Raw genomic sequence first — 54,564 nt, forward strand, 5'->3', positions numbered from 1 at the left:
CGGACCAATACCCGAAGTAACCGAATGGACATTGGCACAATTAAAAAAACACAACGCCAAAGCGACTTTCTTTTGTATCGGCGATAACATTCAAAAACATCCTGAGATTTTCCAAAAAGTAATAGAAAATGGTCACGCAATCGGAAACCATACTTTCAATCATTTAAAAGGCTGGGAAACTTCCTTGGAAGATTATATTGAAAACACCAAAAAGTGCTCAGAAACCATTACCAACTGCCAACTCAATACTGAACACTGCCAACTATTCCGTCCGCCTTACGGCAAAATCAAACCTTCGCAAGCCAAAGCGCTCCGAAAATTAGGCTACAAAATAATCATGTGGGATATCATCAGCATGGATTTTGACCAAACCATTTCTCCCGAAGAATGTTTAAACAATGTTTTGAAAAATATAGAAAGCGGTAGTATTATCGTTTTTCACGATAGTGTAAAAGCTTGGAAAAACTTGGAATATGTTTTACCAAAAACTTTAGTATTCTTAAACGAAAATGGATTTGTTTGTGAAAAAATAAATTAGGCGAAATTCCTAATCGTCATCCTGTCACGAAACTTCAGGATGTCGAAGGATTATAGTTGATCCTGAACCAAAGCGATGATACTATTCGCATCCAATTCACCTGATTGTCTCCAAACCATTTGACCATCTTTGTAAATCATCAAGGTCGGCAAACCTTTGATACGCAAAGCCTCGGCTAACTCCTGATTTTTATCGACATCAATTTTGATCACTTTTGCCTTATCACCAAGCGCAGCTGCTACATCTCTGATAACAGGATGCATGGACACTGAAGATTCATTCCATTCTGTGTAAAAGTCAATTAACACAGGCACTTGAGCGTTGATTAATTCTCCAAATTTTGACATAAAACCAAAATAATTTTACCTTCAATTACCGAAGTAAAAGAAACATTAAACCACAAATGTAGCATTTTTAACTAATTATGCTACTTTTTCCCCTTTTTTTAGTTCAAAAACAGTTATTTCTGGCCAAATTCCAACTCTGCCGGGATAAGCATGAAAGCCTAAACCACGGTTTACATAAATATAACGACCAACATTTTCATACAATCCAGCCCATTGTTTGTAAACATATTGCACCGGACTCCATTGAATAATCCCAGGAATTTCTATTCCAAATTGCAATCCATGAGTATGACCGGAAAGTGTTAATTGAAAATGTTTTTCATGGTGTTTTACTTCATATTCCCAATGGCTTGGATCATGACTCATTAATATCTTGAAATCTTCAGCTGTCAATCCTTCCGAAGCCTTATGCAAATCGCCGGCTTGCTTAAAATTTTTACCCCAATTTTCAACACCGACAATAGCAATTTCGCTCTCTCCTTTTTTAATTTTGGTGTGTTGGTTCAACAACAAATCAAAACCAATATCGCCATACAATTTTTTAATCGCTTCAAAATTTTCATCTTTAGCAGCTTTCGATGGCCAATCAATGTATTCGCCATAATCATGATTCCCTAAAACCGCGTATTTTCCGTATTTATGATTGTCAATTTTATTAAAAGTATCAATCCATGGATGCATTTCGGTCGCATGAGTATTTACGATATCTCCTGTAAACAACATCATATCGGTCTTGTGTTCATTAATTAAATCAACCGCATATTGTATTTTTTCCGCATCATCAAAACTACCGCTATGTACATCGGAAATTTGCGTAATGGTGAAGCCGTCAAAATCTTCAGGCAAATCAGGAAAAAACAAAGTCTGTTTGATAACCCTAAAGTTGTATTTCCCCTTGGTCATTCCATACAAAAGCGAACTAAACGGAATTGCTGCAATAACTAAAGCCACTTGACTAACAAATCGTCTTCTGTTAGGTAAAAAAGTACCGTTGTCATTATCACCCATAAAGTGTGTAATTACGCCTGAGAAAACCCTATAAACATCTTCTAATAACATGAAGAAAGTTAGAATCATTTTCGGTATAAACAACAATAACAACAACCCAAAAGTGATTAACGTTTTACTGTTTTGCCCAACCCTGCGGTCAAACTGTGAAAATTGGTAAACTATATATATGATGGCTGTCAATGAAATTACTTGATAAGCAACTAAAATCCATCTTGACTTCGTGATGGTTCTAAAGGCTTGAAAAGCATAAACTTCAATAATAGCAACAAATAGGAAAAAGAAAATCCAACGAAGCATGAGTCCTAAATTTTCAGCAAAATAACGAAGAATCAGAGCATTATTATCTTTCATTTAGCTAAATTTAACTAAAATATTTCTCTTCTTCAACATTCAAAGTTTCGCTACATTTACACTTTATAATTTATTTCAAAAAATGTCACAACAAAAACGCCTTTTCTTGCTCGATGCTTACGCCCTAATTTTCCGCGGCTATTACGCTTTTATCAAAAATCCTCGTATCAATTCAAAAGGAATGGATACTTCGGCCATTATGGGTTTTATGAACTCTTTGATGGATGTGATTAAACGCGAAAAACCTGATCATTTAGCAGTTGCATTCGACAAAGGCGGAAGCGATTATCGATACGAAATGTATAAAGAATACAAAGCCCATCGTGACGAAACACCGGAAGCCATTAAAATTGCTGTTCCGTATATCCAAGAATTATTAAAAGCGATGCATATTCCGATTATGGAAAAAGCCGGTTTTGAAGCCGATGACTTAATTGGAACTTTGGCCAAACAAGCCGAAAAAGAAGGTTTTCAAGTCTTTATGGTGACGCCCGATAAAGATTTTGCTCAATTGGTTTCCGAAAATATTTTCATGTACAAACCAGCCCGAATGGGTAACGATATTGAAATTTGGGGTATTCCTGAAGTGTTAGCCAAATTTGAAATTGAAGATCCTTTACAAGTCATTGATTTCCTCGGAATGATGGGCGATTCAGCCGATAATATTCCCGGGTTTCCCGGCGTTGGTGAAGTCACCGCTAAGAAATTATTGAAGGAATTCGGCACCATGGAAAACCTTTTGGAAAACACCGACAAACTAAAAGGCGCGCTAAAAGACAAAATTGAAAACAATAAAGAACTCGGAATTCTGTCTAAAAAACTGGCCCGAATTCTACTCGATTGTCCGGTGACTTTTAATGCCGATGATTTCGAATTGTCTAAACCCGATGTAGAAAAAACTGATGCGTTGTTCATGGAACTAGAATTCCGTCAAATGAAAGCACAATTCGACAAACTTTTCGGCACCGGAAAAGAATACGACGAAATTGACACCAATGGCAATGGCAGCGATAACGGCCAAACGCCAGAAGCTGCCAAAAAAGCACCCGCAAAAAAATCAAACGAAGATCAATTCGATTTATTCGGTTTTTCAGACGAAAATAGTGATGAGCCTAAACACAATTCCTATTACGCCACTATAGAAACTACCGACCATAACTACACCATTATCCAAGGCGATTTGGGAACCAAATTGTTTTTGCAAAACCTGATGAACCAAACTTCGGTTTGCTTCGACACAGAAACTACTGGTATTGACACACTTCATGCTGAATTAGTGGGAATGTCATTTTCGTTTGAAAAAGGCAAAGCTTTTTACGTTCCATTCCCGGAAAATCGTGAAGAAGCACAAACCTTAGCCGATAAATTCAAACCGTTTTTTGAAAGCGAAACCATTGAAAAAATTGGGCAAAACATCAAATATGATTTGAAAATTTTATCCAATTACGGCATTCAAGTCAAAGGAAAATTATTCGACACCATGATTGCGCATTATTTAATCAATCCGGATATGCGTCACAACATGGATGTCTTGAGTGAAACGTATTTGAAATATTCGCCAAAATCCATCGAAACGCTAATCGGCAAAAAAGGCAAAGGACAATTATCCATGCGCGATGTTCCTTTGGAAAACATCAAAGAATATGCTGCCGAAGATGCTGATATCACGTTACAATTAAAAGAAGTTTTCAGCCCGATTTTAGACAAAGCAGAAACCAAAAAACTATTTGACGAAATCGAAATTCCATTGATTCCGGTTCTCGCCGCGATGGAAACTGAAGGTATTCGCTTGGATGTTGATTTCTTAAAATCGATGTCGGTTGATATGCAAAAAGAAATCAATTTATTCGAACAAAAAATTTACGAAACAGCCGGAGAAAAATTCAATTTGGCTTCCCCAAAACAACTCGGAGAAGTTCTGTTTGACAAAATGAAAATCGGTGGCGCCAAACAAAAGAAAACCAAAACCGGACAATACGCTACCGGCGAAGAAGTCTTGAGTTATTTGGCCAACGAACACCAAATCGTAAAAGACATTCTAGATTGGCGTCAAATGGTGAAATTGCAAAGCACTTACATTGATGCGTTACCCAATCAAGTTGATGCCAAAACCCAACGTGTTCACACCGATTATATGCAAACCGTTGCCGCAACCGGTCGTTTAAGTTCCAACAATCCGAATTTACAAAACATTCCGATCCGCACAGAACGAGGACGTTTAATTAGAAAAGCCTTTGTCGCTCGTGATGAAAATTACACCTTACTTTCTGCCGATTACTCGCAGATTGAATTGAGAATCATTGCCGCTTTATCAGGTGAAGAAAATATGATCAAAGCGTTTCAAAACAACGAAGACATTCACCGAAGCACCGCCGCAAAAGTTTTCAACGTGGCTTTAGAAGAAGTCACTAAAGAACAACGAAGCAATGCCAAAACGGTAAACTTCGGGATTATTTATGGTGTTTCCGCTTTTGGCTTGAGCAACCAAACTTCTTTGTCCCGAAGCGAAAGTGCAGCCTTAATTGACGCCTATTACAAAACCTATCCGAAACTAAAATCGTACATGTCAGAACAAGTTGATTTTGCAAGACAAAATGGTTATGTGCAAACGGTTTTGGGTAGACGACGTTATTTGAAAGACATCAATTCAGCGAATGCAGTAGTTAGAAGCGGTGCTGAACGAAATGCCGTAAACGCACCAATACAAGGAAGCGCTGCCGATATCATCAAAATCGCGATGATTAACATTCACCAAAAGCTAACTTCGGAAAATTGGCAGTCAAAAATGTTGTTACAAGTGCATGACGAATTGGTTTTCGACGTGCACAACTCCGAATTAGAGAAAATTAAACCGTTAATCAAACACGAAATGGAAAATGCGTTCAAGCTAGACGTGCCTTTAGAAGTTGAGTTAGGAACCGGTAAAAATTGGCTGGAAGCGCATTAATTTTCAGGTTGACAATAAGTAAACATCGCCAAAATTCAGGAATCAGGTCAAAAAAAAATATTACTTTTAGATAACCAAAAAATGCTATGAATTTTGGAAACACTAAAAACAATTCTCTATTTTTCTATCTTCAGATATCCGTTGCGAATTGAAGAAATCCATAGTTATACCAACTATGAATCCATTTCGGACACTGAAAAAGAACTGCAACACCTGATTGCCGAAAAAATCCTCATTAAAGTGGACGATTTCTATGTCTATGGAAGCGATTTGGATTCGGTTATCAAAAGACTTCGCGGCAATATGTATGCTGACAGAGCGCTCAAAATTGCCCAAAAGAAAGCCAAATTCATTGCCAAATTCCCTTTTGTAAAAGGCGTTGGCGTTTCTGGTTCGTTGTCAAAAGGCTATTATGACAACGGAAGTGATATCGATTTCTTTGTCATTACCGAACCCAATAAACTTTGGCTTTGCCGAACCTTTTTGATGCTTTACAAAAAAATATTCCTGCTCAATTCACGTAAGTTTTTTTGTGTCAATTACTTTGTTTCAACAAGCCAAATGGAAATCGAAGAAAAAAACCGATTTACAGCGACGGAATTGAAAACATTAATTCCAATGCAAGGCAAAACCGTTTTTGAAGATTTCTTTCAAAAAAACCAATGGGTTACTAACTATTTTAATAAATTCAGTCCTGAATTGACTTTGGTTCCTGATTTCAAAAAACCAATCGGAACAAAATCCGTAGAGTTTATGTTTGGAAACCATATCGGAAATTTTATTGATGATAGTTTCAAAAAAATTACCCTGAAAAAATGGAGAGCCAAATTCCGTATGATGAGCGAAGAAGATTTTAAAATTGCCTTGAAATCAACGAAAAATATCTCAAAACACCATCCATCGCACTTTCAAAAGAAAGTTATTTTGGATTTGAATAACCGAATTGAAGAAGTGGGTCATAACTTCAACATCAATTTAGCCAAAGAAAATGTCTAACATACTGTTTTCGCATTCGTATTATTACAAACTCGACTCAAAGCAATGGAAAAACAAAACGCCTTTTCCGCCTTTGGGAACGCTTTATGCAGCTTCATTATTGCGGAAAAATGGTTTTGAAGTTTCTCTTTTTGACACCAATTTATTAGACAGTCCGAATACTATCGAACCTATTCTAAAAAATCAAAAGCCGAATTATTTGGTGATTTATGATGATGGTTTCAATTACTTAACCAAAATGTGTCTGACCAACATGCGCGAAGCTTGTTTTGAGATGATTCGATTAGGCAAAATGTATGATTGCAAAATTATCGTTTGCAGTTCTGATTCGACAGATCATTATTCGGATTACCTAAAAATGGGCGCCGATTTTATTTTACAAGGCGAAGGTGAAATGTCGCTTTTAGAGCTGATTAAAGCTTTGGGAAACGAAACTTCCATCGATGACATTAAAGGAATTATTTTCAGAAAAGACAATAAAAATCAAGTCAATCCTAAACGCGATGTCCTTCAAAATTTAGACGAATTGCCTTTACCGGCTTGGGATTTAGTCGATATCGAAAGTTATAAAACCATTTGGAAACAAAGCGGTCAACCATTTACTTTAAATATTGCCACGACTCGCGGTTGTCCGTACAAATGCAACTGGTGTGCGAAACCGATTTACGGCAATCGTTACAATGCCCATTCTCCGGACTATATTGTCAAGGAAATTCAGTTTTTAAAGGCAAATTTTGGCGTCACTCGTTTTTGGATGTGTGATGATATTTTTGGGTTGAAGCCGAATTGGGTTCAGGAATTCAACACCAAATTAAAAGAACAAAGCTTAAAAATCAGCTATTATATCCAAAGTCGCGTTGATTTATTACTCAAAGAAGATACGATTGATTGCTTGGCTGAATCCGGTTTGGAAGAAGTTTGGGTTGGTGCCGAAAGTGCTTCGCAAAAAATTCTCGATGCGATGGATAAAGGCACGACGGTAGAACAAATTTACGAAGCAACAAAACTATTAAAAGACAAAAAAATACGTGTAGCTTTTTTTCTGCAGTTTGGTTATCTAACCGAAAATCAGGAAGACATTCAAAAAACCATCGCAATGGTCAAAGAACTGATGCCGGATAACATTGGGATTTCCGTTTCTTATCCTTTGCCCGGAACGAAGTTTTATGACAAAGTCAAGGACGATTTAAAACTCAAATCCAATTGGACCGATTCGGACGATTTTGAGATGCTATTTCACGGCACTTATAAATCCAATTACTATAGAAAACTGCAACGATTTGTTCATAAAGAATTCAGAAAACAACAAGGTTTTCATAATTTGAAACAAGCGTTTACTAAACCTTCATCACTTACAGTTGCAAATGTAAAATCGATTGCTAAATTGGGTTATTACATTCCGAGCGCTTTCCTTGATACACTTTCGCTAAAAAAACTACAACAAAATGGAAGCTAGTTTTGACAAAGCCGCGATAAATTATGACAGCACTTTTACCAATACAGAAATTGGGAAAATGCAACGCGATTTAGTTTATGCCGAACTTTCCAAACACTTAACTTCCGTTAAAAACATACTCGAAATCAATTGCGGTACGGGCGAAGACGCGATTTGGTTCGCCAAACAAAATTTCAATATAACTGCGACTGATATTTCCCCGAAAATGATTGAAGTGGCGAAAGGAAAAGCAAACCTCAACTTTAAAACTGCTGATATCAATTCTATTGCTTCCACATTTGAAAACGAAAAATTTGATTTGCTCTTTTCCAATTTTGGCGGTTTGAATTGTTTATCGAAATCGGAACTAACACATTTCTTTGCTAATATCAATTTAATACTTTCGGAAAAAGGCCAATTAGCCTTGGTGATTATGCCGAAGAATACGCTTTGGGAACGCTTTTATTTTTTGGCTAAAGCCCAATTCAAAAACATTTTCCGACGAAAAAGAGAAGGCGTGATTGCTCAGGTTGATGGAGAAAATGTAACGACTTATTACTACAACCCAAAAGATATTGTAAATTTAGCCAACGCTAATTTTGAAACTGTTACAGTAAAGCCGATAGGTTTTTTTGTTCCGCCGTCATATTTGGATGGATTTTTTAAAAACAAAAAAGGAGTATTACGTTTTTTAAACCGATTGGAACAAGGCATTAAAAACATGACATCACTTTCAAAATACGCCGATCATTACCTTATAATTTTGCAAAAACGATGAGTATTTTATTCACCCATGCGTATTATTTATCGGATGATCCTAAGGAACAAAAGATCATGAAGCCCTATCCGCCATTAGGGTTACTTTATGTTTCTGCTTATTTGAAAAGCAAAAATATTGACAATGATGTTTTCGACACAACCTTTGCTTCGCAATCAACACAACTCGATTTTATTTTAGAAAAACAACCCAAAATCATTTGCATTTACACCAATTTGATGACCAAAATTGAAGTCATTAAATTGATTAAAATCCTTAAAACTGTAGTGTTTAATTTTCCGAAAATTGCCCTAGGCGGTCCGGATGTGACTTATAATGTCGAAAATTATCTCAAAGCCGGAGCCGATTTTTTAATCATTGGCGAAGGCGAAGAAACGACTTTTGAATTGTATAATGCAATCATCAAAAATGGCGATTTTCACCAAGTAAATGGCATCGCTTTTTTAGAAAACAATCAAATTATTCAAACTACAGCACGAACCAAATTCAAAGAACTCGACGAATTGCCACTACCGAATAGAGATGCCATCAACATGCAAAACTATTTGGACACTTGGAAAACCAATCACGGTCAAAGTTCGATGACGATTTCTACGCAACGCGGTTGTCCTTATACCTGCAAATGGTGCAGTACGGCGGTTTATGGGCAAAGTTATCGTCGCAGACCGGCGAATCAAGTGGCGGAAGAAATGAAAATGCTGAAAGAAAAATACAATCCGGATGCGCTTTGGTTTGTGGATGATGTGTTTACCGTAAGTCACAAATGGCTGGTAGCTTTCAAAGAAGAAGTGTTGCAACAAGACGCTGTGATTCCGTTTGAGTGCATTACTCGTGCAGAACGATTGAATGCTGAAATTTTGCAATTATTGAAAGACGTTGGTTGTTTCCGAATCTGGATTGGTGCCGAAAGCGGTTCGCAAACGATTATTGATGCAATGGACCGACGTGTGGATGTCAACCAAGTGAAAAAAGTAATTCAAGACACCAATGCGATGGGTATAGAAACCGGAACCTTTATCATGCTAGGTTATCCCGGAGAAACCGAAAAAGACATTACGGAAACCATTCAGTATTTGAAAGATGCAAATCCGACTTTGTATACGATAACTGTTGCTTATCCTATCAAAGGAACGAGTTTGTACAACGAAATCGAACACAAAATCACGCAACAACCCGATTGGGAAACTTCTACCGACAGAGACATCGATTTTGAACGAACCTATTCGAGAAAATATTACCAATATGCTGTGAGCAAAGTGGTTAATGAAGTTGAATTTCACAAAGCGACTTCGAAAACGAGTTGGAAAGCTTTGAAATTGAAGACTAAATCGATTTTGGCTAGCGGATTGATGAAAATTAGCAAATAATCCTTTGAAAAAAGAAACCACATACTTGCTTTTACTGACTGCCATTTATTTTGTGGTGAGTTTGATTGGGATTTTACACCATGAATTGTGGTTAGACGAAGCGCATCATTATCTTTTGGCGCGCGACAGCAATTCTTTTTTGGAATTAATTCAAAACACGAGATATGAAGGTCATCCTATTCTTTGGAATTCATTGCTTTATGGTTTAACCAGATTTACCCTGAATCCGTTTTGGATGCAGTATTTACACATTTTAATTTCGACTTCGGTAGTTTTTCTATTCCTTCGAAAAGCACCATTATCATTAGTATTTAAGACACTTTTTATCTTTGGTTACTTTATGCTTTTCGAATACAATTTAATCAGCCGAAATTATATTTTAGGCGTTTTATTTTTGTTTTTAGCTGCGTCTGTTTTTGAGAAGCGAAAAGAAAAGTTTGTGTTGTTGTGTGTTTATTTAGCTTTGGCAGCCAATATTCATTTGATGTTTAGCGTGATTGCTTTTGCTCTGTTTTTGACACTTTTGTCTGAAAATTATCTAAACAAAGAATTGTTTAAAAGAGTCTACACCATTGGTTATTTAGTTTTTGGTATTGGATTATTATTGACCATTATCCAAATTATTCCACCGGATGATACTCGTTTTTTTGACCGAATAGAAGGCATGCAGTTGGGTGAGAAATTCATTAAGGGATTTATTTCACTTTTTAAAGCCATCGTTACAATTCCCGATTTTACTACAATACACTTTTGGAATTCCAATCTTTTAGTAAATCTCAGCAAACCCATTACGGCAGTTTTGGGATTGTTGACCTATTGCATTCCGTTGCTTTTATTTTATAAAAACCGCAAAGTGCTTTTCTTTGTTTATATCGGATTAATTGGTGTACAGATTTTCTTTTTTGTAACCCAAATGAGTGCCACACGTTACGACGGAATGAACTATTTTATCATCATCATCGGATTGTGGATAGAAAGGTATTATCCTTCTGAAGATTATAAAATAAGGGATTATTTGAGTTCATGGAAGCTAACTTTACTAAAAAAACCAATAATCTATAGTATTTTAATCATTCATCTATTTAGTGGTTTTTATGCTTATGCGATGGATTATAACTATCCATTCACGTCATCTAAAAAAGCCATTGATTATTTAAAAGAAAAAAAGTTAAATTTGAATGAAATCATAACCATTACCTGCGATGGAACGGCTATTAGTCCTTATTTAGAAAAGAAAGTTTACTTCTTGTGTGACGGAAGTTATCAGAGTTATTGTCATTGGAATTTTGACTGTGCAATCAACATTTCGGATAAAAACATCACGGAAATGCTTGCCAATTATATTGTTTCAAACGATTACGGAATTTATGTTTCTAATTATACTATTACCAAAAATTTAAAAGAAAACACTTGGGAAACAATCAACGAAAAAGTCAAAATCCGATTTATCAAAAAGTATGACCAAAACATCGTCCGCAATTCGTATTACTATATTTATGAAGTAGCCAAAATAACATCCTCAGAATGATTAATAACAAAAAAATAATCGTTGTTCTGCCGGCTTATAATGCGGCCAAAACACTTCAAAAAACCTTTGAAGAGATTCCTTTTGACATCGTTGACGATATCATTATCACTGACGATTTCAGTGAGGACAATACTATTGAAATAGCTCAAAAAATTGGCATCCAAAACATTATTATACACGATAAAAACAAAGGATACGGCGCCAATCAAAAGTCCTGTTATAAAAAAGCCTTGGAACTGAATGCGGATATCATTGTGATGTTACATCCTGATTATCAATATACGCCCAAATTAATTCCGGCCATGTGTACTTTAGTCGCCAATGATTTGTACGATGTGGTTTTGGGTTCACGCATCTTGAGTAAAGGCGCTTTAAAAGGCGGCATGCCTATTTATAAATACATTTCAAACCGAATTTTGACTTTCATCCAAAATGTTTTAATGAACCAAAAACTCTCGGAATACCATACCGGCTATCGCTGTTTTGACACAAAACTGTTGGAAAAAATTGACTTCGAAAACAATTCAGACGATTTTGTTTTTGACAATGAAATTTTGGCTCAATGTTGCTTCTTGAAAGCTCGGATTGGCGAAATATCTTGTCCGGCTAAGTATTTCGAAGAGGCAAGTTCGATTAACTTTCAAAGAAGTCTCACTTATGGGTTAGGGGTTTTAAGGGTTGCTGTTTCTTACTTTTTTCAGAAAACCAAACTCGCCTCGTTTTCACTTTTTAAAAATTTATGAAAAGTGCCTTATTAAAATATTATCCCTTGTTGGCTTTGCTTTTGCTTTGTGGTTTTTATTTGTTTAAAGCGATTGATTTTCCGGCTAATGATTTTGCCAATTATTATTTTGGCGGAAAGTTTTTGGCAAAAGGAAATTTCAGTTCTAATATTTATTTCCCCTACGAATTCAATAAAGCGATTTTCGATTCCGGTTACCCAAATATATTTGTCAGTTATGCCCCGAATACGCCGTTTTTAGCATTTTCCTTCTTACTCTTTGCCGGTTTTTCTCTGGCTGTAGCCAAAATAATCTTCAACAGTCTTTCAGTTGTTTTATTCTTTTTCAGCATTTACAGATTATTCAACCATTATAAAATCGATTGGCGTTACGCTTTGCTGATTCCGGTTTTGTTTTTGGTGCCGATAAAAAACAATTTACTCTTTGGACAAGTTTACTTTTTATTGTTTTTCTTGCTAAGCGAAGGTTGGCTAGCCTATGAAAAAAAACAATGGAAATCGATGTCCTTGTTTTGGAGTTTGGCTATTTTATTAAAAGTATTTCCGGTTTTATTGGTCGCCCTTTTTATCTTTAGAAAGCAATGGAAACCATTGTCCTTTTGGGTTGCGTTTTGTCTTTTACTTTTGGGGATTTCTATTTTATTTACCGGAGTTGACATCTGGATTTTCTACTTGCAAGAAGTTTTGCCAAAAGCTTCTAACGGCGAAATCGCAACTGGTTTTGTCGATAATTATCAATCGGTTTTTATGTTTTTGAAGCGTTGTTTTGTATTTGAAACGATTGAAAATCCGAATGCCTTTTACAATTATCCGAATTTATTTTCCGCCTTGATGGTTGCTTTTAAAATTGGTGTTTTGGTCATTGGTTATTTCATTTCCAAAAGAAATTCCAATACACTTTTTGTTTTCTCTTATTGGATTTTGGCAATGATACTACTTTCGCCTTATGGAAGCACTTATACTTTTATTTTACTATTATTCCCGTTTTTGGCTTTGCTGAAAAGCGAGATATCTAATACCAAAAAAGTTGCTTTCTGTCTGATAATTTTTCTAATCAACAATTTTTCTTTGTCGATTTTTATTGGGCAAGAATTCCCTTTTTCTTATTTAAGAATGTTGCTATTGTTTTTGTTTTTTGTTTTGTTTTTACTTCAGTTTCGGCAAAAAGTCAATTGGAAAGCGGTTGCAATGTTGTCATTGTTTCCACTGTTTTTAATATTGTTTTTTAAAACCACAAAACCTGAAAAATCAACGATTTTACTTGAAAACGGACCAACATTGGTATATGATTACGAAATCAACAATAATTCCTTGATAGGTCATTTTTGGGATGGAAGAGAGAAAGTAATATTATGGAATACTAAAATTCAAACTTTTCATCCTCTGAAATTGAAAAACAATCAGGTTTTTTATAACAACCAACAACTTACGTTTGACAAAAGCCATAAGCGGAAACCAATACTGATTGATAACAAAACTGTGCTGTATCTTTCGGATTATGATAGAGGCATTGGGTTTTATACGCTAAGAAAAATAACTTTAAATTGAAAAACAAATCACTCAAAAGATTAGGTTTAATTACCAATAACACACTACGACAAATTTTGATTTCAGTATTTAGCATGGTGATTCCGTTTTTGGTGATTCATTTTTCCTCTAAAGAAATTTGGGGTTCTTTTGTTGGATTCTTTCTATATTGTTTATTCGCCATTCAAGTCATTAATTGGGGAAATAAGGAATACTTGCTGAGAAAATTTAGTGAAAACCCAAGAGAAATCGCCTTTCGCTTTTCTGAAAACATGGCTACTCGTTTTCCTTTAGTTATCCTTTTTTCTCTCATTGGATTGGTTTTGTTCCCTATTTCTTTTGGGTTTTGGATTTTGATTTGGCTTTTAGGCCGCTATTTTATGCATAGTACAGAAGTGCTTTTGTTTTATGAAAAAAAATTCAATGCCTCTATTCTAATTGAATTGATCAGTTTTGGCTTTTTTGCAGTTTTTTTTGGCCTATTAAAAAATAGCATCACTGTTTATTGGATTTTGGTGATTTTTAGTTTGTACCAATTCCTTAAAGGCATTTTGTATTTAGTTTTGTTCAAAAATTGGGTCTTAATTAAAAACCTTTCCTTTGAAATTAATTTTTTTAAAACGGCTTTGCCTTTTTTCATCTTGTCTATTCTCGGCTTTTTGGGTTCCAAAATTGATTTGTATATAGTGGAAAGTTTGGAGAGCAAAACCATTACAGCCGAATACCAAATCATCAATAGTCTGCTGGTCTTTTGCATGTCGATTACGGCTTTGCTTTATGCTCCTTTTACCAAATTACTCTATCGCAACACTGACCAAATAGTCGATAAAACAAAAAATATTTTGGCCTATATAGGTTTAATCATTGTTCCGGTTTCGTTATTGATTATTTATTTTATCCTTGAATTGTACCTAAAAGTAAATTTGGAATTTTACTTCTATCTCATTGCTTTCGCCTATGTATATCCGTGTTACGTTTACGGATTGGATATTATCAATCTGTTCAAACGACACAAGGAGACGTCGGTAGTTTTCATACTCACAACCGGAGTAGTTTTGAATAGTCTTTTAAGCGCTTGTTTTTTGTATTTGGACTATGGAATAGTTGGCGCACTATCAGGAAGCGCAATAGCGCAATTAGTTATTTTGGGACTAATCAAGCTAAAAAACGATAAAATAAATTAAAGGATTACAATTTCTTCGTAGAATCCCTTTGTCTTAATTCGGTTTTGATGGTTGTCGTCGTAAACGTGAAAGTTTCCTCTTCGCTTTCCAATTTGTCAATTAACAATTGGGCAGCGACTTCTCCAATTTCCGGGCCGTGTTGGCTCACCGTTGACAAACTTGGTGTCATTCTTCGTGACCATACACCATCTGCAAAACCTATTATCGATAAATCTTTCGGGATTTTATAACCATTTTGAATTCCGAGTTTCATTGCTGTAACCGAAGCGTGTTCATCTAGAGCAAAAACCCCATCGGGTTTGTTTTTGATAAAAAAGCCTCCAATTTTTGAATTGAATTCTTCGTTATTATTGGTCAGAATCACTAAATTTTCATCCACTTTTAAACCGTGATTCTCCAACGCTTTATAAAAACCTTGTGCTCTTAATTTTCCAACACTCAGATTATCAATAGCGGAAAGCAAAGCAATTTTTTTACAACCGGTTTTGATCAAATGTTCCATCGCGTTTACCGCCGAGTCTAAATCGTCTACGATAACTTTGTCACAATTCACCTCATCGGCAATTCGGTCAAACATTACGATGGGCGTTCCTTCGTTTATAATTGAGGTAAAATGCCCAAACTTTTGTAACTTTTGAGATTCTTCAGCAATCGAAAGGATAAAACCGTCAATGGTTCCGTTGCTCAACATTTCTAAAGCATTGATTTCTTTTTCCAAGGATTCATTCGAAATACAGGTAATCAATTTATATCCTTTTTCATCGGCTACTTTTTCGATACCGCTAAACACTTTAGCAAAAAATGAGTTCAAGATGTTCGGAATAATCACACCAATGGTTTTGGTTCTTCTGTTTTTAAGGTTCAGACCAATAACATTAGGCTTGTAATTTTTTAGCTTGGCATATTCTTGCACGCGTTGCTTGGTGGGTTCACTGATTTCCGGACTTCCGTTTAAGGCTTTTGAAACGGTGGAAACTGAAACGCCTAACTCTTTGGCAATTTGTTTTAGGGTGGCTTTCGATTTCATTTTATCTTGGTTAAAGTGTAAAAATAGTAAAATTTCTTCTGCAACCTCTCAAAGAAGAATGAAAGTTAGCTGTAAAACATCAAAATTTTCAAGACAAATTGCCTTAAAAACGAGCTGTTTTTGCTGCGCTAAGTCTATTCATTTAAAGGATTTTAAGCAAAATTAGTGGCTTTGTAAAAAAATTTGAAAAATGGTATTTGCTTTTATAATAATTAATTGTACTTTTGCACTCCCTTTATTGGGAATGGAATGTTTAATTAAAAAAATATTATGGACGCATTAAGCTACAAGACACAATCTACTACCAAGGCCACTTCTGGAAAAGAGTGGATCATCGTAGATGCTGAAGGTCATAACTTAGGTCGTTTTGCTTCAAAAGTTGCGATGCTTTTAAGAGGTAAATACAAGCCGAGTTATACACCTCACGTCGACTGTGGAGATAACGTAATTGTTATCAACGCAGAGAAAATTAACCTTACCGGTAACAAACTTGACGACAAGACTTACATTCGTCACACAGGTTATCCAGGAGGACAAAGAACTTTGACTGCAAAAGTTTTGCAATCAAAAAACCCTGCTTTGCTAGTGGAGAAAGCAGTGAAAGGAATGTTACCTAAGAACAAATTAGGAGCAGAACTTTTCAGAAATCTAAATGTTGTTGTAGGAACTGAGCACAAACAAGGTGCACAAAAACCTAAAACAGTTAACCTAAACGATCTTAAGTAATGGGAGTTATTCACAAAATCGGTAGAAGAAAATGTGCTGTGGCACGTGTTTATGTTTCAGAAGGAACAGGAAAAATCACCGTTAACAAAAGAGAATTCAACAACTACTTCCCAACAGCTACTTTACAGTACAAAGTATTACAGCCAATGTCTATGACAAACAACGCTGACAACTTTGACGTAAAAGTAAATGTATACGGTGGTGGTTCAACTGGCCAAGCAGAAGCTGTGAGAATGGCAATTGCAAGAGCTATGTGTGAAGTGGAAGCTGAAAACAGAAGCATCCTAAAACCAGAAGGATTACTAACAAGAGATCCAAGAATGGTAGAACGTAAAAAATTCGGTCAGAAAAAAGCGAGAAAGAGATTCCAATTCTCGAAACGTTAATATTCGGTATTTACCGCAATATATTTTCAGATTATTTTTTACAATTAAATTAGAATTTAAAACAAAGTTGTCGATATTCCTTGTAAAAAGGGAATTAGTTTAGCATCGAAATGCAGTACAAAGTCTTAATTTATTAAGCGAAAAAGGTGACGCATTGCTATAACACGGAACGTAAACTATTACACAATGGCAAATAAAATTGACGTTAAAGAATTATTAGAAGCAGGTGTTCACTTCGGACACATGACTCGTAAGTGGGATCCAAACATGGCCCCTTACATCTATATGGAGCGTAATGGAATTCACATTATCAACCTATACAAAACCGCTGCCAAAATTGAAGAGGCTAATGAAGCCATGAAAAAAATTGCAGCATCTGGTAGAAAAATACTTTTCGTAGCTACCAAAAAACAAGCAAAAGATATCGTATCTGAAAAAGCATTAGCTTGTAACATGCCTTACATCACAGAAAGATGGCCTGGTGGTATGTTAACCAACTTCGTTACTATCCGTAAAGCCGTAAAAAAAATGGCCTCTATTGATAAAATGAAAAAAGATGGTACTTTCATGACTTTGTCTAAAAAAGAAAGATTACAAGTTGATCGTCTTCGTGCCAAATTAGAGAAAAACTTAGGTTCTATCTCTGATATGTCAAGATTACCTGCTGCTTTATTCGTAGTAGATATCAAAGCGGAACACATCGCAATCAAAGAAGCACAAAAATTAAACATTCCAGTTTTTGCAATGGTTGATACTAACTCTGATCCACGTGAAGTAGATTACGTTATCCCGGCCAATGATGATGCTTCAAAATCAATTGATAAAATTTTATCTTTAGTAACTGCTGCAGTTATTGACGGATTGGCTAACAGAACTTCTGACAAAGAAGGTGATGATACTCAAGAAGTAGCTGCTGCTGTTGAAACTGTTGCTGCTCCAGAAGAAGTTACAGCTACCGAAACTGCTCCTGAAGTAGTAGCGGTTGTTGAAGAAACTCCTGAAGTAGAAGCTGCAGAAGAAACTAAAACTGAAGAATAAAACAAATTTAAATTCCAAGAATAAAATTCCAAGTTCCAAAGAATTATCAATATTGATGATTTAATAAAGTTGGAATTTGGGATTTTAGAATTGGAATTTGTCTTTTTACAAAAAATTTAAACTTTTAAATTAAAAAATATTATGTCAACAATCACAATTACTGCTGCAGACGTAAATAAATTAAGACAAACTACAGGTGCCGGAATGATGGACTGTAAAAAAGCTTTAGTTGAAGCGGAAGGAGATTTCGATAAAGCTATACAAAACCTTAGAGAAAAAGGGCAAAAAGTTGCTGCTAACCGTTCTGACCGTGAGTCTTCTGAAGGAGCTGCTGTTTCTTTTGTTAATGCTGACAAAACTAAAGGAGCTATCATCACTTTAAACTGCGAAACAGATTTCGTAGGTAAAAATGAAGCTTTTGTAACTTTAGCTAAAGAATTAGTTGAAAAAGCAATCAATTTCTCTTCTAAAGAAGATTTCTTAGCTTCAGATTTCAACGGAATTACTGTGGCTGAAAAATTAATCGAACAAACTGGTGTTATCGGTGAAAAAATCGAAATCGGTGGTTTTGAAATCTTAGAAGGCGCATTCATTGGATCTTATGTTCACGTTAACAAAATTGCGGCATTAACTGCAATTTCTGCACCAATTGACAACGCTGAGGTTTTAACTAAAGACATCTCTATGCAAGTGGCTTCTATGGGAGCTGACACCTTATCTTACAAAGATTTTGATCCTGCTTTCGTTGCTTCTGAACTTGCCGCCCGTATTGCTGTAATCGAAAAAGAAAATGAAGAAGCAAAACGTTTAGGAAAAACTTTAAAAAATGTTCCTAAATATATTTCTTTCTCTCAATTGACTGAAGAGGTTTTAAAACAAGCGGAAGAAGATGCTAAAGCGGAATTAAAAGCGGAAGGTAAACCAGAACAAATTTGGGATAAAATTATTCCGGGTAAAGTACAACGTTTCATCTCTGACAACACTACTTTAGACCAAGAAAAAGCCTTATTAGATCAAAACTTCATCAAAGATGACAGTAAAAAAGTAGGCGATTATGTTAAAGGATTCAACGTTGAAATTACTGGTTTCAAAAGAGTTTCTCTGGGATAATCCTTACTCAATAAAGGTTAAAAATTAAAAAACCCGAGCCATTTGGTTCGGGTTTTTTTCTATAAAATTATCACACTAAAATCTTCTTTAACCCTTCCGAAATACTTCTCCACAACAAATTGTAAAAGGATTTTTCAGGGATGCGTTCCAGTTCAACATTAGTATCTTTGACTTTTTCTTTTGTATCCTTTTTGATAAAAATATTGGCCACAAAAGTCAACAATTTGTTTTTCTTTTTGCGGTCATCATTTTTGTATATCGTAAATTTCAAATCATCGTACTTAACAGCAAACTCTCCGGAAGCCTTTTGGTCATTTCCTGTAAAATCAAAATATATTTCATCCATTATTCCTTTAGTAGTTACATTCAAATAAGGCTTGGTAAAAGGAACAATCTTCTCAGTATCAAAATTGGTCAAAGTGCCATTGATGTTGAATCCATCACTTGTATCCATGGGATTGAATCTCCAATTGACCTCCAATGGTGATGATTTCATAAAGCGACAATTAATCTTTATTGTAATATCCGGAAGATTTTTCTTCTTGAAACCACTACTAATATTGTTGGCCGTAAGATTAAAAGAATTAAAACTCAATTTTCCGGAGCCTAGATCAAAAGATTTCTCTTCTTCATATTCCAAAATAGAGTTGCGTACTTTTAGCGTATCTACTTTTAAATCAAATGTCAAATCGCGAAGCAATTTGTTGTAAAGGTACTTTTTCGTTATATCATCCGCTGGCTCTTTTGACCGATAAATATTGGCTGCTACCTGACTTAAATCGATAACATTGCAATGAAAGAAAAAATCATTCTTCTTAAAACCCCAATCCATTTTTCTAACTTTTATAGATTGGCACTTTAAGGTATACAGATCCTTTTCTTTAGGAATTTTAGCTACGAATTCACGACGTGAAAATTCAGGAATCATTTCAAAATGATTGACACTTACATCTGTTTTTGATCCTTTTATCTTTTTGGTTTTAAGGTGGTAAAATTCATTAGGATAGAAATAGAGACTATCACAGCTGAAAGCATAATCTCTAAATTCAAACGGAATTTTATTGTCTAAAGTTTGTTTTGTAATTAAAATCCCCTCGAGTTGCAAATTAATGTTGTGTGCCTTTAAAATAGGCTTTCTGGTTTTAGTGTGAACAATTTTGAGTTCACATTGATGCAAAAAAACATCCGATGCGGCTATAATTTTATCAAAAGACGACACAACAGATTCGCGAATGTTTTCCTTTTCATTCTTGGTATACAAAATGATTTTGGGTTGCTCAATCGTGATGCTTTGAGCTTTGATTTTATCACCGAAAAGAATACTCCAAATTTTAAAATCGTCGACTTTGAGGGACTTTATCTCTGCATAAATTCCGATTTTATTAATAGTATTCAAATGTTTCGCTTTTGGAACAATGACTATTTCATAAGCCTGAATGTCTCCATCCCATAAAGAAACTTTAAGATTCTTATAGGTAATATTATAAACAGAATCATTTTTCTTATTGATTATTTTAGGCAATTGCGACTTAATCCAAAGATTTAGACCAATGTTGAGAATGGCTACAAGCAACACCAATGAGCACAAGCCAATAAGAGCTTTCCGATACCATTTCATAGTCATTGATTTAGCGTTAGCCTGTTGTAAATTTAAGCTTAATGTAAACTTAACCCTTACATGATTTTATAATTTATTTATAACAATAAACCATGGATAATAAACTGAAACAAAAAAGCCGATTTAATAAATCGGCCTTATTATTACTTCTTCTCTATCGGAAAGTTTCTCGCTCTCATCAAAGCATCTGTTTTCACTTCTTTACCGCGGAACTTCTTGTAAGCAATCTCCGGATCGACAGTGTTCCCTATACTGAACACATTTTCTAACAAACGTTTGCCAACTGCTGCATCATATAATCCTTTGCCATCAACGGTAAAAGCTTCGGTCGCATCGGCACTAATCACATCCGCCCATAAATAACCGTAATAACCCGAAGCATAATCGTCGCCCGAGAAAATATGTCCAAACTGCGGAATTCTGTGACGCATGACAATTTCCGACGGCATATTCAGTTGGTCTAACGTTTGTTTTTCAAATTGTTTCGGGTCGATATCCGGATTTTCCAACAAGTGTAATTTCATATCCACCAAAGCACTCGAAATGGTTTCCACGGTAGAAAAGCCTTCATTAAAAGTCGATGCTTTTTCTATTCTTTCCACCAAAGACATTGGCATTGGTTCTCCGGTTTTGTAATGCAAAGCGAATTTATTCAGCACTTCAGGTGTAGCCAACCAACGTTCCAAAATTTGAGACGGAAACTCCACATAATCTCTAGGTGTATTGGTTCCCGATAAACTCGGATAAGTCACATCGGAACACAAACCATGCAACGCATGCCCGAATTCATGGAACAACGTACTTGCATCATCCCAAGAAATTAAAATCGGTTCGTTCTCGTTTCCTTTAATAAAATTACAGTTATTAGACACTATCGTAATCACATCTCCATCAACTCTGCTTTGATCTCTGTAAGCGGTCATCCAAGCGCCGGAACGTTTGCCTTTACGAGCATAAGGATCAAAATACCAAACACCAATGACTTTGCCAGTATTTTTATTAGAAACTTCCCAAACCCTCACATCAGCATGAAAAACCGGTACGTTATAAACCTGTTTGAAATTCAAATTAAACATTTCTCCCGCAACCCAAAACATGCCTTCTCTCAACTTTTCCAATTGCAAATAGGGTTTAGTATCGTTTTGGTCTAAATCATATTTGGCTTTTCTAACCTTTTCAGCATAGTAACGATAATCCCAAGGTTCAATTTTAAACTTTCCGCCTTCAACCTCAACCATTTTCTGCATTTCGGCTACATCTTCATGCACTTTGTTTACAGCAGGTTTCCAAACCGATTCCATCAATGCTAAAGTCTTTTCAGGCGATTTTGCCATGGTGTTTGACAAACTCCAATCGGCAAACGTTTTAAAACCTAAAAGCTTGGCTTTCTCAGCACGAAGCTTTAAAATCTGAACTAAAATCGCATTGTTATTATTTGCATTTGCATTATCGCCACGACTTGAAAATATTTGGAATGCTTTTTCTCTTAAATTTCTCTGGTTAGAAAAAGTCAAAAACGGCTCAATAGAAGAACGCGTGTTGGCAATACATCCCAAAACATTCAACTTTCTGTCTTTGGCTTCTGCTATAGCCGCATTTTTCAATTCAATTGGCAATCCATCAAAATCGGCTTCAGTTTTTAGTTCCAAATAATAATTGGTTTCGTCTGCCAGTTGGTTTTGACTGAACTTTGTAAAAAGTCCGGCCAACTCTTGGTTGATTTTGGCAATTTTGGCTTTGCTATTGGCATCCGCTTTAGCGCCTTCACGAACAAAATTCGAATAGTGATACCAAACCAAACGTTGCTGTTCAGCGGTTAATTTGTTCTTTTCCGAAGAATTATAAACCGCAGCTATTCGATTGAAAAGCTTGGTGTTTTGATACATTTTATTGTTGGTTTCAAAAAACTTCGGTGTTAGTTCTGTCTCGATAGGTTCAAATTCCGGACTGTTCATGTTGGAACTGTAAATGTCAAAAACTGCCTTAACCTGACTCAATTTCTTTCCTGCTTTTTCCATAGCGACTATGGTGTTTTCAAAAGTGGCTGGTTTTGAATTGTTGGCAATAAGGTCAATTTCATTCAATTTTTCCTGAATCGCAACTTCAATCGCCGGTTTCAAATCTTTCAGTTGGTAAGTATTAAAAGCCGGAACACCACCATAAGGTCCGCTCCAATTATTCAAAAAAGGATTTGGATTAGATTGTGCGTTGGCACCTAAAATTGGAGCACTCATAAGCAAAGTCAATATGATTTTTTTCATTGTGAATAACTGTTTTACCAAAAGTACGTAAAAATTAAATCATCTCCTCATCCAAAACTCTTGATTCTCGGGTAATCTTGTCCAAAAAAGAAGTCCTTTAAAAATAAAAATTAACAATAGTCATAGCAATCATCGGATACCTTTTTGATTATATTTGTCTGTAATCAAAACTCATATCCCTTGAAAAAGATCTTTTCTATCGTGTTCTTTGCCCTTTTTACTTTCCAAGTTAATGCCCAATTTGAAAAAACATTGCTATGGGAAATTTCAGGAAAAGGTTTGACAAAGAAATCCTATGTTTATGGCACTTTCCATGTTAATGATAAAATCTCCTATCATCTTTCTGATGCATTTTACAAGCATTTACTGGAAGCAGACATTGTAAGTAATGAAAGTAATCCGGATTCTTGGGGCGAATTGTTTGATTTATACATGAACTACAGACCGCAACAAAGGACTAAATTCTACTCTAAGTTTCAGTTAAAACCTGTGGACAAACAAGACTTATTGCCTTTGTTTACCAATTATAATTTCTTCAACCAAATGTCTTCCGGCGTAGAAGGTAATAAAGCCGATTTCAGCGAAAGCACCGTATTGGATATGTTCATCCATCAAACCGCCAAGAAATACAACAAAAAAACAGTTGGATTGGAAGACGCCAAAAAATCATTCGTCAATTTCAGTAAGGCCGAACAAATGGTTGATTTCAGAAATGAGGAAAAAGAAGTTTCTGAAGAAGAGGAAGAAAAAAAGGCAATACTTACCAAAATCCTAAAAGGCAAATCAATCTATACCACTTTAAAAGATTTTTACCGCGAAAAAGACATCGTAATGCTTGACTCGTTGAGTAAATTATCAGAAAGCCCAAAGAAGCACAAAATCATGATTATTGACCGAAATTATGACATGGTCAAAAGCATTGATTCTTTAGTGCATCAAGGCAGTTTGTTTAGTGCTGTCGGCGCGGCGCATTTAGGCGGAAAAGAAGGCGTTTTACAGCTATTAATCAACAAAGGGTACAAAGTTACTCCGGTGATTGGTCCGCTCACTAAAAAAGGTGAAACCGATAAAAAAACCATCGAAGAGTACTTTCCGGCGCCAAAAATCAAGACCGAGCCTACGCCTGATCAAATGATTCAAACCGTTGATTTCGATTTAAACCTCAACTTTGAAAAAATAAAAAGCACGCTCGACATTACTAACGGCGGCGTTTTAAGTATGGTTAGAGTTCCGTTACACAATTACATGCAAAAGAAAAACGAATACTTCAATCACAAAAGTATCGACAGTTTGTTGTACGAATTCATTCCCGGAGATATCTTGGAGAAAAAAGAAATCAAAGACGAAGCTTACATAGGTTACGATGTAAAAAACAAAAGCAAAGCTGGTAATTTCCAACATTATCGTTTTTATGTAACGCCATTGGAAATCATTAGTGTTTCCTTTTCTGGTACGGGAACTTATGTAAAACAATACGAGCAAGCCATTTTTGATAAGTTTAAAATCAAAGGTTTCAAAAACACTTGGGAAAAAGTCCAACCTCAAAAAGGCGGCTTTTCAGTGACTATGCCCGAGTTTTGTGTCCAATATGGCAATAGTGACAAAAACTTATCTGATGTGAGTTTTGAAGCGTATGACCCACAAGAAAAAAGTTATTATTTTCTGATTGAAAACACTTCTTTAGACCTGAATTTTATCGACAATAAAAACTTTCAGCACCAACAAATGCAAAATGAATTCTATATGAATCAGGAAATGGAAGAAACGGCTAAGTTTGAAGAAACTACTAAGGATTTTGTCTCTTCTTCCACAAACGAACACCGCAAAGTAAAATTGAAATCGATAATCAAAGGCAATAAATTTTATCTTTTAGGTGCTGTTGATGCTTCAGAACAAAGCAGTAACAAGTTCTTCGATTCCTTTACCTTTGAAGACTTTAAAACTTCGGAGAGTACTGTTTACCGTGACACTTTAGGAAAATATACCATTGAAATTCCTAAAAAAATAAACGAACAAACCATCCTTGGCATCGGTAATGATGAAGTTAGATCTATTAGAAGATGGCAAAGAAACCCGGAGATTAATTTTGAACCTAAAGAATTCGATTCGTACACCGGAAAGACAGTTGCTGTTGAAGTAATGAATTACCCACGATATCTCCAAGTGACGACTTTAGATTCATTAAAAAACGATTACAATAAAGAATTAAAAACACTTTTTGACTCGTACAGAATTCATAAAGAAAACCCTGATCCATTTGTGTCTACTTGGGATAACTATTTCAAAGAATTTGAAAAGACCGAAGTTTTGAGTAACTCTTTTTCTCATAATGATGCTCTAGGTTGTGAAGTTGCTGATGCTTTGGTAAGTGTTAAAAATTCAGATCAGGCGCTGAAAATTAAGACCTTCTTTATGGAAAACCGAAAAGTTACCATCAAGACTTTGGTAGACAGAAATTATAAAAACGACGATTTGTTTACTGAAAAAGCCTTTTCATCATTTATCCCTGAAAAAACCAACCAAAGAAGTGTTTTTGATGACAAAGTAAAACTGTTTTTAGAGGAAGCAACTAACGAAACCGATTCTATTCGCAAAATAGCGTATAATAACTTGTATAATTTAACCTTAAATGAAACCGATTTTGAGCGCATCACCACTTTTTTGGACACTCATGAATTCGAGGATTCCGATGCTTCTGGCAAAGCCGGTTTGTACCAAAAATTAGGAGATTTAAAACACAAAGGAGTTATTCCATATTTGGAAAATAAATACAAAGCCGAAGGCACAAAAACAACAGAACAGTTAGCCATTCTAAATGCCTTGGCTTCACAAAACACTGAAAATGCCTATCGCCTTGTTTTGAAATTAATGGAATTTGATCTTCCGGTTACCGAAGATGCTTATGAAATAAATCAATTATTTCATTCCTTCGAAGAAAATCTGGAGGAAAGCAAAGTTTTATTTCCCGACATTTTTCAATTTTACGGTATCGAAGAGTACAACAAACCCATCATAAGCTTCTGTAATGCTTTATTGGATAAAAAATTAGGTTCTGCTAAAAAAATCTCCGCTTTTCAAAAACTGATTCTAACGCATTCAAAATTAGAATACAAAAGACTATTGAATCGTGAAGAAAAAAAGGCTTCAGAGGAAGACAATGGCTATGAGGAAGATTATGCTTATGACTATGAAGAAGATGAAAATCCAAACTCAAATCTCCTAAACTATCTTTCTTTATTGTCGCACCTACCAAAAAATACCAGTGCTACTGAATTGATGGGGAAAATAAAAAAATTGGACAATCCTGAAATTCAATTGGAGACTTTAAAATTGGAAATTACCCATAATAAAGCCACGAAAGAAATCATTAAAAAAGGCCTCGAAAACCCTAAAACAAAATTCAAAACCATTCTTTTATTAAAAGAAAAAGATGCATTTGATTTCTTGGAAACCATTACAGACGATGACATTGCTGAGGCAGCTATGAGAGATTTTGACAAAATAAAAGAAACCAGTAAAGTACAGTTTTTAGAAAAAAGAGAAATCAAGCAAGGAAGTCATCAGGCTGTATTTTACTTTTATCAGTCGCAAAAAACAAAAGATGATAAAATTATTGGCACTAAAACTTTTCACTCAATGGCTTTTTTACTCGAGAATGGTAAAATCGTTCCAAAAGCATACTTTTCTCCGGTATTAGAAGAAATTGATGAAGAAAATACGGTGGAAAAACTAATGCCGGCCATAATGAAAGAAACCATCAATGCCGATCATTTGGGTGCTAGTTTTAGAAAAAAAGAAAACCGAGAAAACTATTTTAACTACGAGGAATAGGCATGTTTCAATCTAGAAAAGACACGGTATATATTGTGCTTGCAGGCATTTTTATAACCAATGCCATCGTCGCCGAACTTATTGGCGGAAAATTGATTGATGTTGGTTCTGCCGTAATGAGCATTGGTATTCTACCGTGGCCAATTGTATTTGTCACTACCGATTTAATCAATGAATATTTTGGAGAAAAAGGCGTAAGAAGACTTTCCTTCATTACCGCCGGATTGATTGCTTATACTTTTTTCGTTTTATTTTTTGCTATGAAAATTCCGGCTACTGGAATCAGCTCGGTTTCCAGCGAACAATTCAATGCCGTTTTTGGGCAAAGCCAATTGATTATCGTCGGAAGCATTATTGCATTCTTAGCTTCTCAACTAATTGATGTTACTGTTTTTCATTTTGTCAAAAGACGAACGGGCAACAAAATGATTTGGCTCAGAAGTACAGGTTCAACCGTAATTTCACAGTTTTTTGACAGCTTTATTGTCTTGGGAATTGCGTTTTGGCTACCCGGAATTATAGACACCAAAACCTATATCATTTCAGGATTAACAGGCTATACCGTTAAATTAATTATTGCCGTTGGGATGACACCGTTTATTTATTTAGGACATTCCGTAATTGAAAAATACATTGCCAAAGATGGAAAATAAAATCCGCTGCGCTTGGTGCGAAAAAGACGATTTATATCGAGATTACCACGATAACGAATGGGGAAATCCGGTTTATGAAGACGATAAATTATTCGAGTTTTTAGTCTTGGAAACTTTTCAGGCAGGCTTGAGTTGGTATACCATTTTGAAAAAAAGACACAACTTTCGCAACGCTTTTGACCAATTCGATTACAAAAAAATAGCACAATACAACGAAGACAAAGTACTTGAATTAATGCAAGACGCCGGCATTATTCGCAACGGCTTAAAAATAAAAGGGACGATTGCCAATGCGATTGCGTTTATGAAAGTTCAGGAAGAATTTGACAGTTTTTCGAAATACATTTGGAATTTCACCGGCGGAAAACCGATTGAAAACAATGTCAAAAAAATGAGCGACATCAAATCAACAACGCCACTTTCCGATGAAATCAGCAAGGATTTAAAGAAACGAGGATTTAAGTTTGTAGGTTCAACCGTTGTTTACGCGCACATGCAAGCCACAGGTATGGTAAATGATCATGTTGCAGCTTGTTGGAAAAGGAAACAGTAATCAAAACGCAGATTTCAGACGGCAGATTTCAGAACCTTGATAAAAGTCTCTCTCGAAATCTCAAACGCACCCAATTTCTCCAAATGGTCGTTGTGCAATTGACAATCTAAGAGTTTATAATTATTATCTTTTAAGTGTTGCACCAAAGTTACAAAGGCAATCTTACTCGCATTCGGCACTTTGGAAAACATACTTTCGCCACAGAAAACATGTCCTAAATCAACGCCGTATAAACCGCCAACGAGTGCGCCATTTTGCCACACTTCCACCGATTGCGCAAAACCCATTTCGTGTAATTTAGTATAGGATTCGATAATGTCTTCCGTAATCCAAGTGCCGTCTTGGTCTTTGCGTACAATTTGTTGGCAATTCCGAATGACTGCTTCAAAGTTTTGGTTGAAAGTGATTTCAAACTTTTTTTGGTTCAGCAAATTACGTATGCTTTTCGAAACCTTATACAATTGTGGCACAACAACCATTCGCTCCGGCGGTGACCACCAAAGAATGGGTTCGTCCGGATTAAACCAAGGAAATATCCCATTGCGATACGCCAACAACAATCGCTCAGTCGACAAATCACCACCAACAGCCAGAACGCCTTCATAGGAAGCTTCATCGACTGGTGGAAAGTATAAATCTTTGGTTAGAAAATGCATAAGAAAGTGTCAAATGTAAAAAGTCTTAAAGTCGAATGTCAAAATTGTAATAAAAATGACGTTTGACTTTAAGACTTTTGGCTTTAAGACGAATGTATTAAAAAGGTAAATCGTCGTGCTCTTCTTCGTTGAAGTTAGTAGCCGGTGCAAAAGCTTCCGCTGGAGGCATTGGCGCCATTCCGGCAGCTGCTGGTGCTTCAGCTTGGAGTTTTTCAACTCTCCAACCTTGAATATCGTTGAAATATTTGGTTTCTCCTTGTGGATTAACCCATTCTCTTCCTCTTAAGTTGATAGAAACTTTTACCGCTTCCCCTACATTATAGTTGTTCAATAAATCGCATTTATCTTGCACAAAATTAATGCTGATAAATTGTGGATATTGCTCTTCTGTAGCCACAACTAATTCTCTTTTTCTAAAACTGGCACTCACTTGTTGCTCAGGATTAATCACTTTAATTTTTCCGGTAACTTCCATAATTATTGTTTTGCTAAAAGTACTTTCCAAGCCGAAAGCACTTCATTATTATTCAAATATTCTTTTGCTTTTTGGTGTATTTTTTGCTCGTCATCCGAACTCAAAACACCTTTCACCGCAAAATTTTGTTGTACAAATATAGTAATTTCTTCTTGCGTTGGCAAGGCTTCTACATTTCCTAATTTACCCAAATCATTACCGTCAAAAATCAGACTCTTTTTGATGAAATCCGGAATCGAATCCACTCCTATCCCCAGTGTTACCAAAGGTTTTTCGACTTCAAACAACCCTTGATTTGAACGTGAATACCAGTTACCGCCTAAACGCGAAACCAAATCAATTTTGCTTTGGTCAATTGCGCCTTTCTCATCCAAAACGTTTTCATTGATGTGAATTTTGACCACTTCGCAAATAATTAAATTGCCTGCGCCGCCTTGATTGCCCAAAGCAATAATTTCGTTGACTTTGCATTCCATTTGCACCGGACTTTCAGCCACGCGAAACGGCTTTACCATATCTGAAGGCAACATCGTCAAACCCGATTTAAGGAATTCGTTCACGCCATCGGCATATTCCGTACTCGACAAAGATGCCTGTTGGACAATGTCATAATTTACCACGTTAATCACAACTTGTTTCGTGGCTTCGCAGTTTTCTAAAGTATGCTTGGTTGTATTGTTTCTCACGCGTCGCGCCGGCGAAAAAACCAAAATTGGCGGATTGGAACTAAACACATTAAAAAAACTGAAAGGCGACAAATTAGGTTTGCCGTTTTTATCGACTGTACTCGCAAAAGCAATTGGGCGTGGCGCTACCGCACTTTGCAAATATCCTTGCAATTGCGCAGGTGACAGCGTATGAGGTTCAAAACTGAGCATATTTTTTGTTTTCCCCAAAAATACAATTTTTATTGATTTTAGGAGCGAAAGGTTTGGGCATTCTTGGAGTCCATTTTCCTGCTATTCGCTTTATCGTCCCAAAAGACGATACCGCTACTATCAGGGCTAAATACAATTCGTCTTGCCCTTTTGGTGCTTTTGTCTATATTTATAAAAAATTTGTCAATGCAGTTTTCCGAGAAAAGAAACACCACCCGTTGGATCATCATCATGGCTTCGTTTGTCATCGTGACTTTGATTCTCTGGAATACTTATACCTTTTTTCAAATCTTCAAAAACGAAGAGCGCTTGAAGATGGAACTTTGGGCCAATGCTCAAAAGACATTTATCAATGCCGACCCGGAAACCGGTGATGTTGAATTACCCGGGTTGATCATGAGCAATAACAAAACAATACCGCTTATCCAAACTGAAAATAATAAAATTATCAATCACGTTAATATCGATGAAAGTATTGCTGCCGATGAAACAAAATTGAAGGCTTATCTGGAAACCTTGAAAAAGCAGAATGACCCGATCATCATTGAATACAATCCCGGAAAATATTGGAAACTATATTATGGCAACTCTTCGTTGCTCAATAAATTAAAATACTATCCGGTGGCTTTGCTGTTGATTATTTTCCTTTTTGGCGGCTTGGTCTACAATTTTTACAGAAGTACCAAAATGGCCACTCAAAACAAACTTTGGGCGGGTATGGCGAAAGAAACTGCACACCAAATCGGAACACCTTTGTCTTCCTTAATTGGTTGGCTCGAAATCATGAAAGCCGATAATGTTGATGCTACAACAATCTCTGAAATTGAAAAAGACATCACAAGGCTGCAAACCATTACGGATCGTTTTTCAAAAATCGGTTCAGAACCAATTCTTGAAAAACGAAATATTATAGAAGAAACCGAACAATCCTTTGAATATTTGCAGTCGAGATTTTCCAAACAAGTTGAGTTCTCTTTTAAAGCACCTAAAAAACCCATAATGGTATCCATCAATCCGGCTTTACACAGTTGGACTGTCGAAAACTTGGTTAAAAATGCCATCGATGCAATGAAAGGCAGAGGAAAATTATCGGTTGTGATTGAAAGCGACAATGCTTTCGTAAAAATTATGGTTAGTGATACCGGAAAAGGCATTCCGAAAAATCAATTCAAACGTGTCTTTGAACCCGGTTTTACTACTAAAAGACGTGGTTGGGGTTTGGGTTTATCTTTAACCAAAAGAATTGTAGAAGAATACCATAAAGGAAAAATAAAAGTACTTCACTCTGAGATTGACAAAGGCACAACGATGCAAGTTTCGTTCAAAAAATGGCAAAAACCAAATTAACGTTGCTTTGACAACATCAATTTTCTGCCAATTTTGTTCTTGTTCAAATACTCATTCAAATAAGCTTCCTGTTTGTCAACTTCCAATAGGGTTTGACTAATGTTCTTTTTTAAACCGGAAAGCATAGCACTGTTTTGACTTCCAACAGAACCCACTTTATAGACATCATCATTGCATTTTTTGAATTTGTCTTTAATCGTTTTCATCATATTTCTCATTTCATCATCAGAAATCGTTGGTTTAAAATTCCGCTGTCTGTAAAACATAAAATCATTAAGATAACTGATGGCTTCATTGTAATTGGCCACAACTTCATTCAACTTTTCAATGTTTTTGTTCTGGGTTAAGGCTGTAAATTGGTTTTTTAAATAAGTATGGTATTGAGAAATCAAAGGGTTTTTAAAACCATTTTTCTCTACTCTTGCCGCGGCTTGAAAAGCTTGTTCTCCTTCGGATAATTTTTCGTATTTATCAATTTCAGTTTGGTAATCAAAGTTGGTTTTCGTTTTATTGACCGTTTCTTTACCCTCATAAAACTCTTGATTGGTCCAAGGAGAACTCAAAAACTGCCACAAATAGTCAAAAGGCATGTGTGAGTGAATCATTTTTTGGGGCTCTACTTTGAAGTAATTGTCATTGCGTTTTTTAACGAATTTTTGTTTGTCAACATAACCCGCGCCCCAAGTTGGGTCAAACAAAAACCATTTTCCATCAATTTTTGAAGCACACCAAGCATGAGAAATTGGCGCTACTTGTCCGGCTTGCCTAGTATAACCGGAAATAATATAGGTTTTGAGACCTAATTTATTAGCGATGTCCTTGAAAATTTCTGCATAGTGAATGCAAACACCTTTTCTTGATTTTAATGTTTTATCGATTTTTTCCTGTGGCGAATCCAGTTGGTTTGGCTCAAACATATTCGGCACATCATAGCTAATATTGGTTGTTGTCCAATAAAACACCGCTCTGATTTTTTCGGTTTCGGTTTTAAAATTTGAATTGATATAACGTACTATTCCATTAGTAGTTGTGGTTAAACTATCCGGAACTTGGGCCATCTTTTGATCAAAAGTCAAATACTCATTGGTAGTTTGTCCAATGGAAAATTGGACTAAAAAGAGTAGTAAAAGGATAAAACTGTTTTTCATGATTTTTTATCATAAAAAACCCTGCCAAAATTTTAAAATTCGCAGGGTTATCTGTTTTTTTTTAAGTAAAATTTAATTACAAATGGCTTTGAATGGCTTTGGCTAAATCTTCAAATTCTTCTTTAGTCAAAGACACTTTTCGCTGGAAACGCATGTCATCCATATCGTGAAGCGGAATCAAATGCACGTGAACATGTGGCACTTCTAATCCAACAACTGCAACGCCAATACGCTTACAGGGAACTGTTTTTTCAACAGCCTTGGCTATTTTTCGGGAGAATTGCATCAAACCTAAATATAACTCTTCTTCCATGTCGAAAATCTTATTGATTTCTTGCTTGGGAATACAAAGCGTATGTCCTTTTGCATTTGGATTAACATCCAGAAAAGCCAAATAGTTATCGTCTTCAGCAATTTTATATGCAGGAATTTCGCCGTTGATTATTTTGGTGAATATGGAACTCATTCTTTCGTTTTAAAAAATAACTGAACACTAGAAACTGAACACTGAATACTAATCAATTAGTCTCTTGAGATTTCTAAAATTTCAAAATTCAATTTGCCGTTTGGCACACTGATTTCGGCAATCTCGCCTACTTTTTTGCCCAATAACCCTTTCCCGATTGGCGAACTCACCGAAATTTTTCCGGTTTTTAAATCGGCTTCACTTTCGGCTACCAAAGTGTATTTCATTTCCATACCATTCGCTTGGTTTTTGATTTTCACATTCGATAAAACCAACGCTTTTGAAACGTCTAATTGTGATTCATCTATCAATCTGGCGTTAGAATATACTTCTTCCAATTTGGCAATTCTCATCTCCAACATACCTTGTGCTTCTTTGGCGGCGTCATATTCTGCGTTCTCAGACAAATCGCCTTTATCTCTGGCTTCCGCAATGGCTTGAGAAGCTTTTGGTCGTTCTATACTCTTTAATTGTTCTAATTCGTCCTTTAATTTCTTCAATCCATCTGCCGTGTAATACGATACTGTACTCATAATTTCATCATTTATATAAATAGAAAAAATCCCATCGCAACGGGATTTCTTTTTGCAAAGATATTATTTTAAAACTTATTTCAAATTTGTTAGCGTTTAGTAACGCATGTCAAAGTTAATTAATTTAAATTTGTTTCGCTATAGTAATCAAATAAATTTACATGAAAAAGATAATCGTTCTATTATTAATATTGCCTTTTGCCTTCGGTTGTGATGGCGGCAGTATCAATAACCGCAATCCTAATATCCCGAATTATACTGTCTATCTGCAAATCAATATGAATTTGCCGGGTTATTCTAATCTACAGTTTCCAAGCAATCATATTGTTGATTATGGTGCAACTTCAGGTGCTCGTGGGATAGTAGTCTTTAATACCGGAAGCGGTTTCGTAGCTTTTGATTTGGCCTGTCCAAACCAACCTTTTGACACTTGTACTTCGCCAATGACCATTAGTGGTATTGAAGCAACTTGTGACTGTGATGATACCGTTTATAATTTATTCTCCGGTCAAAGTCCGGGTCAACCTTATCCAATGAAACAATATCGCGTTGACATCAACGGAAATACATTGATTGTAACCAATTAAAAAAAGCCAGACAATTTAGTCTGGCTTTTTGTTTTAAAATTTTAATGTCATTCCGGCTAAGAAATTAATTCCGGCTTGCGGATAAAATCCGGCACCTTCAAGGGTTGTGACGCTTCCGGGATTGCTCCAATCATCATCATAAGTATAAAAATAACCATTGGATTCATATTCCAAATCGAACAAATTATTGACCAAAGCTGAAAACACAATCGACTTCAATCCTTTGTTGATTTTCCACTCATAAGAAGTATTCAAATCATTGACAAAATAAGCGTCTAGCTTTGAATTGTCTGAATCGATATTGCCCATGTATTGTTCGCCAACCAATTTAGACAGCAAAGAAATCTGAAAATCTTTTATAGGTAAAAATGTGATTCTGTTTCCGAAAACCACATTAGGTGAAAAAGCAATATCGGTACTGCCTAAATTTTGCAAAACACCATCTCTTTGAAAGTAGAAATCACGGTTTTTATTTTGGCTTAAAGTAATATTTGGATTCAAAATCAATTTGTCCGTAATGACAATCACTGATTCTATTTCTAAACCTATGCGATAACTTTTACCGCTGTTCGTGAAAATTGGAGAACCTACATCGTTTAAAGCACCTGTCAAAACCAATTGATTGAGGTAGTTCATGTAAAAAGCATTGGCGGAAATTTTCACTTTTTTCGAATTGTATTTCCAACCCAATTCATAATCAAATAAACGCTCCGGTTTCACACTTCCGCTTTCATAATCATCGCGCCTTGGTTCTTTATTGGCCACACCGAAATAACCATACAATGAGTTCTTATTATTCAGATCATAATTCAAACCTACTTTAGGATTAAAAAATCGGAACGTATCATTTACATCACTAAATCGAAAACTGGTGGCTTCGTAAAAAACCATTCGGTATTGTAAATCAGCAAAGACATTGAGTTTCCCAACTTGCTGAGAAACTTTGGCATAAAAATTCACGTCGTCTTTATTGCCAATATTGTTATAATAACGGTTGGCATTGGGTACATAATATTGTGTCCAAACTACTTCTCCAAAATGGTCGCCCAAATATCGATTTGCCGCTCCGCCAAGTAAAACATCGGTTTTAGGGGTTTTGTAGTTCAAAGAAAAAGTAGCGCCAAAAAAATCATTGTCCAACCATCTTTTTCGCACTAAATCGGAAATCGAGTTTCCTTGAAAATCGGGCAAATTATAATCGGCCAACGCTTCATCTTCTCTGTATTGTTCAAAATAGCCTTTCCCTATGGTGTAATGCAACGCCGTGTTCGAAATCCATTTTTCAGACCACTTTTCAGACCAATGCAATTGGAAATGATTTTGGGTATAATTATCCGTTTCGTCATCGTAGAATTGCATGTTGCCGTTTTCGTCAAAATACATTCCTGCCGGATTGAAAGTTCGGTCGTTTTCCAATTGTTCAGGATCTTCTATTCCGTACCAAGCTTGATAGGTTTTCTCTTTTCCGCCGAAAGCCAAAGCTTTAATCAAAGTCGTTTTGGTCACATAGTTGGCATTAAAAAAATACCCGAAAAGATTAGACGAAGCCCTGTCAATAAAACCATCTGAGGCAATATTGGAAAAACGGGCATTCATTTCAAAGTTGTTGTGCAAGCCGGTTCCAAAAGCTAAAGTGTGTTTGCGTGTTCCGAAACTTCCTACGGAATTGGCGATTTCGGCATAGGATTTTTCCTGATAGGATTTGGTTTGCATGTTCAAACTCGCGCCAAACGCTCCGGCACCATTCGTTGACGTTCCGACGCCTCGTTGTAACTGAATACTTTCTAACGAAGAAGCAAAATCGGGTAAATTGACAAAGAAAGTACCTTGGCTTTCGCTGTCATTAAACGGAATGCCGTTTAAAGTCACATTGATTCTGGAACCATCGGCACCACGAACTCTCATGTAGGTATAGCCAACACCATTTCCGGCATCAGTTGTAGTAACGACTGACGGTAAATAATTGAGTAAAATGGGAATGTCTTGTCCTAAATTTCGCGGCGCAATTTCTTTCTTGGAAAGATTGGTAAAGGTGATTGGGTTTTTGCCTTTGGCCCTGACAGCGGAAACCGTCACTTCGTCGAGTTGGTTGACTTTAGTAGTGTCTTGTTGTTTTTGCTGCGCAAAGAAGGCAGAGGGCAGAAAGCAGAAAGCAGAAAGCAGAAATGTTTTCTTGCTTGTTTTGAATAAAGTTTTCATTCGTAAAATGTTACGAATAAAAGGGGTAATTATTCTTGGTTAAAAAATTAAATTGATACTCTTGACAGGACAAACGTGCACTTTTATCTTGTCTAATCCCTAAACAGCATTACCTGTTCTAGGTTCGTTGGGTATAATCTCAGCTCGTTATTTAGAGCACCCCTTTGAGACGCAGCAAAGATAGCGCTATAAATTCAAAAAAATCAAATTCCAAAAAATTAAAAATGTGGTTTACGCCTATTTTGTTTGATTTCCGAGAGATTGCGTTTGGCTTTGATTCTTTTTTCAATGACCGAACGAGGCGTTTTGGTGGCTTTTCGTTTTTTGGGAACAATCAAAGCTTTGCTGATTAATTCTAAAAAGCGTTTGGTGATTATGGTTTTGTTTTTAAGTTGGCTTCGGTCTTCGTCGCAGTTTAAAATTAATATTTGCTCCGAAGTTAATCTGGTTGCCAATTTGGTTGAAAGCAATTCTTTTTCTTCTTCTTCAAGTGCTTTAGAATTTTTTAAATCAAAAGTCAATACTACTTTCGAAGAAACTTTATTGACATTTTGACCGCCGGAACCCGAACTTCTCACCGCTTTAAATTGAAGTTCGGTGAGCATTAAATCAGTTTTCATATTGGGGTTGGTGAGCAGGTTTGAGCAAGTCATTCACTGTTTTTACCGGATTGAAAGTAACCAAAGGCACTTCGACAAAAACGGTAATCCATTTGGCCATGGCGCCATTCCAAAGGCCTGGTAATTCGTAGCCTTTTAAATCTTTGCCTTTGTTGTTTTTGTGTACGATAAAACCGGTGCTTGGGTCGACAAATTGGGTTAAATCGAACTTCTGTCCTTGATAATTTTTAGTGGCACAAACCAAATCCACCGGATTAAAATGGGTGGCTTTGGCTAAAATTTCAATTTGTTCGGAATTATGGTTATCTACTTGAGAACTTTCCACAATTTGCAACGAAACATTGCCTTTGAAACTTCTTACCCAAAATGGTCCGCCTCCAGGTTCGCCTTCGTTTTTAACCATACCGCAAATGCGAATCGGTCGGTTTAATTTGTTTTTGATAAAGTCGATTTTATTCTCTAAAGTATATTTGTAGAAATCTTCAAACACATCAATATTCAACTTTTGCTTCATAAAATCGATGATTGGCGGTATATTTTCTTCTTTCAAATCTTTACTGTCAACCGTCTCAAGGATTTGAAATATTTGTTCTTGTAATTCTAATAAAACCCCCGCTAGTCCTTTTTTGTAAAGCGTAATTTCTTCAATGTGATTTTGAATCACATTGTCTATATTTTTGATAAAAATAACATCGGCTTCTAAATTATTCAAATTATTAATCAGCGCGCCATGTCCGCCGGGACGGAAGACCAACATTCCCTCTTCATTGCGAAACGGTTGGTTATTCTTAGTTACGGCAATCGTATCGGTACTTTTATCCTGATAAGAGTAACTAACGTTTAAATTGGTATTCGATTTTGCTTCTACTTTAGTTTTTACATCGTTGATAATCTTTTGAAACAAAGCTTCGTGGTTTTCAGAAACGGTAAAATGCAGATGGGAAACCGAATTTGATGTAGCATAAAAAGCACATTCATTTAAATGTTCTTCAACCGGTGTAGCAATATGGTTGGCATATTTATGAAAATCGAGAACCGCTTTGGGTTTGTTGGCAAAATCAAAATAGTCATGTGCCAACATCAATTTGATAAAGTGATAACTTTTTTCGTGACTTTCGAGTGAATAGTAATTAGGGTGAAGTTCTTTTAATTTAGATTTTATTTCTCCATAAAAAGGAAACTTCTCAATTCCGGCCAAGAAAATCGGGAGATTTTTGTCTTTCTTTCGGTTGATGTAAGCGTTGATGGTTTCGTTTTCATGGTCAAAATCGATTAAAAACTCGTTCAAGAATTTAAACATTCTACTTGCCGCGCCTGATGCCGGAACAAACTTTTTAAGTTTAAGATTTGATTTCTTTTGGTCAAAAAAATCAGCTTGTTTTTGAAATTCTTCGCTGGTCAATTTTACAATTCCGTCGGCAATCGTAGCCGGTCTTTCCAAATATATCTTTGGAATTCCGGATTGAAACAACAAAAGTTCACCTTCAATTTTATCCAAAGCAATACCGTGTGCTTTGATTTGCTCAAAGTCGGTTTCTGTTAGTTTGTATTTTTTGGCTAAGCTTTCTTTTCTTGTAAAATTCTCTTCCATTCTAAATAGCCATAAATGGCAATAATTGTAAATATTAAATACTGAATACTGGTAAAAGAATAGCCTTTGGCAAAATACATTGGGATAGAAATGATATCGCCAATAATCCACAAAATCCAATTCTCTATTTTCCGTTTAGCCATCAACCACATTCCAACAAAGAAAATTCCGGTTACAAAAGTGTCGACGTACGTAGTCCAGTGGGTAAATTTATCAAAAAATGTGTAAACAACGACCACAAAAGCAATAGTTAATGTAAATATGACCACTGACCATTTCTTTTCGGCAGTATTCATTCTCGAAATAGGAAACTCGACTACATCGTCTTTCTTTCTGGTCCAGTGATACCAACCGTAAACACTCATGACGACGTAGTAAAAATTAATCATCATATCGCCCAACAAAGACCATTTAAAGAGCAAATAAACATAAATCGCTGTATTGATTATTCCTGTTGGGAAAACCCAAATATTGTCTTTTTTGGCAAACCAAACGCTCACTAATCCGAAAAAAATAGCCACCAACTCCAACACAATTTCATAGGTTGGATAGTTTTTATATTGGGAAAATAGAAATTCGAGCATTAGTCAAAAAAGTTTATATCATTTTCAAAAGCCGTCCCGATAACGACCATATCAGCGCCGGCGTTAAATGCGTCTTCAATTCCTTTTTTGGAACGAATACCGCCACCAACAATCAACGGCACAGAAATTCTCTTAGCCACCATTGAAATCATTTTTAATGGAACCGATTTTTGCGCACCACTTCCGGCTTCAAGGTAGATTAATTTGTTTCCTATTAACTCTCCGGCTTTGGCGGTTTGGGCTGCGTAATCATAATTGTTTCTGTCTAAAGGTTTGGTTTTACTGACTCTTTGCACTGCCGTTTCGCTCCCGCTTTCAATTAAAATATAGCCGGTTGAGATGATTTCCAAATTGGTTTTTTCCAAAATAGGAACGGCATTAATTTGGTGTTCAATTAAATAATCAGAATTTCTACCGGAAAGCAATTGTAAAAACAAAATGCCGTCAGCTTCAGCGGAAATTTGGGTTGGATTTCCCGGGAATATTAGTATTGGCAAAGTTGTTTTTTGCTTCAGCAATGCTACTAATTCACACAGATGATTGCCGTCGAAAGAACTGCCGCCAATGAAAATATGGGTTGCCGGTGATTGATTTATTTTTTCTGTCAAAACCGAAATGTCTTCAACCGTCACTTTATCGGGGTCGATTAAAATGGCTAAAAGTTTCTGTGCCTTTTTTCGGAAAGATAAAATTTGGTTGAATACCATCGAATTTAATTATTAATTTAGGATTAACAGCCACAGAATCCATATAATTCCTTTTTTTCCTGAGGTTCGTCTTTGTACTGTATTAGCATAGTGCCTTTAAGTAGTGAAACTTCATCGTCTTCGGCTATTTTTTTTACATCCACCGACAATTGATAGTCTTCATTCCTGAATTTTTTCGCATAGTGCATGATTGGAAACCATGTTGTGTCAATTGCAACTAACCGAAGCCTAACAAAATCGCCTTTAATTTTTATATAACAAATGCTGTCCAAATTATCCGAATAAATGTACTTACCGCCTTTTTTATAATCCTTTTCAGTTAAGGAAAAGATACAGCCCGGACCATCTATTTCTTCAGGAAAATCCTCGAAAGATTCTAAATCCATCTGCTTTTTTGGTTTTAAGATTGTTTCGTCTGATTGAACATTAGTTGTCATGTTATCATGATCAACCACTTTTTCTGACTTGTTGCACGAAATTAATATCGCTAAAAAGACTATTACAATTGGACTTCTTTTCATTTTTTAGATTTTTCAAAAGCGCACACAAAGGCATAGTTCTCGATAAAATCAAAAAGAATATCAAAGTGTTCTACTTGGTTATTGAACCTCAATTCGACGGTGCAGTTTTTATCAACTAAGTTGAAACTGTTTTCAAAAATATGGTCTTTAAAACTGATTCCGATTTCATTTTTAATTTTAAATACGGATTCTTTGATGCCCCAAACTACAGTGGCTTTTCTCAGCAAATCTTCTTTTGAAAGGTCAACCAAATGGGAAACATCCATAAATCGCGGTGCGAGTTTTAGGGTTTTGTCTTTTAGAATTTCTAAATCTGCACCAATATTGACCTCACTCAAAACAATAACTGAAAATTCATTAGAATGCGAGATAGAAATGTGTTTACCGTCTTTTAAATGCGGTTTGCCAAATTCATCATAATACAAATCAAAATCGTTGTAGCCGGCTTCCATCAGTAATCTTCTTACGCTGAGAAAACCTTTTTGGTGGCTTTCGGCTTTCATGCCTTCAACTCTGGCTAAAGAAACATCTTTTAACGCTACAGAACGAAAAAGTTCATCGAAAGTTTCGGTGATTTTCCAAACGTATAATTGCGTGGTTTCGTTTAAAGCTTTGATTTTTAGTAGCGGCATGGGTAATTTTTAAATTATCTGTTTGTTTTTCAGAAAATTAAGTAGCTAAACAATTCACAAAAAAGTAAAAAACCTTTTTTTAATTCTTTCCTATTATGTAGCTTTGCAAAAAATTTTAGCTAATATAAATATTTTATAGATGAGTACACAAACTTTGCCTTTTGTAGCTTACAAAGTTAAGGATATTAACCTTGCGGCTTGGGGAAGAAAAGAAATCGAATTGGCGGAAGCTGAAATGCCGGGATTAATGGCGCTTCGCGCTGAGTATGGTGCAAGCCAACCTTTAAAAGGAGCTCGTATCGCAGGATGTCTTCACATGACTATTCAAACAGCTGTTTTAATTGAGACTTTAATTGCTTTGGGCGCAGAAGTTACTTGGTCATCTTGTAACATTTTCTCTACTCAAGATCAAGCTGCTGCGGCTATTGCTGCTGCGGGAATTCAGGTTTATGCTTGGAAAGGTTTGGATGAAGAGTCTTTTGACTGGTGTATTGAGCAAACTTTATTCTTTGGGGAAGACAGACAACCCTTGAACATGATTTTGGATGATGGTGGAGATTTAACCAATATGGTATTCGACCGTTACCCGGAATTAATTCCAGGTATCAAAGGTTTATCAGAAGAAACTACTACCGGAGTTCACCGTTTGTACGAAAGAATGAAAAACGGAACGTTATTCATGCCGGCTATCAACGTAAATGACTCGGTTACTAAATCTAAATTTGACAACAAATACGGTTGTAAAGAATCTGCAGTGGATGCGGTTCGTCGTGCTACTGATATCATGTTGGCCGGAAAAAGAGTAATCGTTTGTGGATACGGTGACGTAGGTAAAGGAACTGCAGCTTCTTTCAGAGGTGCCGGTTCTATCGTTACGGTTACAGAAATCGATCCAATCTGTGCTTTACAAGCAGCTATGGATGGTTTTGAAGTGAAAAAATTAAACACGGTTATCAAAACTGCCGATATCATTATCACTACAACAGGAAATAAAGATATCGTTATGGGAAGCCACTTCGAGCAAATGAAAGACAAAACTATCGTTTGTAACATTGGTCACTTTGACAACGAAATTGACATGGCTTGGTTAAACAAAAATCACGGTGCGTCTAAAGTTGAAATCAAACCACAAGTAGACAAATATACCATCAACGGGAATGATATTCTTATCTTGGCTGAAGGTCGTTTGGTAAACTTAGGTTGTGCAACAGGCCACCCAAGTTTTGTAATGAGTAATTCATTCACCAACCAAACTTTGGCACAAATCGAGTTGTGGACTAACAGTGAAGCTTACAACAACGAAGTGTATATGTTACCAAAACATTTAGATGAAAAAGTAGCAGCCTTACACTTGGCTAAATTAGGCGTTGAATTGGAAACTTTAAATAATGAGCAAGCGGCTTATATTGGCGTTGCTGTTGAAGGACCATACAAACCTGAATATTACAGATACTAATCTGATATTAAATTTCAGATTTTAAATATTAGATATAAACCCTTGCTGAAAAGTGAGGGTTTTTTGTTTCAATCCCGTTACATTTGATATTAAGAGGAGACTCGAGACCGTAGGTCGAACTGTATGTAGCGGCAGCGGAATAAATGTCCAGTGGACATCCGGTTTTTACAATCCCGTTAGGGATGAAATATGGGTAGAAAAATAATTCAGGTAAAAGAAAGTCCCGTTAGGGACGATATACCAGACACAAAAGACAATTCCTAGTTAGCCCCGATTGTAGTGGCACCTGCCTGCCGGCAGGCGGAGTATAACGGAAAGCGGGAATAGGGAACCCAAGAAAGCCCTAACCATTCGCTCCTAACCCGAGCCAAAGGCGAACTGAGCGAAGCTAAACAAAAAACCCGCTCATTGCTGAACGGGTTTTGTATTTTGATAAGAGTTTGTTCTTATGCTTCGAAAGATTTGATATTAAGAGGAGGAAGCCCGGTGGGCTTCAGGTATACAAGCTTAGCTTGTTTTACACCTCAAAAGGGATCACAGAAACAAAAGATTTGTTGTCTGTTTTCTTTTGGAATTTCACTACTCCGGCAACTTTTGCATGTAAGGTATGATCTTTACCCATGTAAACGTTTTCTCCCGGATTGTGTTTAGAACCTCTTTGTCTAACGATGATATTTCCAGCAATGGCTGCTTGACCACCATAAATCTTAACACCTAAACGTTTCGATTCTGATTCTCTACCATTCTTAGAACTACCGACACCTTTCTTGTGAGCCATGACGTATAAGTTTTAAATATTAGTTGTTTTCTTCTGTTGCTGGTGCTTCAGTAGTTGCTTTTTTCGCTTTTGGCGCTTTTGGCTCTGCTGCTGCTTTTTCAGCTTTTGGTTCTGTAGCTTTCTCAGCTTTAGCCGCTTTATTACCGCCGGTTGCGCTGATACCTTCAATTACAATTTGAGTAAGATACTGTCTGTGACCGTTTCTTTTCTTGAATCCTTTTCTTCTTTTCTTTTTGAAAACGATTACTTTGTCTCCTTTTAAGTGTTGTAACACTTTGGCTTCTACTGAAGCACCTTCTATAGCTGGGGCGCCTAAAGTAATGTTTCCATTATCGTCTAATAAAAGAACTTTGTCAAAAGAAACTTTTGAACCTTCTTCATTAGCCAAACGGTGAACATAAACTTTTAAGTCTTTGCTAACTTTAAATTGTTGCCCTGCTATCTCTACGATTGCGTACATAACAATGATGTTTAATTAATTTTTTAAGTGTGCAAATATACTACTATTTCTTTTACACACAACACTATCCTAAAAAAAGTTAACCTATAGCATTGAGCTTATCAGATAAAGGAATTGGAATTTTGATTAATACTAGAGTTTTTGGATAAAAAAAAGTATTTTTGTGTAACAAAACTAAAAGTTAGTTAACTAACTGAACAATCAACGAAAAAATTTCAATTTTTTATGAAAAAATCATTAATTGCTTTAAGTTCATTGCTTATGCTTGGAGGAACAGCGCATGCTCAAAAGGTAGCTTTTGAAGAGTACGATTTACCTAATGGTCTTCACGTAATTTTACACAACGATCCATCGGCTCCGGTAGTGATTACGTCTGTAATGTACCATGTAGGTTCTAAAGATGAAAATCCGGAAAGAACTGGATTTGCTCACTTTTTTGAACATTTATTATTCGAAGGAACGGAGAATATCAAAAGAGGTGAATGGTTTAAAATTGTAACTTCTAACGGAGGAACAAACAACGCCAACACTTCTGAAGACAGAACGTATTACTTCGAAGTTTTTCCTTCTAACAATACCGAATTAGGATTATGGATGGAATCTGAAAGATTAATGCATCCGGTAATCAACCAAATTGGTGTTGATACGCAAAACGAAGTAGTAAAAGAAGAAAAAAGACTACGTGTTGACAACCAACCTTACGGAAATTTAATTGCCGAGGTGAAGAAAAACATGTTTAAAAATCACCCATACCGTTGGGCACCAATTGGTTCTATGGACCATTTAGATGCTGCGACTTTGGAAGAATTTCAAGCATTTAACAAAAAATTCTACACGCCAAACAATGCGGTTTTAGTAGTGGCAGGTCAAATTGACATTGCGCAAACTAAAGCATGGATTGAAAAATATTTTGGCCCAATTCCAAGAGGTGTTGAAGTCAAAAAACAAACTTTCACAGAAGCACCGATTACGGAAACCATCAAAGCGACTTACGAAGATCCAAACATCCAAAAAGCAATGATGGTTGCTGCTTACAGAATTCCGTCTATGAAAACGCGTGATGCTAGAGTGTTAGACATGATTTCTACTTATTTAAGCAATGGAAAAAGCTCAAAATTGTACAAAAAAATTGTTGACGATAAGAAAATGGCTTTGGTAGTTGCCGCTTTTAATTACGCTCAGGAAGATTATGGACAATACATTCTTTACGGAATGCCACAAGGCGAAAACACTTCGGCTGACTTAATCAGAGAAATTGATGAAGAAATCGTAAAATTACAAACCGAATTGATTTCTGAAAAAGATTTCCAAAAACTACAAAATATCAACGAAAGCAATTACGTTGATAATAATGCCAGCATCGAAGGTGTTGCCGAAAATTTAGCCACTTACTATTTGTTATATGGTGATGTTAATTTGATCAATACTGATATTGACATTTTGCGTTCTATTACTCGTGAAGAAATCAGAGAGGCAGCCAAAAAATATTTAAATCCTAATCAACGTTTGATTTTGGATTATGTTCCAGCGAAAGACAAAGCTCAAAACTAAGACTCAAAGTATCATGAAAAAAACAATTATAGTATTATCAAGCTTGTTCTTAACCCTTATTATGCAAGCACAAGACAGAAACCAACCAAAACCAGGTCCGGCACCGGTTTTGAATATCAAAAAACCAACGACTTTTACTTTGCCGAACGGCTTGAAAGTTTTGGTCGTTGAAAACCACAAGTTACCAAGAGTTGCTTTTAGTTTAACCATCGACAATACGCCATATGCTGAAGGCGACAAAAAAGGGGTTGCTGATTTAACCAGTAGCTTAATTGGTAACGGATCAACTAAAACTTCTAAAGATGTTTTCAACGAAGAAATTGATTTTCTTGGAGCCAATATTAATTTCTTCGCCTCCGGTGCCAGCGCTAGTGGTTTGTCAAAGCACTCTAAAAGAATTTTAGAATTAATGGCTGAAGGCGCTTTGATGCCAAACTTCACGCAAGAGGAATTTGACAAAGAAAGAGACAAATTAATCGAAGGCTTAAAAACCCAAGAAAAAAGTGTTACCGCTGTTGCCGGAAGAGTAGAAGGTGTTTTAGCTTATGGCAAAAGCCACCCGGCCGGAGAATATTTATCTGAAGAAACCATTAAAAATGTTTCTTTAGCTGATGTAAAAAACAACTACAGAACCTATTTTGTTCCACAGAACGCTTATCTTGTTGTAGTGGGTGATGTTAAAACCAAAGACGTTAAGAAAAACGTTGAGAAATTATTTGGTTCATGGGTAAAAGCTACGGCTCCTAATTTGACTTATTCAAACCCAACAAACGTTCAATACTCACAAATTAACTTTGTGGATATGCCAAACGCAGTACAATCTGAAATCACGATTTTAAATACGGTTAATTTAAAAATGTCTGATGCAGATTATTTTCCTGTGATTTTAGCCAACCAAGTATTTGGTGGAGATTTCAACAGTTACTTGAACATGAATTTAAGAGAAGCACATGGTTGGACATACGGCGCCCGTTCTAGCGTAGGTTTCGACAAAAACATGTACAGCGTATTCAAAGCTAATACTCAAGTGAGAAACGCAGTTACGGATAGCGCTGTGGTAGAAGCTTTAAACGAATTGAAAAAAATCAGAACTGAAAAAGTAAGTGCAGACGTTTTAAATAGTGTTAAAGCTGGATATGTTGGTCGTTTCGTAATGCAAGTTGAAAAACCGGCTACCGTAGCACGTTATGCTTTGAACATTGAAACCGAAGGTTTACCGGCTGATTTTTATGAAAATTATATCAAAAACATCAATACAGTTACTCCGGATGACATCATGAGAGTAGCTAACAAATATTTCTTAGCAGATAACTTAAGAATATTAGTGGTTGGAAAAGCATCTGAAGTACTTTCAGGTTTAGAAAGCAGAAAAATTCCAATTTTCTACTTTGATAAATTTGGTAACCCAACAGAGAAACCGGTAATGAAAAAAGCGGTTCCTGCAGGTGTAACGGTAAAAACCGTTGTTGACGCTTATGTTGCTGCTATTGGTGGTGATAAAGCTGTTAAGTCAGTGAAATCTATCGCTTATTTAGGTTCTGCTAAAATACCTCAAGCGCCGATGCCAATTACTTACACTTCTAAGATTGACTCAAAAGGAAGATTAGCAGAAGAATTATCAATGGCCGGAATGGGTTCATTGATGAAACAAGTGGTTAATGGTAATACTGCTTATGCTTCTCAACAAGGGCAGAAAAAAGTTATGGAAGGCAAAGAATTAGCCGAAATGAAAGAAAGCGCTGTGTTATTCAGCGAAACTTTATTGGCCACTAAAGCCGGTGTAACGGTTACAGGTATTGAATCCCTAAACGGAAGCGATGTTTATACTGTAGTTGATGGTGACTCTACTTATTACTTTGATGTAAAATCAGGTTTAAAAGTTGCTGAAGCTTCAACGGTTGATCAAGGCGGACAAAAAGTAACTCAACTTACTACTTACGGTGATTACAGAGATGTAAAAGGTGTTAAAGTCCCTTTCAACCAAGTGATGAATGTTGGTTTCGAATTAGACATCAAAATGTCTGAAGTTAAAATCAACGAAGGTGTTACTGATGCCGATTTTCAATAATTGAAATTTCAATAGATAATAAAAAGACCGCTAGTGATAGTGGTCTTTTTTTTGTAAACCACATAGAAACATAGAAAAAAAATACCATTTACTCTAAAAAGAGTGAAACGACTTAATAAAAGTTTCAAATTCTATATCTCTATGTGGTTAACCTTTCTGAGTTTTATTTTTTACTTGACAAGTAAACGCCTATCAAAATAATAAAAGCACCAATAAACTGAACCGGCGTCAACATTTCGTTATCTAACAATCCCCAAAAGAAAGCCACTACCGGAATTAAATAAGTTACCGAAGTCGCAAAAACAGGAGACGAAATCTGAATCAATTTATAAAAAAGCACATTGGCTATTCCGGTTCCAATGACACCCAAAATAGCGACATACATCATCGCATGTTGCACTTCTTCTACCTCAACTACCGAAAAGAAATCGGTAAAGGATAAAATGATTAAAGCCGGAAACAACATCACTAAAAAGTTTCCAACCGTTATGGTCAGTGGTTTTAAATCGGATAAATATTTTTTGATGAAATTCACATTCATCGCGTAACAAATTGAAGCAATCAGTACCAATATCGTATACCAATAATTCTGATTAGGATTGTGAATAGCACCATTAAAAATCAATAACATTGTTCCGACAAGCCCAACGACTACGCCAAAGATTTGCGTTCGCTTGAAATCCAATCCAAAAACTATCGCGCCAAGAATTAGCGTATTCAAAGGCGTTAAAGAATTGAGTATCGAACTCACCGAACTATTAATTTCAGTTTGGGCAATCGCAAAAAGATAAGCCGGAATAAAGGTTCCAAAAAGCGACGTCAGCGCAATAAACTTCCATTTGTGTAACGGAATGGTCATTATATTTTTAAAGCCAACAATCAAGAGAAACAAAGCGCAAAAGATGATTCGAAGCGAACCCAACTGAAACGGATTCAAACTCACCAAACCTTTTTTAATAAGAATAAATGAACTTCCCCAAATCAAGGCAAGTACAATTAAAATAAACCATTTGAATTGTTGAGACTTCATATACAATTTTCAGACTTCAAATTTTGTAATTATTTTAAGAATAATAACTTTAATTTTTATTTATTTTTGTCCACACAAACAAGCAATTAAGAATTAAAAATAAATACCATGAATTTCACCAAATCATTATTAACCTTAGGTATGGCCTCAACCTTATTTTTCAGCTGTAAAGATACCGCAAGCAAGCCTACAACTGATGACACTAAAGAAGCTGCCGCAACAGAACAAAAAGCACCAACTGTTGCAGCTAAACCTGAAACAGCTACTTTTAAAATAGACGGCATGACTTGCTCGATGGGTTGTGCAAAAACTATTGAAAAAGAATTAGCGCACATGAACGGTGTGCAAAAAGCAACCGTTGATTTTGACAAAAAAGAAGCTACAGTCGAATTTGACGCAGCGGTTTTAACACCGGAAAAATTATTTGCAACAGTTGAAGCTACCGGAGACGGCACAACTTATAAAGTGGTTACTAATAAATAAAATTATATAAAAAAAGGAACTCAATTGAGTTCCTTTTTTATTTAGTTCGCTTCGCTCGTGCCGCTCTGTTCGGCCTAACGGTCTCGGGTCCATTGAATGGTTTCCATCAATTTCTGCATGTCGTTTTTGATATAATCTGCCGCCGGCATAATTGAGTCAAAATTAGGTTTGGCATAAAAATAAACCGAACCGGTCACAAAATGTTTAATACTATCCGTAGCATAAAACTGAGCATTGGTTGCGGCATTTCCTCTTACTTGATAAAACATCCCATAAACTTTTTTATCAGGATTGATATAAGGTTGTTCCAAAATATCGTCGGCTTTGATTACGTGTTCGTAAGTCAGTTTTTGCGCATCTCTCAATAATTTATTGATGTCGCCATTTACCGGTTTATAGGTCAAATAAATGGTCGCCTTCATTTTTGGATAATGAATCGAAAAGCCACAGTTTCTATCTTCTTTGATAATCGCATCTTCATTGATATCAAAGGCAACCGGACAATGATTACTAAAAGGGGCATATTGTGCCAAAGGATAATCCAAACGCAATTGACTCGCGGGTTTAGGTAACGCATCATCTTTACAAGCGGTGAAACTCAAAAGCAAAACCACGGATAAAAATCCAATTATCTTATTTATCATTTTATATTATTCAAGTGTTACTTTTAGTTGTTTGATTCTCTTTTTATCAACTGCTTCGATGGTAAAATGCACCGACGAAAAAAGAATTTTTTGTCCTTTTTTGGGAAAATTACCCAATACTTCTAATATGAATCCGGCGAGTGTTTCTGCTTCACCTTTATTCTCTTCAAAAGCTTCTTCATCAACATCAACAATTCGGTAGAAATCCTTTAAGTTGATTTTGCCTTCAAACAGATAATTCTTGTCGTCAATTTGGGAGAAATTAATATTCTCATCATCAAACTCATCCGATATATCGCCAACAATTTCTTCGATAACATCTTCTAAAGAAACCAAACCTGATGTTCCGCCATATTCATCAACTACAATAGCCAAATGACTTTTCATCCGTTGGAAATCTTTAAGCAAATCATCCAACTTTTTATTTTCGGGTACAAAAAACGGCTCGCGCATTAATGGGTTCCAATCAAACTCTTTTTTGTGAATATGCGGAATCAAATCTTTCACAAAGAGTATGCCTTCGATATGATCGATACTTTCTCTGAAAATCGGAATCCTCGAATAACCCTTGTCAACGATTTTGGCATAAACATCCGCAAAAGATTCTTCAATTTCGAGCGCAAATATATCAATTCTCGGACTCATGACTTGCTTTGTGTCTGTATTTCCGAAAGAAACTATGCCTTCCAAAATTTTCTGTTCGTCAAAAGTAGTATCATCTGTAGAAGTCATTTCCAGTGCTTGCGACAATTGGTCTACTGAAATATTGGATTTTTGTCGACCTAATTTATCATGCAAAAAAACCGAAACTGCACGCATCGGCAGACTGATGGGTGAAAGCAATTGATCTAAAACAAACAAAGGATTTACTATAAACTTTGAGAATTTGATATTGTTCCGACTCGCATATACTTTAGGCAATACTTCTCCGAAAAGCAAAATTAGAAAAGTGATTAGGATAACTTCAACCACAAATTTTACAACGGGTGATTCAATATCCGCAAAAACCGAATTGCCCACAAAGGAAAAAATAATAACCACGCCAATATTGACAAAATTATTGGCTAATAAAAGTGTGGCCAATAGCTTTTTAGGTTTCTGTAAAAGTTTGGAAACTAAGTTGGCTTTCCGTTGGTTTTCTGAAGCCAATTTGGTTAAATCATTTTGCGAAAGCGAAAATAATGCGACTTCAGCGGCCGAAATCATTGCCGAACAAAAAAGCAATAATGCGATAGCGATAATTCCAAAAAGTAAATTGGTATCTAAATTATCTAAAAAAGTTAAACTGGGCTCCGGATCCAAAGGCTTCTGGGTTAATTAAACAATATCAAAATGGCAAGTCATTTTCAGGGGTTGCCGGATTTGGTGCTTCAAAATTATTGCTTTTTGGTTCAAGATTATGTGGCGCCTTTACACCTTCAACTTCTTTTTTAGTGGTTAAAAAGGTGAATTCTGTCACTTGAATTTCTGTAGTATATTTGGTCGTACCGTCTTCAGCTTGCCATTGGCGCGATTTGATTCTGCCTTCAATGTAAATCTTGTCGCCTTTGGATAAATATTTTTCACAAATTTCTGCAGCTTTGTTTCTCACTACTAAATTGTGCCATTCGGTCGACGTAATTTTTTCGTTAGTTTGCTTATTAATATAGACTTCATTGGTAGCCAAAGGAAAACGTCCGATGCAATTGCCACCTTCAAAATAGTGCATCTTTACTTCATCACCTAAATGACCAATCAGCATCACTTTATTTAATGTACCATTCATTTTTCCGATTTGTTACCCTCAAATTTACAATTTTTTTGAAAATTAAAACCTTTCTTTTTCAATAAAATTAAAAATTACAATCGGAAACGGCATTTTTTTAACTGATTCCCAGTCTATTCCGTTTTCAAGCTTGCCTTTCACTTTTATTTTCCAGAAATTGATATTTAAATGTTGGTGCGTCAATTTATGAACTGTCGTTTCCGAATTGTACCAATGAATATCGATCACTTCATTGGCTACAAATTGCTGGTTTTGCAAAAGTTCCAATAGTGCTGCCTCGGTCAATTTATTTTCTGTTTCCAATAAAGGAAATTCATATAAGTTATGCCAAATGCCTTTTTGGGTGCGTTTCTGTAGCAAAGTATTTTCGACTTCATCCGAAAAAACCAAGTAATTAAAATGACGCGTTCTCACTTTAACTTTTTTAGATTTTACCGGAAGTATCGCCACTTTCTTCTTTTGCAAAGCGGCACAACTATCATTAAAAACACAATTCCCACAATCAGGATTTTTGGGTGTGCATTGGAGTGCTCCAAATTCCATGATGGCTTGGTTGAATAAATTGGCTTTTCCTTTAGGCAATAATTCAGCCGCCAATTGAGTGAATTCTTTTTTGGCGCCAGCCGAAACAATATCAGTTTCCACGTCAAAGTAGCGCGACAGAACCCTATAAACATTGCCATCAACCACAGGAACGTTTTCATTATAAGAGAAAGATGCAATCGCAGCGGCAGTATATTCGCCTATGCCTTTTAGTTTTAATAATTCTGCATAACTTTTCGGAAACTCACCATTGAATTCAAACGCCACTTGCTGCGCAGTTTTGTGTAAATTTCGCGCTCTGGAATAATACCCTAACCCTTGCCATAGTTTCAGCACGTCTTCTTCGGAAGCTTTAGCCAAATCAAAAACCGTTGGAAACGCTTCGGTAAAACGCAAAAAATAAGGCAATCCTTGTGCGACTCTCGTTTGTTGCAACATGATTTCGGACAACCAAATAAAGTAAGGATTAACGGTATTTCGCCAAGGCAAATCACGTTTGTTTTGTAAATACCATTGGGTAAGCAGATTAGGGAATTTCATAGTTAAATTATCGTTTACAAAAATAAAAGTTTATGTTATTAAATTTTAATAGATTATGCTTGAAATATTGTTTTTTTAATTCATATATTTGCAACCTCAAAAAATTACACATAATATTAAAATACGAAACAAAATGACGAAAGCAGATATCGTAGCGAAAATTTCAGAAAAATTAGGTCTTGAAAAAGGAGATGTTCAAGCAACAGTTGAAGCGTTTATGGAAGAAGTAAAAAATTCTTTAGAAACCGGAGACAATGTTTATTTAAGAGGTTTTGGTAGCTTCATTATCAAAACAAGAGCTGAAAAAACAGGTAGAAACATTTCTAAAAACACTACTATCAAAATTCCTGCTCACAACATTCCAGCATTCAAACCTGCTAAAGTATTTGTAGAATCAGTTAAAACAAACACTGAAGTAGCAGTATAAACTTATTTATTAATCACAAAAAGACGAACTTATGCCAAGTGGTAAAAAAAGAAAAAGACATAAGGTAGCAACTCACAAACGTAAGAAGAGAGCGAGAGCTAACCGACACAAAAAGAAAAAGTAGTTCTAAACTACTTTTCTTTTTTTAAAAAAAGTTCATTGAAATCGAAAATTAGTAATCAGTGATCAGTAATTAGCAATCAGTTTTACTGCCAACTAAAAACTGCCAACTGAACACTATTTTTTCACCGGGTAATAAACAATACCTGTTAAAATGTTTAATCCATCCTTACAATTCAGTTATGAGTTATAAGTTATGAGTTATGAGTTGAAAAACTGCAAACTGTAAACTTTATACTGTAGCTAAATGGTTGGGATAAAAATTTACAACATGAATAAAGAATTAATCATCCGTAGTGGTGAAGATGCTGTAGATTTTGCCTTATTGAAAGATGGAAAACTAATTGAATTACACAAACAGGAAGACACAAGCAACTTTCAGGTGGGTGATATTTTTATCGCCAAAATCAGGAAACCCGTTGCAGGACTTAACGCTGCTTTTGTAAATGTAGGCTTTGAAAAAGATGCCTTTTTACATTATCACGATTTAGGACCAAACTTAGCTTCTTATTTGAAATTCATAAAACTTGTAAGCGCAGGTAAAATAAAAGATTTCTCCCTAAAAAACTTCCAGTTTGAGAAAGAGATTGATAAAGATGGTACGATATCAGATATTCTGAGTGCCAATCAATCGGTATTAGTTCAAGTTGTCAAAGAACCAATTTCTACCAAAGGACCAAGAATCAGCACTGAGCTGTCATTCGCGGGTCGTTTTGTGGTTTTAGTTCCATTTTCTGATCGCGTTTCTATTTCACAAAAAATAGAATCTAAAGAAGAAAAAGACCGTTTGAAAAAACTAGTACAATCTATCAAACAAAGAGGTTTTGGTGTTATTGTGAGAACAGTAGCAGAAGGCAAAAGCATAGCCGAATTAGAAAAAGATTTGCAGAACTTAATGAATAGATGGACTGCAATGAGTAAAAAATTACCAACTGCTCATCATCCGTCCAAGATATTAGGAGAGCTTAACAAAGCTTCTTCAATATTACGAGACGTATTCAATGATACTTTCACGAGTATTCAAACAGATGATGAAGAGTTGTACCAAGAAACAAAGGACTATTTAGCCGAAATAGCTCCCGAGAAACAAAAAATAGTGAAGCTTTACCAGTCGAAAGACGTGCCATTGTTTGAGAAATACCATATTGAGCGACAAATCAAAACTTCTTTTGGGCGCACCGTATCCATGAGTAAAGGAGCCTATTTAATTATAGAGCACACTGAAGCTTTACACGTTATCGACGTGAACAGCGGCAACCGTTCTAACAAAGCCACCAACCAAGAAGATACCGCACTCGAAGTGAATATGATAGCCGCTGCCGAAATCGCACGACAATTGCGTCTGCGTGATATGGGTGGTATTATTGTAGTCGATTTTATCGATATGCAAAATCCGGACAATCGCCAAGTCTTGTTCAACTTCCTTAGAGAAGAAATGAGCGACGACAAAGCCAAACACAAGATCTTACCGCCGAGTAAATTCGGATTAGTCCAAATCACTCGCCAACGCGTAAGACCTGAAGTTAATATAGAGACCAGAGAAGAAAATCCAAACAATTTAAGCGGTGATGTAGATGCACCCATCCAAATTATTGATAAGATTAATTTCTCCCTCGAAAAGATCATCAAAGACCACAATGGTGTAAAACTTAACGTTCACCCATTTGTGGCAGCATACCTTAAAAAAGGTTTTCCATCATTACGTTCAAAATGGTTTTTTGAACATAAAAAGTGGGTGAAAATCATACCTCGTGACGCTTACACGTATTTGGAATATCATTTCTTTGACAACCAAGGAAAT

At 35.9% G+C, this 54,564-nt stretch carries 50 protein-coding genes (1 of these 50 cut by a window edge); 25 read left to right on the forward strand and 25 right to left on the reverse strand.

The window, feature by feature from the left end; all coding sequences use genetic code 11:
* Positions 1–538 carry the 3' portion of a polysaccharide deacetylase family protein gene (locus B3C16_RS01235; RefSeq protein WP_121311941.1) on the forward strand. Its footprint begins 104 nt before the window's first position, so 538 of the gene's 642 nt are visible here — the last part of the coding sequence; its start codon lies off the left edge, out of view; the stop codon is at positions 536–538.
* 50 nt (positions 539–588) lie between these two features.
* Here the strand turns inward: B3C16_RS01235 and B3C16_RS01240 are convergent, their stop codons facing one another.
* Positions 589–885 (reverse strand): thioredoxin family protein, encoded by a 297-nt coding sequence (locus tag B3C16_RS01240; RefSeq protein WP_121311942.1) that lies wholly within the window; start codon positions 883–885, stop codon positions 589–591.
* A gap of 75 nt (positions 886–960) precedes the next feature.
* Positions 961–2,247 (reverse strand): metallophosphoesterase, encoded by a 1,287-nt coding sequence (locus B3C16_RS01245; protein ID WP_414655247.1) that lies wholly within the window; start codon positions 2,245–2,247, stop codon positions 961–963.
* Positions 2,248–2,329: 82 nt separating this feature from the next.
* On the opposite strand from B3C16_RS01245, the gene polA reads away from it, so the two are divergent.
* From polA to B3C16_RS01290, 9 genes are all read left to right on the forward strand, one after another.
* Positions 2,330–5,194: a DNA polymerase I gene (gene polA, locus B3C16_RS01250; protein WP_291127855.1), complete on the forward strand. Its 2,865-nt coding sequence runs from the start codon at positions 2,330–2,332 to the stop codon at positions 5,192–5,194.
* 93 nt (positions 5,195–5,287) lie between these two features.
* Positions 5,288–6,190 (forward strand): nucleotidyltransferase domain-containing protein, encoded by a 903-nt coding sequence (locus tag B3C16_RS01255; RefSeq protein ID WP_121311944.1) that lies wholly within the window; start codon positions 5,288–5,290, stop codon positions 6,188–6,190.
* Positions 6,183–7,646, forward strand: coding sequence for a B12-binding domain-containing radical SAM protein (locus B3C16_RS01260; protein ID WP_291127859.1), 1,464 nt, complete (start codon positions 6,183–6,185; stop codon positions 7,644–7,646). Before B3C16_RS01255 ends, B3C16_RS01260 begins: the two co-directional genes overlap by 8 nt.
* The gene (locus tag B3C16_RS01265; RefSeq protein WP_291127862.1) at positions 7,636–8,403 is read left to right on the forward strand and encodes a class I SAM-dependent methyltransferase; all 768 of its coding nucleotides are present in this window, start codon (positions 7,636–7,638) and stop codon (positions 8,401–8,403) included. Before B3C16_RS01260 ends, B3C16_RS01265 begins: the two co-directional genes overlap by 11 nt.
* On the forward strand, positions 8,400–9,770 hold the full coding sequence (locus B3C16_RS01270; protein ID WP_291127864.1) for a B12-binding domain-containing radical SAM protein: 1,371 nt from the start codon (positions 8,400–8,402) through the stop codon (positions 9,768–9,770). Before B3C16_RS01265 ends, B3C16_RS01270 begins: the two co-directional genes overlap by 4 nt.
* A gap of 4 nt (positions 9,771–9,774) precedes the next feature.
* Positions 9,775–11,298: a hypothetical protein gene (locus B3C16_RS01275; RefSeq protein WP_291127867.1), complete on the forward strand. Its 1,524-nt coding sequence runs from the start codon at positions 9,775–9,777 to the stop codon at positions 11,296–11,298.
* Positions 11,295–12,041 (forward strand): glycosyltransferase family 2 protein, encoded by a 747-nt coding sequence (locus B3C16_RS01280; RefSeq protein WP_121311949.1) that lies wholly within the window; start codon positions 11,295–11,297, stop codon positions 12,039–12,041. Before B3C16_RS01275 ends, B3C16_RS01280 begins: the two co-directional genes overlap by 4 nt.
* Positions 12,038–13,588 (forward strand): glycosyltransferase family 87 protein, encoded by a 1,551-nt coding sequence (locus tag B3C16_RS01285; RefSeq protein WP_291127871.1) that lies wholly within the window; start codon positions 12,038–12,040, stop codon positions 13,586–13,588. The genes B3C16_RS01280 and B3C16_RS01285 overlap by 4 nt, the downstream gene beginning before the upstream one ends.
* Complete coding sequence (locus tag B3C16_RS01290; protein ID WP_121311951.1) at positions 13,585–14,751, forward strand: hypothetical protein; 1,167 nt, start codon at positions 13,585–13,587, stop codon at positions 14,749–14,751. Before B3C16_RS01285 ends, B3C16_RS01290 begins: the two co-directional genes overlap by 4 nt.
* Positions 14,752–14,755: 4 nt before the next feature.
* Here B3C16_RS01290 and B3C16_RS01295 read toward each other — a convergent pair whose 3' ends face one another.
* On the reverse strand, positions 14,756–15,778 hold the full coding sequence (locus B3C16_RS01295; RefSeq protein ID WP_121311952.1) for a LacI family DNA-binding transcriptional regulator: 1,023 nt from the start codon (positions 15,776–15,778) through the stop codon (positions 14,756–14,758).
* Positions 15,779–16,048: 270 nt separating this feature from the next.
* On the opposite strand from B3C16_RS01295, the gene rplM reads away from it, so the two are divergent.
* The 4 genes from rplM (at position 16,049) to tsf (ending at position 19,038) form a co-directional block, all read left to right on the forward strand.
* Positions 16,049–16,504 carry a 50S ribosomal protein L13 gene (gene rplM, locus B3C16_RS01300; RefSeq protein WP_121311953.1) on the forward strand — a complete coding sequence of 152 codons (456 nt, stop codon included), beginning with the start codon at positions 16,049–16,051 and terminating at the stop codon, positions 16,502–16,504.
* Positions 16,504–16,890, forward strand: a complete 387-nt coding sequence (gene rpsI / locus B3C16_RS01305) for a 30S ribosomal protein S9 (RefSeq protein WP_121311954.1) — start codon at positions 16,504–16,506, stop codon at positions 16,888–16,890. The genes rplM and rpsI overlap by 1 nt, the downstream gene beginning before the upstream one ends.
* 186 nt (positions 16,891–17,076) lie before the next feature.
* Positions 17,077–17,928, forward strand: coding sequence for a 30S ribosomal protein S2 (rpsB, locus tag B3C16_RS01310; protein WP_233549703.1), 852 nt, complete (start codon positions 17,077–17,079; stop codon positions 17,926–17,928).
* Between the two features lie 141 nt (positions 17,929–18,069).
* Positions 18,070–19,038, forward strand: coding sequence for a translation elongation factor Ts (tsf, locus tag B3C16_RS01315; RefSeq protein WP_121311955.1), 969 nt, complete (start codon positions 18,070–18,072; stop codon positions 19,036–19,038).
* 70 nt (positions 19,039–19,108) lie between these two features.
* Here tsf and B3C16_RS01320 read toward each other — a convergent pair whose 3' ends face one another.
* Entirely contained in the window at positions 19,109–20,656 is a 1,548-nt protein-coding gene (locus B3C16_RS01320) for a hypothetical protein (protein ID WP_291127883.1), read from the reverse strand.
* Between the two features lie 143 nt (positions 20,657–20,799).
* A complete protein-coding gene (locus B3C16_RS01325) occupies positions 20,800–22,917 on the reverse strand; it encodes a M3 family metallopeptidase (protein WP_291127886.1) in 2,118 nt (705 codons plus the stop codon).
* A 180-nt stretch (positions 22,918–23,097) separates the two neighbouring features.
* On the opposite strand from B3C16_RS01325, the gene B3C16_RS01330 reads away from it, so the two are divergent.
* Genes B3C16_RS01330 through B3C16_RS01340 form a run of 3 tightly spaced genes read left to right on the forward strand, consistent with a single transcriptional unit; the run spans position 23,098 to position 27,954 of the window.
* On the forward strand, positions 23,098–26,748 hold the full coding sequence (locus tag B3C16_RS01330) for a TraB/GumN family protein (RefSeq protein ID WP_291127889.1): 3,651 nt from the start codon (positions 23,098–23,100) through the stop codon (positions 26,746–26,748).
* A 2-nt stretch (positions 26,749–26,750) separates the two neighbouring features.
* Complete coding sequence (locus B3C16_RS01335) at positions 26,751–27,401, forward strand: queuosine precursor transporter (RefSeq protein WP_291127892.1); 651 nt, start codon at positions 26,751–26,753, stop codon at positions 27,399–27,401.
* The gene (locus tag B3C16_RS01340) at positions 27,391–27,954 is read left to right on the forward strand and encodes a DNA-3-methyladenine glycosylase I (protein WP_291127894.1); all 564 of its coding nucleotides are present in this window, start codon (positions 27,391–27,393) and stop codon (positions 27,952–27,954) included. Before B3C16_RS01335 ends, B3C16_RS01340 begins: the two co-directional genes overlap by 11 nt.
* A gap of 14 nt (positions 27,955–27,968) precedes the next feature.
* Here B3C16_RS01340 and aat read toward each other — a convergent pair whose 3' ends face one another.
* The 3 genes from aat to B3C16_RS01355 form a co-directional block, all read right to left on the reverse strand.
* A complete protein-coding gene (aat, locus tag B3C16_RS01345; protein WP_291127897.1) occupies positions 27,969–28,610 on the reverse strand; it encodes a leucyl/phenylalanyl-tRNA--protein transferase in 642 nt (213 codons plus the stop codon).
* A gap of 97 nt (positions 28,611–28,707) precedes the next feature.
* Positions 28,708–29,085, reverse strand: a complete 378-nt coding sequence (locus B3C16_RS01350) for a DUF3127 domain-containing protein (protein WP_121314941.1) — start codon at positions 29,083–29,085, stop codon at positions 28,708–28,710.
* Between the two features lie 2 nt (positions 29,086–29,087).
* On the reverse strand, positions 29,088–29,963 hold the full coding sequence (locus B3C16_RS01355) for a flavin reductase family protein (RefSeq protein WP_291127901.1): 876 nt from the start codon (positions 29,961–29,963) through the stop codon (positions 29,088–29,090).
* 186 nt (positions 29,964–30,149) lie between these two features.
* Here B3C16_RS01355 and B3C16_RS01360 point away from each other — a divergent pair, with 186 nt between their 5' ends.
* Positions 30,150–31,310 carry a sensor histidine kinase gene (locus tag B3C16_RS01360; protein WP_121311963.1) on the forward strand — a complete coding sequence of 387 codons (1,161 nt, stop codon included), beginning with the start codon at positions 30,150–30,152 and terminating at the stop codon, positions 31,308–31,310.
* On the opposite strand, the gene B3C16_RS01365 is transcribed toward B3C16_RS01360, so the two are convergent.
* The 3 genes from B3C16_RS01365 to greA form a co-directional block, all read right to left on the reverse strand.
* Positions 31,307–32,458, reverse strand: coding sequence for a transglutaminase domain-containing protein (locus tag B3C16_RS01365; protein ID WP_121311964.1), 1,152 nt, complete (start codon positions 32,456–32,458; stop codon positions 31,307–31,309). The two genes, B3C16_RS01360 and B3C16_RS01365, sit on opposite strands and share 4 nt — an antisense overlap.
* A 76-nt stretch (positions 32,459–32,534) precedes the next feature.
* Positions 32,535–32,924, reverse strand: coding sequence for an HIT family protein (locus tag B3C16_RS01370; RefSeq protein WP_121311965.1), 390 nt, complete (start codon positions 32,922–32,924; stop codon positions 32,535–32,537).
* Positions 32,925–32,980: 56 nt separating this feature from the next.
* A complete protein-coding gene (greA, locus tag B3C16_RS01375) occupies positions 32,981–33,457 on the reverse strand; it encodes a transcription elongation factor GreA (protein WP_121311966.1) in 477 nt (158 codons plus the stop codon).
* A gap of 161 nt (positions 33,458–33,618) precedes the next feature.
* On the opposite strand from greA, the gene B3C16_RS01380 reads away from it, so the two are divergent.
* Positions 33,619–34,044, forward strand: a complete 426-nt coding sequence (locus B3C16_RS01380) for a hypothetical protein (protein WP_121311967.1) — start codon at positions 33,619–33,621, stop codon at positions 34,042–34,044.
* A gap of 33 nt (positions 34,045–34,077) precedes the next feature.
* On the opposite strand, the gene B3C16_RS01385 is transcribed toward B3C16_RS01380, so the two are convergent.
* From B3C16_RS01385 to B3C16_RS01415, 7 genes are all read right to left on the reverse strand, one after another.
* On the reverse strand, positions 34,078–36,243 hold the full coding sequence (locus tag B3C16_RS01385; RefSeq protein ID WP_291127910.1) for a TonB-dependent receptor: 2,166 nt from the start codon (positions 36,241–36,243) through the stop codon (positions 34,078–34,080).
* A gap of 218 nt (positions 36,244–36,461) precedes the next feature.
* Positions 36,462–36,863, reverse strand: coding sequence for an alternative ribosome rescue aminoacyl-tRNA hydrolase ArfB (gene arfB, locus B3C16_RS01390; protein ID WP_121311969.1), 402 nt, complete (start codon positions 36,861–36,863; stop codon positions 36,462–36,464).
* Positions 36,853–38,454 (reverse strand): DUF4301 family protein, encoded by a 1,602-nt coding sequence (locus B3C16_RS01395; RefSeq protein WP_121311970.1) that lies wholly within the window; start codon positions 38,452–38,454, stop codon positions 36,853–36,855. The genes arfB and B3C16_RS01395 overlap by 11 nt, the downstream gene beginning before the upstream one ends.
* The gene (gene pnuC / locus B3C16_RS01400) at positions 38,421–39,038 is read right to left on the reverse strand and encodes a nicotinamide riboside transporter PnuC (protein ID WP_291127917.1); all 618 of its coding nucleotides are present in this window, start codon (positions 39,036–39,038) and stop codon (positions 38,421–38,423) included. Before pnuC ends, B3C16_RS01395 begins: the two co-directional genes overlap by 34 nt.
* Positions 39,038–39,745 (reverse strand): geranylgeranylglyceryl/heptaprenylglyceryl phosphate synthase, encoded by a 708-nt coding sequence (locus tag B3C16_RS01405; protein WP_291127920.1) that lies wholly within the window; start codon positions 39,743–39,745, stop codon positions 39,038–39,040. The genes pnuC and B3C16_RS01405 overlap by 1 nt, the downstream gene beginning before the upstream one ends.
* A gap of 23 nt (positions 39,746–39,768) precedes the next feature.
* A complete protein-coding gene (locus B3C16_RS01410; RefSeq protein ID WP_291127923.1) occupies positions 39,769–40,266 on the reverse strand; it encodes a hypothetical protein in 498 nt (165 codons plus the stop codon).
* Positions 40,263–40,898 (reverse strand): 4'-phosphopantetheinyl transferase family protein, encoded by a 636-nt coding sequence (locus B3C16_RS01415; protein WP_291127926.1) that lies wholly within the window; start codon positions 40,896–40,898, stop codon positions 40,263–40,265. Before B3C16_RS01415 ends, B3C16_RS01410 begins: the two co-directional genes overlap by 4 nt.
* A gap of 139 nt (positions 40,899–41,037) precedes the next feature.
* On the opposite strand from B3C16_RS01415, the gene ahcY reads away from it, so the two are divergent.
* Positions 41,038–42,354, forward strand: a complete 1,317-nt coding sequence (gene ahcY / locus B3C16_RS01420) for an adenosylhomocysteinase (protein ID WP_291127928.1) — start codon at positions 41,038–41,040, stop codon at positions 42,352–42,354.
* 517 nt (positions 42,355–42,871) lie between these two features.
* On the opposite strand, the gene rpmA is transcribed toward ahcY, so the two are convergent.
* Both rpmA and rplU read right to left on the reverse strand, forming a co-directional pair.
* A complete protein-coding gene (rpmA, locus tag B3C16_RS01425) occupies positions 42,872–43,132 on the reverse strand; it encodes a 50S ribosomal protein L27 (RefSeq protein ID WP_291127932.1) in 261 nt (86 codons plus the stop codon).
* Positions 43,133–43,151: 19 nt separating this feature from the next.
* A complete protein-coding gene (rplU, locus tag B3C16_RS01430) occupies positions 43,152–43,592 on the reverse strand; it encodes a 50S ribosomal protein L21 (protein WP_291127935.1) in 441 nt (146 codons plus the stop codon).
* 225 nt (positions 43,593–43,817) lie between these two features.
* Here rplU and B3C16_RS01435 point away from each other — a divergent pair, with 225 nt between their 5' ends.
* Both B3C16_RS01435 and B3C16_RS01440 read left to right on the forward strand, forming a co-directional pair.
* Positions 43,818–45,143, forward strand: coding sequence for a M16 family metallopeptidase (locus B3C16_RS01435; protein ID WP_121311978.1), 1,326 nt, complete (start codon positions 43,818–43,820; stop codon positions 45,141–45,143).
* 13 nt (positions 45,144–45,156) lie between these two features.
* Positions 45,157–47,211 (forward strand): insulinase family protein, encoded by a 2,055-nt coding sequence (locus B3C16_RS01440; RefSeq protein WP_291127940.1) that lies wholly within the window; start codon positions 45,157–45,159, stop codon positions 47,209–47,211.
* Between the two features lie 163 nt (positions 47,212–47,374).
* Here the strand turns inward: B3C16_RS01440 and B3C16_RS01445 are convergent, their stop codons facing one another.
* Positions 47,375–48,241, reverse strand: coding sequence for a DMT family transporter (locus B3C16_RS01445; RefSeq protein ID WP_121311979.1), 867 nt, complete (start codon positions 48,239–48,241; stop codon positions 47,375–47,377).
* Between the two features lie 108 nt (positions 48,242–48,349).
* On the opposite strand from B3C16_RS01445, the gene B3C16_RS01450 reads away from it, so the two are divergent.
* Complete coding sequence (locus B3C16_RS01450) at positions 48,350–48,724, forward strand: heavy-metal-associated domain-containing protein (RefSeq protein ID WP_121311980.1); 375 nt, start codon at positions 48,350–48,352, stop codon at positions 48,722–48,724.
* Positions 48,725–48,798: 74 nt separating this feature from the next.
* On the opposite strand, the gene gldD is transcribed toward B3C16_RS01450, so the two are convergent.
* Genes gldD through mutY form a run of 4 tightly spaced genes read right to left on the reverse strand, consistent with a single transcriptional unit; the run spans position 48,799 to position 52,216 of the window.
* Positions 48,799–49,368 carry a gliding motility lipoprotein GldD gene (gene gldD / locus B3C16_RS01455; protein WP_291127945.1) on the reverse strand — a complete coding sequence of 190 codons (570 nt, stop codon included), beginning with the start codon at positions 49,366–49,368 and terminating at the stop codon, positions 48,799–48,801.
* Between the two features lie 6 nt (positions 49,369–49,374).
* Positions 49,375–50,670 carry a gliding motility-associated protein GldE gene (gene gldE / locus B3C16_RS01460; protein ID WP_291127948.1) on the reverse strand — a complete coding sequence of 432 codons (1,296 nt, stop codon included), beginning with the start codon at positions 50,668–50,670 and terminating at the stop codon, positions 49,375–49,377.
* A gap of 25 nt (positions 50,671–50,695) precedes the next feature.
* Entirely contained in the window at positions 50,696–51,133 is a 438-nt protein-coding gene (locus B3C16_RS01465) for a single-stranded DNA-binding protein (RefSeq protein WP_121311983.1), read from the reverse strand.
* Between the two features lie 42 nt (positions 51,134–51,175).
* A complete protein-coding gene (gene mutY / locus B3C16_RS01470) occupies positions 51,176–52,216 on the reverse strand; it encodes an A/G-specific adenine glycosylase (RefSeq protein WP_291127951.1) in 1,041 nt (346 codons plus the stop codon).
* 103 nt (positions 52,217–52,319) lie between these two features.
* Here mutY and B3C16_RS01475 point away from each other — a divergent pair, with 103 nt between their 5' ends.
* Both B3C16_RS01475 and B3C16_RS01480 read left to right on the forward strand, forming a co-directional pair.
* On the forward strand, positions 52,320–52,643 hold the full coding sequence (locus B3C16_RS01475; protein WP_255415834.1) for an HU family DNA-binding protein: 324 nt from the start codon (positions 52,320–52,322) through the stop codon (positions 52,641–52,643).
* A gap of 391 nt (positions 52,644–53,034) precedes the next feature.
* On the forward strand, positions 53,035–54,564 hold a 1,530-nt coding region (locus tag B3C16_RS01480), incomplete at its 3' end, for a ribonuclease E/G (protein WP_291127954.1).

The organism is Flavobacterium sp. UBA7682, assembly GCF_002482945.1.
GTDB lineage: Bacteria > Bacteroidota > Bacteroidia > Flavobacteriales > Flavobacteriaceae > Flavobacterium.

Bases quoted from the DNA above. Each gene is read 5' to 3' on its own strand.
- B3C16_RS01240 (WP_121311942.1), bottom strand. From the start codon at position 885: ATGTCAAAATTTGGAGAATTAATCAACGCTCAAGTGCCTGTGTTAATT.
- B3C16_RS01245 (WP_414655247.1), bottom strand. From the start codon at position 2,247: ATGAAAGATAATAATGCTCTGATTCTTCGTTATTTTGCTGAAAATTTA.
- polA (WP_291127855.1), top strand. From the start codon at position 2,330: ATGTCACAACAAAAACGCCTTTTCTTGCTCGATGCTTACGCCCTAATT.
- B3C16_RS01260 (WP_291127859.1), top strand. From the start codon at position 6,183: ATGTCTAACATACTGTTTTCGCATTCGTATTATTACAAACTCGACTCA.
- B3C16_RS01265 (WP_291127862.1), top strand. From the start codon at position 7,636: ATGGAAGCTAGTTTTGACAAAGCCGCGATAAATTATGACAGCACTTTT.
- B3C16_RS01270 (WP_291127864.1), top strand. From the start codon at position 8,400: ATGAGTATTTTATTCACCCATGCGTATTATTTATCGGATGATCCTAAG.
- B3C16_RS01280 (WP_121311949.1), top strand. From the start codon at position 11,295: ATGATTAATAACAAAAAAATAATCGTTGTTCTGCCGGCTTATAATGCG.
- B3C16_RS01285 (WP_291127871.1), top strand. From the start codon at position 12,038: ATGAAAAGTGCCTTATTAAAATATTATCCCTTGTTGGCTTTGCTTTTG.
- B3C16_RS01295 (WP_121311952.1), bottom strand. From the start codon at position 15,778: ATGAAATCGAAAGCCACCCTAAAACAAATTGCCAAAGAGTTAGGCGTT.
- rplM (WP_121311953.1), top strand. From the start codon at position 16,049: ATGGACGCATTAAGCTACAAGACACAATCTACTACCAAGGCCACTTCT.
- rpsI (WP_121311954.1), top strand. From the start codon at position 16,504: ATGGGAGTTATTCACAAAATCGGTAGAAGAAAATGTGCTGTGGCACGT.
- rpsB (WP_233549703.1), top strand. From the start codon at position 17,077: ATGGCAAATAAAATTGACGTTAAAGAATTATTAGAAGCAGGTGTTCAC.
- tsf (WP_121311955.1), top strand. From the start codon at position 18,070: ATGTCAACAATCACAATTACTGCTGCAGACGTAAATAAATTAAGACAA.
- B3C16_RS01320 (WP_291127883.1), bottom strand. From the start codon at position 20,656: ATGAAATGGTATCGGAAAGCTCTTATTGGCTTGTGCTCATTGGTGTTG.
- B3C16_RS01325 (WP_291127886.1), bottom strand. From the start codon at position 22,917: ATGAAAAAAATCATATTGACTTTGCTTATGAGTGCTCCAATTTTAGGT.
- B3C16_RS01335 (WP_291127892.1), top strand. From the start codon at position 26,751: ATGTTTCAATCTAGAAAAGACACGGTATATATTGTGCTTGCAGGCATT.
- B3C16_RS01340 (WP_291127894.1), top strand. From the start codon at position 27,391: ATGGAAAATAAAATCCGCTGCGCTTGGTGCGAAAAAGACGATTTATAT.
- aat (WP_291127897.1), bottom strand. From the start codon at position 28,610: ATGCATTTTCTAACCAAAGATTTATACTTTCCACCAGTCGATGAAGCT.
- B3C16_RS01350 (WP_121314941.1), bottom strand. From the start codon at position 29,085: ATGGAAGTTACCGGAAAAATTAAAGTGATTAATCCTGAGCAACAAGTG.
- B3C16_RS01355 (WP_291127901.1), bottom strand. From the start codon at position 29,963: ATGCTCAGTTTTGAACCTCATACGCTGTCACCTGCGCAATTGCAAGGA.
- B3C16_RS01360 (WP_121311963.1), top strand. From the start codon at position 30,150: ATGCAGTTTTCCGAGAAAAGAAACACCACCCGTTGGATCATCATCATG.
- B3C16_RS01365 (WP_121311964.1), bottom strand. From the start codon at position 32,458: ATGAAAAACAGTTTTATCCTTTTACTACTCTTTTTAGTCCAATTTTCC.
- B3C16_RS01370 (WP_121311965.1), bottom strand. From the start codon at position 32,924: ATGAGTTCCATATTCACCAAAATAATCAACGGCGAAATTCCTGCATAT.
- greA (WP_121311966.1), bottom strand. From the start codon at position 33,457: ATGAGTACAGTATCGTATTACACGGCAGATGGATTGAAGAAATTAAAG.
- B3C16_RS01380 (WP_121311967.1), top strand. From the start codon at position 33,619: ATGAAAAAGATAATCGTTCTATTATTAATATTGCCTTTTGCCTTCGGT.
- B3C16_RS01385 (WP_291127910.1), bottom strand. From the start codon at position 36,243: ATGAAAACTTTATTCAAAACAAGCAAGAAAACATTTCTGCTTTCTGCT.
- arfB (WP_121311969.1), bottom strand. From the start codon at position 36,863: ATGAAAACTGATTTAATGCTCACCGAACTTCAATTTAAAGCGGTGAGA.
- B3C16_RS01395 (WP_121311970.1), bottom strand. From the start codon at position 38,454: ATGGAAGAGAATTTTACAAGAAAAGAAAGCTTAGCCAAAAAATACAAA.
- pnuC (WP_291127917.1), bottom strand. From the start codon at position 39,038: ATGCTCGAATTTCTATTTTCCCAATATAAAAACTATCCAACCTATGAA.
- B3C16_RS01405 (WP_291127920.1), bottom strand. From the start codon at position 39,745: ATGGTATTCAACCAAATTTTATCTTTCCGAAAAAAGGCACAGAAACTT.
- B3C16_RS01410 (WP_291127923.1), bottom strand. From the start codon at position 40,266: ATGAAAAGAAGTCCAATTGTAATAGTCTTTTTAGCGATATTAATTTCG.
- B3C16_RS01415 (WP_291127926.1), bottom strand. From the start codon at position 40,898: ATGCCGCTACTAAAAATCAAAGCTTTAAACGAAACCACGCAATTATAC.
- ahcY (WP_291127928.1), top strand. From the start codon at position 41,038: ATGAGTACACAAACTTTGCCTTTTGTAGCTTACAAAGTTAAGGATATT.
- rpmA (WP_291127932.1), bottom strand. From the start codon at position 43,132: ATGGCTCACAAGAAAGGTGTCGGTAGTTCTAAGAATGGTAGAGAATCA.
- rplU (WP_291127935.1), bottom strand. From the start codon at position 43,592: ATGTACGCAATCGTAGAGATAGCAGGGCAACAATTTAAAGTTAGCAAA.
- B3C16_RS01435 (WP_121311978.1), top strand. From the start codon at position 43,818: ATGAAAAAATCATTAATTGCTTTAAGTTCATTGCTTATGCTTGGAGGA.
- B3C16_RS01440 (WP_291127940.1), top strand. From the start codon at position 45,157: ATGAAAAAAACAATTATAGTATTATCAAGCTTGTTCTTAACCCTTATT.
- B3C16_RS01445 (WP_121311979.1), bottom strand. From the start codon at position 48,241: ATGAAGTCTCAACAATTCAAATGGTTTATTTTAATTGTACTTGCCTTG.
- B3C16_RS01450 (WP_121311980.1), top strand. From the start codon at position 48,350: ATGAATTTCACCAAATCATTATTAACCTTAGGTATGGCCTCAACCTTA.
- gldD (WP_291127945.1), bottom strand. From the start codon at position 49,368: ATGATAAATAAGATAATTGGATTTTTATCCGTGGTTTTGCTTTTGAGT.
- B3C16_RS01465 (WP_121311983.1), bottom strand. From the start codon at position 51,133: ATGAATGGTACATTAAATAAAGTGATGCTGATTGGTCATTTAGGTGAT.
- mutY (WP_291127951.1), bottom strand. From the start codon at position 52,216: ATGAAATTCCCTAATCTGCTTACCCAATGGTATTTACAAAACAAACGT.